47 protein-coding genes (1 of these 47 cut by a window edge) are annotated in these 57671 nt (G+C 53.1%); 19 read left to right on the forward strand and 28 right to left on the reverse strand.

Annotated features, from left to right (window positions below):
- The 6 genes from OSO_RS46755 to OSO_RS0138170 all read right to left on the reverse strand — a co-directional run.
- On the reverse strand, window positions 1–318 hold a 318-nt coding region (locus tag OSO_RS46755; RefSeq protein WP_010587989.1), incomplete at its 3' end, for a hypothetical protein.
- A 154-nt stretch (window positions 319–472) separates the two neighbouring features.
- Window positions 473–733, reverse strand: a complete 261-nt coding sequence (locus OSO_RS0138145; protein ID WP_010587990.1) for a hypothetical protein — start codon at window positions 731–733, stop codon at window positions 473–475.
- Window positions 734–1215: 482 nt separating this feature from the next.
- Window positions 1216–2208, reverse strand: a complete 993-nt coding sequence (locus OSO_RS0138155; RefSeq protein WP_157606128.1) for a hypothetical protein — start codon at window positions 2206–2208, stop codon at window positions 1216–1218.
- A gap of 317 nt (window positions 2209–2525) precedes the next feature.
- Entirely contained in the window at window positions 2526–3548 is a 1023-nt protein-coding gene (locus tag OSO_RS0138160; protein ID WP_010587993.1) for a hypothetical protein, read from the reverse strand.
- On the reverse strand, window positions 3545–3910 hold the full coding sequence (locus tag OSO_RS0138165; RefSeq protein ID WP_029247899.1) for a hypothetical protein: 366 nt from the start codon (window positions 3908–3910) through the stop codon (window positions 3545–3547). The genes OSO_RS0138160 and OSO_RS0138165 overlap by 4 nt, the downstream gene beginning before the upstream one ends.
- The gene (locus tag OSO_RS0138170) at window positions 3907–4380 is read right to left on the reverse strand and encodes a hypothetical protein (RefSeq protein ID WP_010587995.1); all 474 of its coding nucleotides are present in this window, start codon (window positions 4378–4380) and stop codon (window positions 3907–3909) included. The genes OSO_RS0138165 and OSO_RS0138170 overlap by 4 nt, the downstream gene beginning before the upstream one ends.
- A gap of 539 nt (window positions 4381–4919) precedes the next feature.
- Between OSO_RS0138170 and OSO_RS46760 the strand changes: the two genes are divergently transcribed.
- Window positions 4920–6161 carry an EAL and HDOD domain-containing protein gene (locus tag OSO_RS46760; RefSeq protein WP_010587996.1) on the forward strand — a complete coding sequence of 414 codons (1242 nt, stop codon included), beginning with the start codon at window positions 4920–4922 and terminating at the stop codon, window positions 6159–6161.
- 189 nt (window positions 6162–6350) lie between these two features.
- Here OSO_RS46760 and OSO_RS0138185 read toward each other — a convergent pair whose 3' ends face one another.
- Both OSO_RS0138185 and OSO_RS0138190 read right to left on the reverse strand, forming a co-directional pair.
- Complete coding sequence (locus OSO_RS0138185; RefSeq protein ID WP_010587997.1) at window positions 6351–6614, reverse strand: hypothetical protein; 264 nt, start codon at window positions 6612–6614, stop codon at window positions 6351–6353.
- 99 nt (window positions 6615–6713) lie between these two features.
- Window positions 6714–7061, reverse strand: coding sequence for a hypothetical protein (locus OSO_RS0138190; protein ID WP_029247900.1), 348 nt, complete (start codon window positions 7059–7061; stop codon window positions 6714–6716).
- 217 nt (window positions 7062–7278) lie between these two features.
- Between OSO_RS0138190 and OSO_RS0138195 the strand changes: the two genes are divergently transcribed.
- From OSO_RS0138195 to OSO_RS0138295, 17 genes are all read left to right on the forward strand, one after another.
- Window positions 7279–7641, forward strand: a complete 363-nt coding sequence (locus tag OSO_RS0138195) for a hypothetical protein (protein ID WP_010587998.1) — start codon at window positions 7279–7281, stop codon at window positions 7639–7641.
- Between the two features lie 473 nt (window positions 7642–8114).
- Window positions 8115–9236 carry a hypothetical protein gene (locus OSO_RS0138205; protein ID WP_157606130.1) on the forward strand — a complete coding sequence of 374 codons (1122 nt, stop codon included), beginning with the start codon at window positions 8115–8117 and terminating at the stop codon, window positions 9234–9236.
- A gap of 205 nt (window positions 9237–9441) precedes the next feature.
- Window positions 9442–10731: a phage major capsid protein gene (locus OSO_RS46765; protein WP_010588000.1), complete on the forward strand. Its 1290-nt coding sequence runs from the start codon at window positions 9442–9444 to the stop codon at window positions 10729–10731.
- 254 nt (window positions 10732–10985) lie between these two features.
- Window positions 10986–11489: a hypothetical protein gene (locus OSO_RS0138215; protein ID WP_010588001.1), complete on the forward strand. Its 504-nt coding sequence runs from the start codon at window positions 10986–10988 to the stop codon at window positions 11487–11489.
- Window positions 11490–11567: 78 nt separating this feature from the next.
- The gene (locus OSO_RS0138220; RefSeq protein WP_010588002.1) at window positions 11568–11996 is read left to right on the forward strand and encodes a hypothetical protein; all 429 of its coding nucleotides are present in this window, start codon (window positions 11568–11570) and stop codon (window positions 11994–11996) included.
- 58 nt (window positions 11997–12054) lie between these two features.
- Window positions 12055–12219 carry a hypothetical protein gene (locus tag OSO_RS0138225; protein WP_157606133.1) on the forward strand — a complete coding sequence of 55 codons (165 nt, stop codon included), beginning with the start codon at window positions 12055–12057 and terminating at the stop codon, window positions 12217–12219.
- 56 nt (window positions 12220–12275) lie between these two features.
- Window positions 12276–12935, forward strand: a complete 660-nt coding sequence (locus OSO_RS0138230; RefSeq protein ID WP_157606136.1) for a hypothetical protein — start codon at window positions 12276–12278, stop codon at window positions 12933–12935.
- Between the two features lie 141 nt (window positions 12936–13076).
- A complete protein-coding gene (locus OSO_RS51655) occupies window positions 13077–13295 on the forward strand; it encodes a hypothetical protein (RefSeq protein WP_157606139.1) in 219 nt (72 codons plus the stop codon).
- A gap of 1 nt (window position 13296) precedes the next feature.
- Complete coding sequence (locus OSO_RS0138240; protein ID WP_010588007.1) at window positions 13297–13740, forward strand: hypothetical protein; 444 nt, start codon at window positions 13297–13299, stop codon at window positions 13738–13740.
- The gene (locus OSO_RS0138245) at window positions 13737–14177 is read left to right on the forward strand and encodes a hypothetical protein (RefSeq protein ID WP_010588008.1); all 441 of its coding nucleotides are present in this window, start codon (window positions 13737–13739) and stop codon (window positions 14175–14177) included. Before OSO_RS0138240 ends, OSO_RS0138245 begins: the two co-directional genes overlap by 4 nt.
- A gap of 281 nt (window positions 14178–14458) precedes the next feature.
- The gene (locus OSO_RS0138255) at window positions 14459–15319 is read left to right on the forward strand and encodes a phage tail tube protein (RefSeq protein ID WP_010588010.1); all 861 of its coding nucleotides are present in this window, start codon (window positions 14459–14461) and stop codon (window positions 15317–15319) included.
- Window positions 15320–16242: 923 nt separating this feature from the next.
- On the forward strand, window positions 16243–18507 hold the full coding sequence (locus OSO_RS0138270; RefSeq protein WP_010588013.1) for a hypothetical protein: 2265 nt from the start codon (window positions 16243–16245) through the stop codon (window positions 18505–18507).
- A 172-nt stretch (window positions 18508–18679) separates the two neighbouring features.
- A complete protein-coding gene (locus tag OSO_RS0138275; RefSeq protein ID WP_010588014.1) occupies window positions 18680–19423 on the forward strand; it encodes a hypothetical protein in 744 nt (247 codons plus the stop codon).
- A gap of 3 nt (window positions 19424–19426) precedes the next feature.
- On the forward strand, window positions 19427–20680 hold the full coding sequence (locus OSO_RS0138280) for an autotransporter outer membrane beta-barrel domain-containing protein (RefSeq protein ID WP_010588015.1): 1254 nt from the start codon (window positions 19427–19429) through the stop codon (window positions 20678–20680).
- A gap of 15 nt (window positions 20681–20695) precedes the next feature.
- Window positions 20696–22603 (forward strand): hypothetical protein, encoded by a 1908-nt coding sequence (locus OSO_RS0138285; protein ID WP_010588016.1) that lies wholly within the window; start codon window positions 20696–20698, stop codon window positions 22601–22603.
- Complete coding sequence (locus OSO_RS0138290; protein ID WP_157606142.1) at window positions 22600–23466, forward strand: hypothetical protein; 867 nt, start codon at window positions 22600–22602, stop codon at window positions 23464–23466. The genes OSO_RS0138285 and OSO_RS0138290 overlap by 4 nt, the downstream gene beginning before the upstream one ends.
- Before the next feature lie 68 nt (window positions 23467–23534).
- Complete coding sequence (locus tag OSO_RS0138295) at window positions 23535–24029, forward strand: hypothetical protein (protein WP_157606146.1); 495 nt, start codon at window positions 23535–23537, stop codon at window positions 24027–24029.
- Between the two features lie 1198 nt (window positions 24030–25227).
- On the opposite strand, the gene OSO_RS51455 is transcribed toward OSO_RS0138295, so the two are convergent.
- A complete protein-coding gene (locus tag OSO_RS51455) occupies window positions 25228–25527 on the reverse strand; it encodes a hypothetical protein (protein ID WP_010588020.1) in 300 nt (99 codons plus the stop codon).
- 186 nt (window positions 25528–25713) lie between these two features.
- Here OSO_RS51455 and OSO_RS0138325 point away from each other — a divergent pair, with 186 nt between their 5' ends.
- Window positions 25714–27024 (forward strand): hypothetical protein, encoded by a 1311-nt coding sequence (locus tag OSO_RS0138325; protein WP_010588021.1) that lies wholly within the window; start codon window positions 25714–25716, stop codon window positions 27022–27024.
- A gap of 132 nt (window positions 27025–27156) precedes the next feature.
- Here OSO_RS0138325 and OSO_RS0138330 read toward each other — a convergent pair whose 3' ends face one another.
- The 19 genes from OSO_RS0138330 to OSO_RS0138435 all read right to left on the reverse strand — a co-directional run.
- Window positions 27157–28482: a DUF4339 domain-containing protein gene (locus tag OSO_RS0138330; protein ID WP_010588022.1), complete on the reverse strand. Its 1326-nt coding sequence runs from the start codon at window positions 28480–28482 to the stop codon at window positions 27157–27159.
- Window positions 28483–29146: 664 nt separating this feature from the next.
- On the reverse strand, window positions 29147–30037 hold the full coding sequence (locus OSO_RS49165; RefSeq protein WP_010588023.1) for a GGDEF domain-containing protein: 891 nt from the start codon (window positions 30035–30037) through the stop codon (window positions 29147–29149).
- Window positions 30038–30177: 140 nt separating this feature from the next.
- Window positions 30178–31311 (reverse strand): DUF1559 family PulG-like putative transporter, encoded by a 1134-nt coding sequence (locus OSO_RS0138340; protein ID WP_162130590.1) that lies wholly within the window; start codon window positions 31309–31311, stop codon window positions 30178–30180.
- 280 nt (window positions 31312–31591) lie between these two features.
- Window positions 31592–36457, reverse strand: coding sequence for a hypothetical protein (locus tag OSO_RS0138345; RefSeq protein WP_029247905.1), 4866 nt, complete (start codon window positions 36455–36457; stop codon window positions 31592–31594).
- Between the two features lie 142 nt (window positions 36458–36599).
- The gene (locus OSO_RS0138350; RefSeq protein WP_010588026.1) at window positions 36600–38339 is read right to left on the reverse strand and encodes a PulJ/GspJ family protein; all 1740 of its coding nucleotides are present in this window, start codon (window positions 38337–38339) and stop codon (window positions 36600–36602) included.
- 112 nt (window positions 38340–38451) lie between these two features.
- Window positions 38452–39639, reverse strand: coding sequence for a type IV pilus modification PilV family protein (locus OSO_RS51230; RefSeq protein WP_157606149.1), 1188 nt, complete (start codon window positions 39637–39639; stop codon window positions 38452–38454).
- The gene (locus OSO_RS52775; protein WP_083843083.1) at window positions 39639–40652 is read right to left on the reverse strand and encodes a prepilin-type N-terminal cleavage/methylation domain-containing protein; all 1014 of its coding nucleotides are present in this window, start codon (window positions 40650–40652) and stop codon (window positions 39639–39641) included. The genes OSO_RS51230 and OSO_RS52775 overlap by 1 nt, the downstream gene beginning before the upstream one ends.
- Before the next feature lie 3 nt (window positions 40653–40655).
- Complete coding sequence (locus tag OSO_RS0138365) at window positions 40656–41708, reverse strand: pilus assembly FimT family protein (protein WP_010588030.1); 1053 nt, start codon at window positions 41706–41708, stop codon at window positions 40656–40658.
- A gap of 54 nt (window positions 41709–41762) precedes the next feature.
- On the reverse strand, window positions 41763–42737 hold the full coding sequence (locus OSO_RS0138370) for a type II secretion system protein (protein ID WP_010588031.1): 975 nt from the start codon (window positions 42735–42737) through the stop codon (window positions 41763–41765).
- An 826-nt stretch (window positions 42738–43563) separates the two neighbouring features.
- On the reverse strand, window positions 43564–44853 hold the full coding sequence (locus OSO_RS0138380; protein ID WP_029247907.1) for a type II secretion system F family protein: 1290 nt from the start codon (window positions 44851–44853) through the stop codon (window positions 43564–43566).
- Between the two features lie 226 nt (window positions 44854–45079).
- Window positions 45080–46783 (reverse strand): GspE/PulE family protein, encoded by a 1704-nt coding sequence (locus OSO_RS0138390; protein WP_010588035.1) that lies wholly within the window; start codon window positions 46781–46783, stop codon window positions 45080–45082.
- Between the two features lie 120 nt (window positions 46784–46903).
- Window positions 46904–48025: a type IV pilus twitching motility protein PilT gene (locus OSO_RS0138395; protein WP_010588036.1), complete on the reverse strand. Its 1122-nt coding sequence runs from the start codon at window positions 48023–48025 to the stop codon at window positions 46904–46906.
- Window positions 48026–48455: 430 nt separating this feature from the next.
- Window positions 48456–50150, reverse strand: coding sequence for a GspE/PulE family protein (locus OSO_RS0138400; protein WP_010588037.1), 1695 nt, complete (start codon window positions 50148–50150; stop codon window positions 48456–48458).
- 519 nt (window positions 50151–50669) lie between these two features.
- Window positions 50670–52193 carry a SpoVR family protein gene (locus OSO_RS0138410; RefSeq protein WP_010588038.1) on the reverse strand — a complete coding sequence of 508 codons (1524 nt, stop codon included), beginning with the start codon at window positions 52191–52193 and terminating at the stop codon, window positions 50670–50672.
- A gap of 221 nt (window positions 52194–52414) precedes the next feature.
- Window positions 52415–54106 (reverse strand): serine/threonine-protein kinase, encoded by a 1692-nt coding sequence (locus OSO_RS0138415; protein WP_010588039.1) that lies wholly within the window; start codon window positions 54104–54106, stop codon window positions 52415–52417.
- A gap of 4 nt (window positions 54107–54110) precedes the next feature.
- Window positions 54111–54788, reverse strand: a complete 678-nt coding sequence (locus OSO_RS0138420) for a sigma-70 family RNA polymerase sigma factor (RefSeq protein ID WP_010588040.1) — start codon at window positions 54786–54788, stop codon at window positions 54111–54113.
- A gap of 55 nt (window positions 54789–54843) precedes the next feature.
- Window positions 54844–55209 (reverse strand): hypothetical protein, encoded by a 366-nt coding sequence (locus OSO_RS0138425; protein WP_010588041.1) that lies wholly within the window; start codon window positions 55207–55209, stop codon window positions 54844–54846.
- 153 nt (window positions 55210–55362) lie between these two features.
- Complete coding sequence (locus OSO_RS0138430; RefSeq protein ID WP_010588042.1) at window positions 55363–56838, reverse strand: DUF1501 domain-containing protein; 1476 nt, start codon at window positions 56836–56838, stop codon at window positions 55363–55365.
- Between the two features lie 97 nt (window positions 56839–56935).
- Window positions 56936–57671, reverse strand: the 3' portion of a protein-coding gene (locus OSO_RS0138435; RefSeq protein WP_157606152.1) for a heme oxygenase-like domain-containing protein. The gene runs 182 nt beyond the window's last position; 736 of the gene's 918 nt are visible here — the last part of the coding sequence; its start codon lies beyond the right edge, outside the window — the gene reads right to left on this strand; the stop codon is at window positions 56936–56938.

The following is a 57671-nucleotide window of genomic DNA, read 5'->3' on the forward strand; positions in this document are numbered from 1 at the left end:
CTCTTTGAGAGCGTCACAGACAGCCGTCAGTTCCGGATGTGCCAACCCGATCGCGGTGAGCTTATCCTGCACCTGAGGCAAACTCAGTTGCATGCCGCGTGTCAGATACACCTGCGCCGCACCTGCGAGCCCGGCCCCTTGAATTGCTTGAAGCAAGCCTTCGGCTGCAGCATCACCGAATTGGACGGCCACGCCACTGTATGACCACAACTCGTCCGTGCCGCCAATCACCGTGGTTTGATTGCCATAGTCCAGCACCTGCTGGTCCGTTAGCTCTTCAAACTCAAGCCGAGCAACAATTTCTTCGATCGTCAGCATTTTCAATCTCGTCTTATGTAAATTGAACGTTTGGTCCAACACAGCTCTCTGTTCGCAGCCTGTTGAAACTACGTGGACTGGCTCCGCACCGATTCAACAAGCCATGACATCGTTGACACCAAAGCGCCTTGAGCCGGGCACTTAGGCCGCATTATCAGTGCGTTCCCTGACGCCATCGGTCATACGCTTCACGGCCCAGGCGCAGCTCCGCCACCAATTCCTTGATCGTCTGAGCATGTGTTTCCGTGATCTTTTCAAGCTGCTCTTGATGTTGCTTCTGCTGTGTCGGCAGTGTCGTCGTCGTCGTGTAGTACGCGAACCAGATCGCGAACCCCAACGATCCCACAGACGAAATCGCGGGCATGACGTCTGCGACGCTCATCGTAGATACGGCGTCAGAGAGGAGAATCAGCACGCCGAGCCTCCTTACCTTGAACGTGGATCGAACGTGTAATGGCGGCGAAGGCCAGCTCGATCGCAACAACGATCGCAAGCATCGCCCAAAGACGACGGATCATTGGCCGCAGCTCATGTTTCGACTGTTGTTGTGGTGTCATTTTCATTCTCGTGAGATTTGAGATTGCGAACCAAATCGATTACGGCAGGCGCGATCCCCTTGGCAGCTTGTTCAAGCTGGAAACGAATCAAAGAGAGCTGCCTGACACAGGCACACGTCGTCCACGGTGTGCCATTTACGTGGCAATGCTTAGAGAGCAGCACAGCCATCCCGACCTGACAGCTTCGTGAACATCGTGCGGAAGCTCATTGTTCTGCACACGACGACTTCATCAACGTGTCAATTCAGGTTTGGCACTCCACTCGAATGCCGAACACAAACGTGTTTGGCAGCAATCAAACACATTGGAGGCAACGTCGACATCCGTTGACTGCGTTCCTTCACTGCACCTTGAAATCACGCGACTTCACGAGGCGGCTACCGCTGAACTCCACGTGAATGTTCGATTCTGTGATTTCGATCCGCTTGACACCGAGCTGAAACGTGAACAGTGCCACAAGCCGAATTGACGGCATCTGCTGAAAATCGATCGCCAACATGTCGTCCAAAAGCACGGCCGACGCGGAGACATTTCCCCCCAACTGCAAATCGCAACTGGGATGAAGTAGACGCCAGATGTCCCGTACCACCGAAAGCACCGTCCACACGCTGACGAGTCCAATCTGCGAGGGAGCTGGCGCTGTTTCGGCAGGCATCATGGACCTCGGATTCTGAGAATCCGGCCCGAGCCTCAGCGCCAGCCCCCGAATCGTGACCGCGTCGACATCAAACGTGATATCATCACCATCAACGACATACGTAAAGCCAATCGTCTCGAGTGGCAGGTTTGCAGCCCCAACGGCCGAGAGTTTGATATGGCCGAATTTTCCGAACAATGCGACAGCCGACCAATCACCCTTGGCAAGCAGTGGAAAAGACTGGGCACCAGAGCGGTCCCACCGAATTTCGGCTTTCACACCTTCACCGACATTGCATGCGAACCAATCGAGCAATGTCCTAATCTGCGATTTGCCTTGAATCGCACCGGCTGAGCCAACAGCACTGATCTGCTCGCTCGACGGCGGCGATTCATCCCAGGCCCGTCGCAATTCAACCGAAAGCGTTGCGGGATCTTGATAGCCCTCCCAACGCTTCACTTCGATTCCGTTCTGATACAACACAGACTGTGGTGCAGCCTTCGTCTGTGGAATGATCACAAACTGAATCTGATCCGCGTTCGAGTTGCCAATTGTCCAGCCGAGTTTGCCGAGAATTCGGACTATGTCTCGTTCTTGACGTACACAGTGCGGACACCCCGATTCCCATACTTCAATCACAAGTTGTGCGGGCTTGACCTCCGACACGGCAGCAACTTTAGGAAATACTATCGCCATAGGAACCACACGAGTGGCATCCGTGCCAAGGATCGCATCATGCGCCTCTCGTGGGTTGAATTTAGCGAATCTCTCCCGTGAATCGGGCAACTGAGGACGCGAATTCGCCACGTGAACCTGGGCGCGTGCCACAGCAACCGTTGCAATCGCTCTCTCGCGTATCGTACCTGCGTATACACAACACGATGCGCCGCCCGAAAATGCAATGAGACCCTGAAGAACAACCGCTTCCGCCAATAAAAGGAATGGCGAGCGACTCGCACGAGTCCATACACCTCCCGACGGATTGGACAAGTCGTATCGATTCTTAATTTCCATCAAATCACCTGGACCTTTCTCGTGAGATCAGCAATTCCGAGCGATTCGAATCTTGGCGGTCCAACCGCCCATGCTTCGCCCCCAGACTTGATCTGCGACCAAAATCGCTTGGCATTTACGCCAACATCGCCCGGCGCGAGTTTCTTGACGCCACCGGCATAGTGAAGATTGATGCAAGGGATTTGCTCAACCGGCATCGTCTGGTCAGCGTCTGTCGGCTGGCCAGCGGGGAATCGGCCCCAGCTCTCGGACGATTCCAGTTGTGTTTCACCATTCTCGTCGAGGAATACGCCGACGAAGCATCGACAATGCGGCCCGAACAACCCGAGATCTGAGACCCCTTTTGAATTCGGCGCCCCAGTAATATAGGAATGCGCATAGGGAACTGCGTATCCAGCCGCAAGACAGTCGCACAACAGATCCAACGTCTCGGGCCAGAAGGTTACGCATGTATGGAGATTGCATGCAGCCAGCCAATTGGCCGGTGTACCGACTCCAGGAGCAGCATACTGAACGGCCAATCGCTCAACTTGATCCTCGGTCAGGCCCGGGAACAGCTCTGTGGTTGCCACTCCAAAATCATGAACGGCCTTCATGGCATCCGCAAGAATCGCTCCGTCACCACGTCCACAGCGATCTTTCCCGACCTCATGGCGAGCGAGTGTGTAGATCGGCGCAAATGTCAATTCGACGCTTTTCAACAATGCCAAATTGTCTGCAATCGCGACATCAAGAGAAGTTTGAAGGCCTCTGCATGTTCCCCGACTGACGCAAGTCCCCGCCCTTTGGAGCATCGGTCGACGATGTTTGCCTCGTACAACAAACTCTCGATCTCGCAAGAACACTCCGGTACACCCTCGAGTTTTCATTCGCTCCCACGTGCCCGGAAGCTCTTGTGCATGTTGAAGACAGAATGTTGCCCCCATCACGGGCTCACCGCGTCCTGCTCGTTCCAAAATTGAATCTTGAACACGATGTGGATCACTGACCCAGCCACTGACGAAGTTTGAGGGTATATTCATTTCAAACTCCTCAGTAACCGGACGTCTGCATCCGTCAAATCTCTGCTCACGGTGGTCGCGTCCGGAAACGTTTTGTCGAACAGTTTCGCATCACGCTCTGACAGATCACCATTTTTGACGAGAACAAGAACAACCTGAGCGAGTTGGGTGGTCCGGTTGATCGTGCGCCGCTTTACGGCCGAGGCGACCTGTCCCCAAATCTCTTCAGCAGAAATGAGACTTTCGTCAACCGTCGATTGATTGTCTGTGGTATTTGGCGCCAAGGGCACAGTCAGTGCGCAACCGCAGATCACGGAAGAAATCGCACCGATTAGAAACGTCGAACGGACAAGAGAACGAAGAAACAACATCACATTCATCATGCTGCTCCCCCTTGTTGAAAGGGTGTGACAGGATCGGCATACCCTTGGTATCGAATCGTGACGACTCCGGCTTCGTGTGAAGTCTCACACCCCTGAATCAGATTCGCGGCATCAACGAGTGCGAAAAAGAATCGCCTTTGAACGGCGCGATTTGCTCGATCATTCATCAACGCAAGGAACGATGCAGTCAGCTCGACCACTTCGGCACTCAAGGATTTCGACGATGGCTGCCGAATCTGACCACCAAAACGCCCCGCAAGAAATGTGATCAGTCCAGCGGTCGTGAATCCGCTCGTGCTGAGAATCGACAAACCCCAGGCAACCCAGCCACCGATCGTGACTTGCACCCCATCCGCCCCGGTTCCTCGGGCGACCATTGGCACGACGGTCGCCTCGGTGACTGTGAGGAAGATCACGCCACTCACAACTGCAGCCCCAAACAGGCCTGCCACAACGACACTTCGAGTCATATCTCCCCCTCCCAAAAACAAAAGACCCGCAGAAGGCTGCTCACAATCCACGCAACAAGGCTAGGATTGTGAGCAGCCCTCCAGCGGGTCTTGCTATGACCTTTATGACCGGAGAGGCGACTTCATAAGTATGTCGCCAACGTACAGGACTGTCAATATTATTTCTAAATTATTTTTAAATACGACATCTATTTTTGTCGCAAAAGCGAAGAACTCAAGTTGAGAACCACGATACATTGAACGGTTCGAAGTGAAAAAAGCTGACAAATGCGTGTAGAGCGACGTGTCGATCCACACACATTGCGCGAATGTCGCGCTGTACCGTAAGAATTCTCGCCCTGAGCAAATTCTGCTGCAGTGTTACTGCTAGTCGCTTCCCAAGTGGCTCATGACAAGACCGGAGATCTGCCGACAAACAACATATGACATAGTCAATGCTCACATGAACACGTTCCTGTTGGGCGAGTGACACTCAGAAGCGCGAGTGTGTGTCGATTGAATTGAACGATTCGCAGCCAGATTGAAGCGAACCGAAAGCCATGACATCGCCGCCCCAATCAGACGTGTTTGTCGGTCGCCAACCGATTTACGATACAGAACTCAACATTGTCGCGTATGAACTACTCTTCCGATCGACGACAGAGAACCAGGCAGCCATTCAAGATGCGGATGTGGCAACTTCCCAACTCTTGATAAACTCTGTCATCGAGATTGGGCTTGAGAACTTAGTGTTCGGCCTTCCCGCGTTCGTCAATTTCACGCAGAATTTTCTCAATGGAAAGTGCGAGATCCCGTTCGATCCAGAGCTTCTGGTGATTGAAGTGCTCGAAACCGTTGAACCGGATGACGAGACCATCGCATCACTGGTTCGTTGGCGTAACTTGGGCTTCACAATCGCACTTGATGACTATATCGAATCCGACATCCGCGCGCGACTTCTTCAAGTCGCGGATATTGTAAAAATCGACCTTTTCGGATTTAAGCGTGAGAGGCTGAAGAGTGAAGTCACCCGCCTTAAAGAATTCCCGTTGAAGCTTTTGGCGGAGAAAGTGGAGACCGTCGAAGAATTCGAACTCTGCAAGTCGCTTGGTTTTGACTATTTCCAGGGATATTTTTTGTCACGACCGCAAGTTGTTGAAGGCAAGAGCCTGGCCAACAATCAACTTTCGATCCTCCAGTTGCTCGTCAAACTTCGAGAGCCTGCCGTTGCATTTGACGATGTCGTCGATCTATTAAAAAGAGACGTGTCGCTCAGCATTAAACTGTTGCGATACGTGAATTCGTTGGCACATGGAGTACGCCGCCAAATTGACTCGGTACGCCAGGCCGCAATCCGACTCGGACTACAGAAGATTTGCCAGATCGTCACGCTTCTGGCAATGAACGGCCTTTCTACCAAGCCGAGACCAATCCTCGAAACGGCTTTGATTCGAGCCAAAATGTGTGAAGTTTTGGGGAGTTCAATTCGCCCCGACGCGGCTGAAATCTGCTTCACCGTTGGCCTTTTCTCAACTCTCGATGCGTTTCTTGATCGACCATTGCCAGAGATTTTGACGCAACTTCCGATCACGCCAGAAATTCGCGATGCGTTGCTCGAACATTCGGGCCCAATGGGCCGGCTGCTGAGCTCAGTAATGGCGTTTGAACGCGGAGACTGGGATGCGACTCGCGAATTCGGCGCAACCGACTCCGCGATGCAGAGCGCCTATCTTAGTGCCGTCGCATGGGGACATGTCGAATCGATTGTTGCGCACTCAACAACGGAACAGGCCAACAATTGAACAAGGCACCCTGAACCTCAAGCAGACATCCGTTGCCAGAATTGGAGCGAGGATGTACGAAGATCAGCTCGTATGGCAGCCACAGAATTCTGATCTCGACCTCAGGGTGAATATTCCCCATTCAGGAAGATCAACTCGCCAAGTTCATGGCACTAGCACAACGCGACGACATGAATGGAGAAAGATTGTTCACTGAGATTTCTCACTGGACAATGGTCGCTGTTCATCAACATCGGAAACGCCGTCGATTCGCGGCACGCAAGCGTCAACACGCTCATTGACCGAAATACGCCGGCCATATTCTCCAAGGGTGACGAGACCAGGCTCGATCAACACACCCTCTGGAGCAAACACGCGACAGCGTTTTCCCTTCGCATTGACATGTTTCACCACGATCTGTTGACCACCAACAATCAAGGTGAAAACGGGGCCTTTGACGGTCCGAACAGGCATTGCGGCATCCTTAAAACGCGGTTCAATTCTTCGTAATGCGCCAGTTGATCCGTGAACAAAACTCAGTATCAACGATACATCGAAACACAGTAGATCGGCTTATCCATCGCCCCGAACCAACTTGATGTCATACTCGGTGGAGACCAGTTCCAGTAAATAGCGACGCCCGTTCAAAACTCGGTGAAATGAGCACGGTACGAACAATTCGCCGGCAAGCTCTGCATCAATTCGGGGCCTGATCACCATCCCGACTTCGTCAGTCCCAGACTCGATCAGCCAGTCTGCCAGTTCTTTCTGATAGCACACCAAACGGTTCCACTCGCGTGCTGCTGGAGTCACCCGTTGCTGTTGATCGACAATCGCTCGCTCGAGCTGTCGAATATGCTCGTCACGAGTTCCGACAATCCGATGCAATTGATCGCATTCTGCGCGAAGATTGATGCTCATGAGATGGAACCTGATAGGTGAAAAGAATTTCGCATTTACGACACGCCGCTTGAAATCGGCCTGAGCGACCACATCAGCCTACCACAAAAACACTTGTCGTCAACGACAAATAATTCTGTCGCAATGTTGTTTTTTGGCAGAAAGAACTGACGGAATGACAAAAAGCGTTGCTGCAGCTAGACTTGAGCGGCAACTTCTTATCGCTGGAGGCTGAAGAATGGGTGTGAAGTATGAGCGGAAGTCCGTGGATCTGATTCTTAGCACTGCGGAATCCCTGAAGAAAGCGACGGAGCAATTCGCGCAAGTTGCAGCGGAGATGCAGCACCATGGAATGACCGACGCTTTGTTTCCCTGGACACAGCGTCAGTGGGATTGTCTCGACGTTGTCATCACACTTGCGAGCACATGCGCCAATGTCTTGCCTGCGCAGATTCTTGCCAAAGCACAGAACCGCGAGTCGCAATTCGAAATCATGCAAAAAAAATCACGACGTGATGTAGCCTCACGGAAGGCGCGACTTGCCACCGAGACGCCAGCCGCAAAGAAGCCACGCGGCCGCCCCCGAAAAGACGCGAAATGATCGCCACCATATCACTATGTGATCACGTCATTCTGAAAGTTGCCCACCCCAGCGCGCCTTCCGGCGAATTCTTGTATCCGCCTCGCTCCAGCGAATTCGCATCGCCGCACCGCTCAGTCGGCTTTCTGCGAGTGATCTGAATGCGTTTCCCTGCGGACGCGCTCCATGCAAATGCGAGCCGAATCGGTATCGCCAGGAGTTCGCGCCGTGGATTCTTCCCTGCGGACGATGACCTCAAAGTACCTTCCAAACGTTTGGAAACAACACGCATTTTCATCTTTTCGAACGAGGGCCTCGTCGATTTAATAGGCCCCATGACAAACGCACCCACTCATCACCGCCGCGACCAAAACGTCCTCGACCGAATCGTGGGCCATCGACCACGCGCTCAGGGACGCCACTATCAGCTTTCGCCCGATAGCGGCTCCTTGGCATTCGAACGTTCAGGTCAACCTTACGTGGATCGCACCGCGATGTCCGCTCGAGCTGTCATTTCGACAAGTACGGTCGATCGAGTGGGCGACGTTTTGATTCCAACAGGATGTCGACTAGAGAATTTCGCCAAGAACCCCGTCGTGCTATGGGCACACGGTCTGGAGGGAATCGGCCACCCCATTGCAACCTCCTGCGATCCCGATGGAAATCTTTCAGTGACGATCTCACTGGACGACGTTCAGGCGACGGCCTGGTTCTCACAATCGTCGCTCGAAGCGGCACAGATTTTCGAACTCATCGACGAAGGAATTGTTCGTGCCACCTCCGTCCGCGAAACACCGATCAAAACACGGCATCACTTTGATTCAGACGCTGGCGACATCCTGATTGTCGACGAATGGGAGCTTGAGGAATGGTCGTGGTGCGCGGTGGGGGTCAATCCCGATGCGGTCGCCAAGGCTCTACATCGAAATCGGCTTGGCGGAAAACCAATCATCCCATCAATCGTGAAGTCGTTAATGGCTGTATCACCACCTACTCGACGCTTCGGCGTCGGACTATCGAGGGAGAACTCTGTGACTGAACACACCATTGTCGCCGACATTGGCGACGCCACAGCCCGACCGATCGCCACCGATGATTGGAGCGATCACGTCTGCGAGGAATCGTCGCAGCCCTATGGCTCCACCGTCGTTTCCGCCGTCCATACGTCGTTAACGACAGCATGCCACAATATCGAATCGGCAATGGCGACGTTAGAAAATCCCCCCGTTCGAGACGGGCTGGTCGCGATTCTGGAAGCGCTAAGAGACCAAATAACGGTGCTCGAAGGACTCCACGCGGCTAATTATCCTCATCAGCCAGACTTGAAAGGCGAGGAATCAACGGATGCCGCTGGGGAAGAGCTGAAGTCATTTCTCGCGTCGGGGCAACTCGCCCCCTTGCAAGTTCTGGGTCTGGGAGCACGACTCAAAGGCTTGATCAGTGCTCGGAATCTCACAGCATTCCAGCGTAAGACTCTTAGCAGTGTCTCACACCAATTTGCAAAGCTCGTGGATCAATCAAAATCCGAGGTGGTTGACCATGATGCAACCAAACTCTCGTTGCTGCACAAGTCAATCCTTGAATTGACAACCCTCGTCAGTCGAATCAAAGACTGATACCGCGCGTCTGGTGATTCCAACCGGCACTCTTCGTTCGGTTGCGACGGCTTTCTTAATGTCACTCACGAGGGTGCGACACAAGATCGTCACCAAGTGAGCACTTCGTTGCGATTCAGAGAGTTTCGCCAGACCACATTACTACATTTGTAATATTGTGGATCAGAGCTCACGTTCGATTTCATTTTCAAGAGAAGGTGCCTCGATGCCAACCATTGATGAACTGACAAAACAAGTTTCCGATCTGACGGGCGCAGTTAAAAGCTTGTCTGACAAACCCGATTACAGTGGGATTCACCATGATGGAGAAGGTCGCGTGATCGGCCAATGGTCCGACACAGACGAGTCGGTCACGATCGTATCTGGCCGCGATGATCTGGCGGGACCTCGAGCCGGACGGCGAATGAAATCTCAGGCCGCAATGAAATCACTGACTCGTCAGGGGTACCGTCCCTGGGGCGAATTCAAGTCACTAAGCGATTTCGTCCGAAGTGGCTTTGACGGCCACCAAAGTTCTTCTTTTCGCGACCGCTGCAAATCGCACTTCAAAGCGATCCAGGGAATGTCTGAAACAATTGGATCGGATGGCGGCTTCACCGTCATGCCTGAATTCAATCATCAGATTTTTGAACATATCTACTCGAATGACCTGGTCGCTTCCACCGACAACTACACCGTCGGTGGCAATAACATGACCTTTTTGGCAAATGCCGAAACGTCGCGAGCAGATGGAAGTCGCCATGGAGGACTACGAGGCTACTGGACAGGCGAAGGCCAGACGATCACGGCCAGCAAGCCGACAGTTCGTGAGATTCAATTGAAGCTGCAGAAACTCGCGGTTGTGGTCTACCTGACCGACGAATTGATCTCAGACAGCGCCCAAGCACTCGAGCAGTACATTACTCGAAAGGCGTCAGACGAATTCAATTTCATGATCGGCAACGCACTGTTCAACGGGGATGGAGTCGGCAAGCCCTTAGGAATCTTGAATGCCCCCAGCTTATTAGCGGTCGCGGCCGAGAGTGGTCAATCCGCATCAACAATCGTCGCGGCCAACATCATCAAAGCTCAGAATCGTTTTTTTGCCCCCTTCTACGGCAATGCTAGCTGGTACCTCAACCAAGATTGCATGCAGCAACTGATGCAATTGACACTTGCGACGGGTACCTATTCTGGGCAACTCGTTTACACCCCTCCAACGGGGTTGTCGGGGTCGCCTTACGGCGCACTGGGCGGTCGCCCGCTCAAACCAATTGAGTTTGCTGGAACGCTTGGGTCGCAAGGGGATATCACCTTGGCGGATATGAGCCAGGTCCTCTCGATCAGCAAGGGCGGAATCGCACAAGCGGTCTCAATGCACGTCGAATTTCTAACCGACCAATTGGCTTTGCGATTCACGATGCGAATGAACGCGACGCCATGGGAGAATAGCCCAATCACTCCTTTCCGTGGCACAAATACTCAGTCCAGCTTCGTCTGCCTTGCCCCACGCTAGTGGAGGTTCAAGCCTAAATCGACACTTCGATGGACGCGCTGCGACCAGGGCAAAGAGCCCAGGTGGGATGCTCTCAGAGATCTCAGAAGTGGACATACCACGAGATCGATCACGTTGTTGACTAAGCCCGATGCCGCAACCAGATGAGAGGCACAAACGGAGACGGCCGGCCCCCATCGGCAGCACGCCGGCCCCGAACACTCTCGATACGGCGAGCTTTCGTTCGTGTTGTCACTAAGCAAAAAGGATTTACCATGTCGGACTTCAATCACGAGTTTCTCGAAATTGCAGATATTGTACCTGCATTCGTACCAGTCGATATGCAGACAGGCACAAACAACGGCATTTGGATTGCCATGAAAAATGTGACTCGACTCGTCTGTGTCCTTTTCAAAGCGGCCGGTACCGTCGGCGACAATCCTGTGATCACACTGCAGCAGGCGACCGGTAACGCAGGCGCAGGCGCCAAAGCGCTACCCTTCACCCGTGCTCGCACGAAGATCGGCCCAATCGCATCGACACCTCAATGGTCGATTGCGACTCAGTCCGCCGCGAACACATACACGCCAACGAGCGCGGCCAGTCAAGCCATGATCGCCGTCGAAGTTCAGGCGACCGATTTGGACCTCACAAACGGGTATGCATTTGTGCAACTTTCGATCCCGGACACAGGCACGAATGCACAACTCGGTGCGGCCTTCTACATCGCGTATGGGCTTCGATACCCACAGAACATAACCCCGAGTTCCCTGACGTAACGCAACACGTCGATTCCACACTCCTTCGGTCTCAATTACCCAGACCAATCTCCTTCACCCAATGGCAAAGAGCTTCTCATGGCACCATCCGACAAAACTCGTGAATCATCACAACTCACCAGCATTGCGCTCGAACTTTTCAAAGAACGATCCTGGCAATCGGGAATCAGCCCTGAGCAGTTGGCGATCGATTGTTATCGCGACGCAACGGCATTCCTGGCAACAACAGCCGACGTCCTCGCCGGCAAGATCGAACTCTCCTCCGATGACACGAATCCCTTGGATATCGCGTTCGCACCGAATCTGAAGAAAACGCATCCCATCAATCTGATGTCACAATCCTGGGGCGACCTGGCAAAGGTCAAGGCGGTTCTCACCGAGCTCGATGCAAATCCGGCTGCAGACAGCTACGAGCAATATGGCTGGGGAAGATCTGAGGTGAATCAGGCACGCGCACTTTTTCCTGCGGTCGTGAATCGGGCTAAACAACTCGCAACAGTAAAGTGAGGCAACGATGAGTTTCGGTTCAACAGCTTATGCATCTTTCGCTCGAATCAACCTGGAAATGAACGGCCGGACTCTTCCGAGCTGGGACGCGTTAACGCATGTCAAACGCATCGGCTGGGAAGCGGCAGCGCAGGCCGTCGCCATGGCAGTCCTGCCCTCATCACTCGATCTCACAAGCCATGACGACGAGGAACTCGAGACCGATATTCTCTCGGAAAATTGATCATCTTTGACAAGACCGAGCGATTACAACTTCTTCAGAACGTTCGTGAGCACACCATGCCCCTCACCACACTCGCAGCGATCAAGGCACAAGCTGGCATCCCAGTCAGCGACAATAGCCGAGATTCTCAGCTTCGATTTTTGATTGAAGGCGTGTCATCGATCGTCCAACAGCAACTGCATCGTGACCTCGAGCTGAAAGAGTATGTCGAGTACTACTCAGGGAATGGCTCGCCATTCCTGATGCTTCACCAATATCCCGTTATGCAAGTCTCTTCAGTGAGGGTTGACGAAAGCAGTTACTTCGGTGAAGCAGCTCAAGGATTCGCGGGACCCCAGGCCCTTTCCCAAGGAATAGACTATCTACTGATGCCGGGATCCAAAGGCATTGGTTCCAGCGGAATTCTGCGACGACTTGGCTCGACTTGGCCGAATCGCCCCTCTCGCGCCTCTGGAGTTCTCGCGAACCTTCCCGGGGTTCCTCAAGGAAACGTCAAAGTTCAATACACGGCAGGTTTTGAGGTCATCCCCGCCGCAATCTCAATGGCCGTCAACTCCCTAATACTCCGCCTTGCGGCACAGGCGCAGGTGGGTGGCGGGGTTCAGTCGATGAGCTATGAAGATGCGGCGGTGTCCTTCGCGAGTTCCGCCGACATCGTCAATGTCGTGGGCTCGATCGAATCGACACTGGCCAGCTTCCGCTCAGTCTCCATCTGAAAAAGGACATCCATGCTGACCCGCGCAATCGCCCGATCACTGATGCGAATTATTCCAGAGAGGGTCAGCGCGACCATCACGTTGTCGCCCGACTCCGCTGAGCCCACTTCAGTCGCAATTCCGAGCAGTTGGATAAAACCGATGGATGTTCGGCTATCAACATACGGAGGATTCAACCTCCAAGGCAACGAAACCCGGATCAATATTCCAGACCACGAACTGAACCCAATGGAAAATGGTCGTGAAATCCGCCCGGGCGATCAGATCTGTGTTACGGGCGTCAACTACATCGTACTCAGCACACGCCTGGCGTCCGTAAGAACGGTCTGGGAATGCCTCTGCCGAAAGGAAATGTCCTGACATGTCCGGCCTATCCAATCACTACGACACCATCGTCGCCGTGAAGACCATCATCGACGCACTAAACCTCAGTGGGCTGAGCGGCGGAACCGTCGTTCAAGAGGTCGCAGAGTATCTCGATGGTTTAATCCCTCTTCCGTTTGTCTCAATTTCGCCCTACGGCCCCGAGAAACTGGGAGACGAATTCAACGATCGAGACGGTGTCTACTATGGAGTGCTTGTTGCCATCATCGGGAAGAAAGAAGTCACGTCGCTCGAGCAGCGATTGGCATGGCGACAATCGATGCGCCGGAAACTGAACAACGTTTCACTTTTCGGCCTCGGTCAGAACTACAACCTTGAGGTCGAGCCAGGGAATGTGATCGAGCCGCGGGCGTATTTCGACCGCAAAGCGTTCGTTAGCGGGTTCGTTGTACGTGCGTTTTTCCAGGAGCCGCGCACGTGAACGTCATTTTTTTTGATCTGACTCCGCTCACATCCACGCTCGAAGAATTGCAATGGCTTGCCAAGGACGCCAACTATCAGAGCGTTCTCGACGATCTACAAACATCTGCATCGGATGAACTCGCCGAGGCAACCTCAGCTCTTCTTGAAGCAATTTCTGGGCGAAGAACTCCGCCGACTCAACGCACGTCGTCGAATCGCCAACTATTTCGCAATTGCGAAACGTTGTTCGATGAAAATGAAGCGTCGAACCTAAATGGAGTATCACCCCACGGCCTAATGGTCATCGTCGATCCAAAAAAAGCACTGTTTCATCAGCACAATGGCTCTGATGACTCAAATCACGATTTTTACGGGCTGTCCGAAGTGGCAGTTCGAGAGTTTACAAATCGCATCGGAGACGTAGCAGTCGACGCACTCAAATTGAGTCAGGAGTAACGCAAATGGAAATCAATAATTGCCTGATTCGGAGCGTGCATTGCGTTGAGAACCCGGAGGGGTTTTCAACGACCGTGCAACGCCACGAGATCGTTAGGGGACCATTTGCCACGATTGAAGAGGCCATACGTTGTGCGCATACGTGGTCGGATTGTTCGCATGACTCAGACGTGACTATCAACATGAATGAGAATTCCATTCTCGCCATTGAGTCGTCACCTTGATCATCGGCCAGGCTGCAAACAATTGAAATATTTCCAGACAGATTAAGAGGTCACGAAATGTCAGAACAAATGGGTTATGGCGTCAGAATGACGATCGCCGGAACAGCCATTGAATTCGTCTCACACGACATCAAAGAATCGATTGAGATCGTCGAGGACGAAGGAATTCGCGGCAGTCGCACTCGATCCTTAGAAAGAGTTGCGCAGGGCAACAAGAAAATTGCTGGCTCAATTACAATGGAACCCACGCCAGCCGAAATGGAGCTCGTTCTTCCTTACGTTACCAACAGTGGAAATGATGTCACACTGACGGATGCGATGCGGGACGTCACGATCGTCATCGACAATGTCACGAAAAAATATACATATGTCGGCCGATTCACATCCATGCACATTACCGGCGAAACGGGTAAGAAGATTCAGCTCAAACTGCAATTTGTCGGCAAAACATTGACGGTCGCAGCCGGAGGAGGCCTGAGCAGCTCGCCGGATATCACAGTCCGCCCCTATATGTTCTATGATGCGGGAAGCGGCCTGACATTGGCAGCAACGACGTATCAGATCGATAAGTTCGATCTCGGCATCGACAACAAGATCGAGCCGACATTCATGCAAGGGCAGACCGCAACAGATCTTGAGCCCACTGACCGAGTGATCACATTGGCAGTGCAAATGAAGTACACGGCGGCCGAGTCTAGCCTGCTGGATCTCGCCCAGGCGGGCCCTGACATCGACATGCCGTTGACAGGTTCGATCGCATTCACGAATGGACTGAACTCGATGGCGTGGACCTTTGGCGCACTTGTCGCGGCGAGTGAAACAGTCGTCGTCCCCAACAAGAAGCCACTCCGGCTACCGCTCAATTATCACTGCTACGGCGTATCGACGACCAAAGAAGTCATACCAGTATTGGTGTGAGATCACGAGACGCCAAAAGCCTGACCGCAAATCGTTCTCGCTGCCTGTCCTTGCGACACTTCTCTGCATTTTCTCTTCTGAAAGCAACACCAATGGTCGGATTCATAGACGATGGATACACACGTGATGACGGTTATATTGCAGCGGCACCTGCATCCAAATCTGGAGAGCGACTCTGGGATCCGCTCGATTTTACGTACCGAGTTGCAACTCGGACCGAGATTATCCGTCACGATTCAGAGGTCCGAATAGCAATGCGGGATGAAGACAACGACCCCGAGTGCGCCGTGAAAGCGGAACTCCTCGCCTGTGAGTTTGTTGCGAAGCGCATTTCGGCGTGGAACGTCAAGAACTCAAAGGGATCAGCCATACCCATCACCGCTGACAACTGCGCGCGATTGCAATCACACCTCTTCTCCAAGCTTTATCGCATTGTTCGCGGATCGGATCTCAGTGATCCAAGACCGCCAGCGGTGGAATCTCCCATTTCAGACTCGGAAATGGTGGGAAACTCAGAGAGGGTGTCTGGCTGAAAGTCAGGCACCCAGAAGTGGCCGATCGAAGTTGCAGGCTTTGCCAGAAATATTTGTTCGATGAAGACACCGGAAAGCCATCCTTGGGACGCGACGGTAAACCAATTCTACGCTCGATCTATGATGTACGAGGCGTGCCAACCTGCCCACCGCTCTGCCGCACTCCCAAAGGATGTGCCAAAGGGACTCCGGAAACGTCGAAGTCACTCACCTCCCGGAACCGGCGATGCTACGAGCATTACTTGGAATGCCGTGCCGTTGGCCAGTTTCCCGATGACCCTCTCGTCAGGCGAAATGCGGCCGTAATCCGCGAAGTCCTCGATCTCGCCGACAGAGCCCGAGAGATCGAGCAACACAATCTTCTGATGCAACTGGCGTACAGGTAGTCACATGCCCACACAAACAATTCGAGACGTCCTGATCAAGGTCGCCCTCGAAAATGGCAACATGAAACTTGGCCCGGTCGACACTTCAGCGTTCGCGTCGGCTGTCGAGAAAGTGAGATCCGACTGGCAGAGTCTTGCTGCCGAAATGAAACGAAGCCCGCTGGAATCCACTTTCTCAGCAATTAACTTCGCTGCCTCCAACGCTGTAAGTCAAATCCAAAATGTCGAATCAGTACTCAATCGCACACGAGCAAAGAACTCCATTGGAGCAAGTGACACGTCAGCGACCCAAACCGCTGCGAGAAACAATCAAAATGCGATGCGGTTCGCGAACCAGAACATGCAAACGTCCGGGCAAAACAATGGGCAGGGCTCAATCAAGATCGGAATGCCTCGCTATGGACAGAGTGTTCGGGATCGAGCCTCTGAATCGGCACAGGCTTCCATCAAATCAACACAAGAATCAGGCTTACTGAGTGGAGCAGCAGACAAAGACCTTGAAAGACTTCAGGCACAACTTGAAAAGCGAGCCGCCATGCTGATTCGCGAACAAGATCGTGAATCAGCAAATGGAGAACGAGCGGCTGAACAGGAAAAAAAACGCCAGGATGCACTGGCCGACAGGGCTGAACAAGGCGCGATGCGCATCGCCAAAGGGATTGGATCGCTCATTGACGGAAGCAGCAAGGCATCTTCCGAATTCAGTCGCATGCTCGAATCAGTCCAAGCGGCATACAACATTGGCAAGGACATCTCCTCCGCAATTCATTCGGTAGCAGGATCGAGTGCAAAGCCAACGTCTTCGGTTGGCGCCCTTCCAACTGCTGCAGCGCCAAACACGCAGGCGTCGACGAGTGCCGTCAGTGACCTGGCCTCGGCAACGAAAGGAGCAGCGTCAGCGAATGGACTGCTTTCAGCATCAACTCTCGGACTTACCGCGGGACTTGCGGCTGTTGCACTTGCAATCAAAGGCACAATTACATTGCTCGAACAGGCACGTGACACAAATCAGGCCTACGCCCAGTCGGTTGCAGACGATGCGGTCCGATCAGTTGGATATCAATCCAGAAAAATGCTTCGAACAAATGAGGAACGACGCGCCATAGCTATGGAACGCCCTGACACTTCCGAGCAAGAACTCGCTGGCGTGCAGCTCCAGCAGAATGAGGAACGCGAAGCGAACATACGAAGAAAACAGGCTGAAGCGAGAAAATCCGGAATGAGTGAAGATAGAGTCGCGGAAATCCGCACTCGCGACGAGACAGAAGGTCGTCAACGACAGTCTTTGCAAATCATTAGTGGTAAGCGTGAATTCCTCGAGCAGCGTATGAAGGATGTTAAAGAGGCAAGAGCCGCACTTGATGATCCTGCTACAAAAGACGTCATGCAGAGCACCCGTGATTCCGCGAGCGGTGCCATTAAATCTGCTAAACAAACTCAATCAACGACAATTCTTGGCACGCTCGGAAAGGGTTTAGCAGCACCGCTCGGAGGATTAGTCAGTGAAAACTGGATCGATAACTCCACTGGAGGTGTCTCATCGCACAAAGCAGAGAAGTCCAAAGAGGACACGCAAGTCGCTTTGATGAATCTCGAAATAGGCAAACGAGACGAAACGTCACAAGTTGCTGTACAAAAGAAACAACTTGCAGAAGACGAGCTCAAGACAAAAAAGGAATATCTATCCGCACTCGTACAAGAACATGACACGACTAAAAATATTGTACAAGAAGCGAGAAAGAAAGCAGAAGTTGAAGAGAGTCGAACACGCAATGCGATGTTGTCATTTGGCTCACTCGATCCAGGATCGCAAGCACAACTCAGAATCATTAATGAGAAGAGCAAGCGAATCGACGAACAGCAGCGACGTAAAGACGCTGGCGAAGACGTCAACGTGGAGCAGTGGACACACTTCGAGTTGCAAACAGGATTTGGAAAAGGCAACAAGAGAATTGATGCCTCAATGAACCGCCAGAAACAAGAAGATGCGAAAAAATCAGGAATTTTCGACGACGACATTGCAGAAGTTCAGCAACTCCACAACGACGCCGAAACATTGGCGACAGAAGCAAAGCCTCAGCAAGACGCAATTCGCGACGAGATTGACAAACTTTCGGGTGAGATGAAGCAGTCTGCTGGTGACGTTGTCGAAGCGATGAAGAATGTATTTGGTACTAAGCAGGCTCTTGACGAGATTCGCAATCGACTTGACGGACTTGAGTCACAAAACAGGCTAAATGAGAAGGTAAGAGGCAACTACTTCTCTTGACACGATCTAATGCCAATCTGACATCACGTCTATTTCCGTGAAGGAGGCCGCAAGGCAACATTTGACGGCATCTATTCGCGGTAGTTTACAGGCTATTGACTTTTTCTCTGAATCATTTCTGACGTGCTGGCCAACAACTCGAGAAACGCCATATTGATGGACCGGATCGAACATGACTCAATTCATTTTTGGAAACTATGCACACGCACCAGATAGCGTTGCATTTACAGGTTTGACTCGGACATATATCGACGCGCCCAACGGTAAGCACAAGCTTTTACGATTGCAGATGAACTGCAAAGGAAAGTTAATTGGTAGAGGCCCAAATCCACGTGCGGATCTTTTTGGTCAGCTGAACTTTCTGCAGGCCGCCTACTCCGGCGGTGGCGGACAAAACGCGCGGATGATCGACGATAATGGCGGCACGATGTTCTTCCTGGACAATGGTTTGGCAATCGGGGGTGTTGTCGTCACAAATCCTGTCAGCCACGAAGAAATTACGGGTGCGGAGAGTGTGACGTACCTGCGTTACACATTTGGCTTGCAGGCAGATTTTTTCTTCGCAACCGGTGCTGAAGTACTCAATTTTCAGGAAACGGTTAGCTTTTCAGATAACTGGGGCCGGCCACTATGCGTCGAACGAGTCCCTGCGGTTGGTCAACCGATTATTCAGCAAGTGACTGAAGCATCGTTTTATCACGCAACTCAGTCGGGCTCGATGACGACGGTTGGCCCCAATCCGGCTCCGATGGATCCGCTTTGGCCAAATAACCTGCGCGGGCAAGACGGCTCAGTCAGTGTGAGCTACGACTCGCCACTTATGATTCGCGGAGTTCCTGTCGAGTACTCCGTCAAATGGGCATATCAATTTGTTTCAACAACGCCGCTTGTTGGGCTACCAAATATAATGGGGTAACTGATGACAACAAAACGATGGCTAGGAACGGCCGTGGCAATCTCGGACGTCTGGGCGGTTTCTCTTTCCGGAACCGTCACGAGCCAAACATACTCGATCACGATCAACGGCAAGTCAATCACTTATACGGCGAGCGGAACCGATACCGTCGGGTCGGTGCTGGGTGCTCTCATTTCGGCGTGGAACGCCAGCTCGATAGCGGAATTCATGGAGTTGACTGCGACCGGCCTTCCGTCTGCCGGACCATACACATCCTTGCGGCTGACGGGTGTAACGGCAGGCCTGCCGTCAACGATCTCCGCCTCGACGACTGGTGGTGCAACATTTTCGATTGCGAACACCGTTCCCGCGACTGGGCCTAATGACTTCAAAAACGTTCGGAACTGGTCAGGCGGAGTCGCCCCCGGCAGCTCTGACCATCTTGTTTTTGATTCTGGATCCGTCGCGTGCCTCTACGGGCTCAACACGACTTTGACGGGCGTTTCCCTGACGATTCAGTCAGGCTATTCCGGAACGATTGGTCTCCCCGCCATTCATGGTAATTCGACTTCTTCCTCGACATATTCAGAGTATCGGCCACTAGCACTCACATTGGCTGGCGGGACGGTGGTGATCAATAGCCCCGCCATCAATCGTTGCAATTTGGCATTTGGGGCCAATCTGACCGATCTCCGCATTCTCGCGACTGGTCGGCGAATCGACAGCAGTGTCCCCGCAGTTCTAATCGTTGGTGGTGACAGTTCGAGCGTTCTCAATCTCGTATCAGGCGATGTTGGGCTCGCTTTCTACGACGGAGATACCGCGACCTTTGGAACCGTCAATCAGACGTATTCATCAAATCAGAGCTCCGACACCAGGCTCACCTGCGGAAGCGGCGTCGCCCTCACGACGATCAATAAGTCGGGTGGAACGCTCAGTATCAGCAGCAACCTAACGACCCTCATCCAGGGTCAACGGGGTGGAGTGACAACGATTCATGATGGTGCAATTGGGCTATTAGACGTGCAGGGCGGCACGATCATCGTCAATACCACTGGCACGATCGACACGATTGATGTCGCGAACGATGGCGTGGTGAACTTTGATGGTGATCCTCGCCCAAAAACCGTGACGAATCCAATTCAATGCTTCGGCGAAAAATGGTCCATTCTCGACAATCAGAAGGTTGTCAATTCTGGCACCCTGACCGTACAGCTCAATCGAGGCGTGGCGATGAACGCTCAGCACGGTGCGGGAAGTCTGGTCGCTTTGACATGAGGTCATCAAACAATCATGCCGCTTCAAGGAATCGTCAGCTATCCCGGGATTCATCAATGGGAAAGCTTCTCATTGACGGATATCAGCGGAATCAGCCCATCGACGGCAATCATGGATGTCTATCCGCAGGACGAAATTCCTGCCGCCGAAGGTGATCTCGTCATCACCTATGGTGATGTCACGTTGACATTCAAAGACTGCAAAATTGATTCGGCGAACTACGTTCGTGGATCGGGCGGAAAAATCATTCAGGTTGCCTTCTTCGACGAACGCTGGAGATGGCAGTTTTACGACATCTCGGGAAGGTACAATTTCAAGTTCGTCAAAGCCTTCTATCCACAGACTGACGCCCAGTTCTTTGGACAAGCGGCCATCGGCTTGGTCGACACAGACCACGAAAAAACACCACAAGAACTCGCCATTCTTTGCATCAAAGCAATGGGCTATTCCGCCAGCGCGTGGGACGTTTCCGCACTGCCCAACGATGCCCGCCCAGAAGTGAACTGGGTCGCCGCAAATCCCGCTCAGGAGCTAACTCGCCTATGCGACAGCCTCGGATGCCGAATTGTGCCAGTCAGATCAAAAGGCCGTTGGAAGATCGTTTCGGCAGGGGAAGGGCGTGAACTTCCGGAGAACTACCCTTACGAAGATCCCTCGAACGGAATCGACCCTGCTGAGATTCCAAATTGGATCAAGATTGTCACCGGCCCGATCCTCTATGAATCGCGGATCGAGTTGTCTGCTGTGGGAAAAGATGTCGACGGACGTTGGAAAGCGCTTAAAGATCTATCGTACTCAGTTGTTCCTGCAAGAAATCCGTCCGATCTGACGAAGCTCACTGGAACCGACAAGAACCCATTTCTTTATTGCGACCCACAATTCTCAAACATCTCGAGAAAACGCGTCCGCCAGACGGACAACTCGTTGATTGCACCGATCGAACTCGCGACGCAAACAGTCTTTCGCGCATTTGCCATGACCGAGAAGCCAGCAAACCATGACACCAATGACCGCGGTGAACCAACGATTCGAATCCCGGGGCTCGAAGGGGGAGCCGACGTTCGGCAGATCGTGCTTACGGACAAGCTTGTTCGTCCTTATATCGATCCTGATGACAATACAGTCCATTATTTGCCCGCCTTCGTCGAAGGCACATTCTGGAATAACTTTCGTAACGCTCTCGACAACTATCCGTTGGGTACACGCATCGATCGTCCCTCTGCCAACTACGGCGACGGACTCGATGACGTCGTCACCTTTTCACTATCCCTGGATGAAGATTCTCGGTACTCGATGATCACTTTTTCTCAGCAAATGCTGTACAGCATCGAGGCTCCGCCGCCGCCGGGTACCAGTGGTTCAAATATCGCCTATGTCACGGCGCTTCCACGGCTATTTTATCACGCGGCCGTACACATTCGTGAGCCGAAAACCTGGGCAGTGAAACGTTACACCATCGCGCGATGGGTCGGAAATGGGCCGAAGCCTAAGGGTGCCTCTCCCGACGATATCGGAGCCGTGAGCAAGACGGTCATCAAAGAGGATATTCAGCCCTTTTATCGCGGTGTCTATTCCTTGAGTGGCGAGCTGGTGGACACCATCAACAACATCGACACAGTTCGTCGACAAGCCGAATACTACATCAACTCGTTAATCCCCACGTTCGAGACCAAAGCCAACTCCACGCGGACTTACGTCGGAATCTTTGGCATCGATCTCGACGGCCAGATCCAACAGGTCACCTACAAGATCGACAAGGGCGGTGCGAGTACGATCGCCAGCGCCAATACTGAGCACAACTGGCAGATTCCTACCTACGATCAGCGAAGGCAGCGGGATGCGCGCAAGAATCCCGAGAACCGCGCATCGGTCGCGAAAGAGCTGGAAATCACGCTGCGTCAAGGAGGGTATCTTCCGCAATGAACTTTGTACCACTCAACCCCAAAGTCGGCATGACGATCCAGAACGATTCCGGTGAAGCCATCCCACCCCGTTCGGTCGTTCAGGTCACATCGGTCACAACAGAGCCAGCGACGGCAACGCAAGAGTCGATGATCGTCGCACATGTCAAGAAGTACGCGGGCTCCGCTTCGGCAGGGCCGATCATGGTCACGGGCGGCTTCCTCATTCGTGATAGACAGCAGGGGAAGGGCTATTTCGATCAATTTATTTACGCCTCTGTTGACGACTCGCTCACACCCGCCGCGGGAACGGAGTACGGCCCGACGCCCGGTTCATGGACCGTTGGAAGTGGCGGAACGGGATTTATCGCTTGTGGCGATGACGGCAACTCGGCTGTACCGGCGATGTCCCTGTTCTACCGTGCCCCCGCATCGACCCCCTCATCTGAAGGTGGCACGACCACTGGTTGCGGGTGTTGCGAATGCTTTGATTGCGTGACGTCCGCGGAAGCCATCGTTGGCGGATGCCTCGCCGCTCCGAATGGTGCGGCGTTCTCCTACAACGTGAGCGGGCTTGCTTATCCAAGCTATCCTGAGGCGGCCGGAGCGTTCGTTGTGAAGTACGGCCTCCAGACCACGGCGTGCGGCTCAAGCAGTAGTTCGTCAAGTTCGTCGTCGTCAAGCAACAGCAGTAGCTGCATCTGGACATCTTGCATCATCTCGATTACGCGAACGGACCCGAGTTCATCGAGCAGTTCATCATCTTCGTCGAGCACTGGCCCCCAAACGGGTCAATATCGGTACAGACTCGACATGAGTGTGAGCACGCCAACATTGAAGCTGGAATTCGTTTCCGGAACCGACGTCGTGGGGTTGGGCTGGTGATCTACCGAACGGACGACACATTCGATGCCAGATGCGCCTCACGGTTTCAGATCGTGGATGCGCACGACGTGAAGAATTCGAACGGGGTGAGCTGCGTGGTGTGCGCGACGCCCGTTCAACCCGCGGCAGGCAATCCGTGTGAATGCAACACCTGCTGGTTTCGCGTCGAATGGCCTGGAGCGGTCAACAATTTCGGAAATCCGCTCTGCGACAATCGATACCACCCCGGTACGTACGATCTGGCGTATCACTACGATCATGGACTCTGTCACTACTACTGTTACGCCGTGCCTACAATTGGTCGTTCAATCTACATCGAATTCAACCCAATTCTCGATATCGACAATTATTATGAATTCCCTACGGTGCGATTCTGCTTCGACTTATGCCTGTCTTGGGTCTACTACAAGATCAGAGGCACGTTTAACTGTGAATACAATTCATTTGAATTGATGCAAGGCGGAATTTACGACTGTAATTCGGTTCGCGCTGTCTGGCCGGAACAGATCGTGCTACGTGGCATCCCGTGCCCTTCAAGTTCCTCTTCAAGCAGCATGGGATGATTCATGGCGTATCAGATCTCATTCAAAGCTACACCACAATTCAACGCTCTCTGCTCATCCAAGCTCACAGCAACCAGTCGAGCGGACTGGCCGAAACCCGAGGCGGCGGCGTGTACGATCTGTGTGACGCCGGTGAAGCCGTTGAGTCTTTGTTCATGCACGACGCAACAGAAAAGCTTTGGTTTTTGCCTATTGATTAAGGGGGCTGCAGCCAATCCTTTCCCATCCCCGATGGAGTGCTCCCCTGGCGTATTTGACGCTCCACCACTGAAGTACGCGCCGACATACATTCACATGGAACGTGGAACGATGGTTGGGTCGCCATATCCAACTTACTGCCCATACCAGCCCGTGACAACGTGCTCTTACGTAGGCGGACCAAACGGTGGCTTCGAGTATATATCTGGAATGTGGGAATCATTTTCATGTACTCCATCGGGTGGGCGATATTCGGGGCGCGAATTCCCGAACGGAATTCTGACGGTGACATGGAGCGCGAGCACGTCCTGCAGAAACGCTGGGTATTTCGCGCTCAACTACGAAGCGTCAACTACCTGCGATTCTCCATTCATCAAATTTACGTTTCTTGACGGTACGTACACCTCAATCGAAGGTTCGTATCCTTACCTCGGCGGACAAACGACAACAGCGTTTCCATGTGATGGATCGGGAGCCTTAGACGACGAGCCGCTATACACAACGAAGATCTATTTCCCTATTGGCGACCCGATGATTTTCGATTGCTGAGAAGATTCTACATGCCCATAACCTACGGAGCCGACTCCTACTTCAATGCTCGATGCGCAAGCAAATTCATCGTCAAGGCTGCCGACAAGGTCCAGAAGGCGACCGGGGTTTCGTGTGTCGTGTGCGTCACTCCTGTCGGAAAGGCGAAGTGCTGCTGCAACTGCTTTAAAATCGTGGATTGGACGGGAGTGAGCGGTGTCACGGCACCGTGCGGTCCGATTCAACCCCTCGCACATGCTGATGTTCTTCTTGCGTCTTCAGATACGCAATGTGAACCACTGCCGCTTGTCGGGCAGTGCAATGGCTTTTTGAATTCTGTCGGTGTTGGCAGCGGATTGCTATTCAATGCGGTTCTCGTCTATTCGCCAACTCCGTCCCCGGGTTCCGCAACACTGACAATGACAGTCACGATTGCTGCTCCAGAGACGTCTGGATTCACGTCGACAATAGATTACGCTTCCCAGTCTTTCTCCTGTGCAAATGGCGGTGCATTCACTGTCGAGGGGTCGCCAAATGTCACGATCCCGGATGGATTTGGTGCGCCTTGCCCCGGAACGACATTCACATTTCCTTCAACCCTGACGGTTGAACCGTATGACTGCATTCCACCGTCAAGCAGTTCCAGCTCGTCAAGTAGTTCGAGTAGCAGTTCGTCGAGTTCGTCATCGAGTTCAAGTTCCTCCAGTAGTTCGAGCAGCTCTTCAAGTTCCTCATCGTCGTCGAGCAGTGAAGAGTGCGCAGGAACATGCATCTATTCCGCGGTCCCGGGGGTTGGCCCGGGCGGAAGCAACTTGGTATGGCGGGCCATATCGAGCACATGTCTTGAGTCTTGCGCGGGATGCTTTCCTGTGGACGCCGACTTTTACGCTCATTATGGCACTCCAGGGGAGCAAGGGGACACAATCGAAGTTGCATGTGATCCAGGAGCAGGGCCAGCATGAGTTGCAGTCACGTCAGTTTTATCCACCGCCGACAGGGGCTTCCGGATCTGCCCATCTTCCACTGCGAGAACGGTGGCCGGTGCATTCGCAATGCATCCGACTTGACGCGGATCAAGAATTTACCAGACGTCAAAGTGTGCTCGGGAGAGATTTCGCGCGAAATCATCGTCGCGTCCTCGAAGCGGCCGAAAGCAAACTTCGCCTACTTCACGGGCACAAATCGCGGAGGGCAGGACAATGCCATCATCGCCACGATGCTCCGGTCGATGCGGGAAGCGGGGGTAAAGGAAGATCTGCATGTGTTCAGCCCCGAGCCCGTCGCCGGTGCGATCCACCACAAGATCAAACAGGGTTATCCGTGGAAGCATCACATGGCGAAGTTGGAGTTTCTCGCGGAACTCACGGGTTCGTCGTATGACTACTGCGTCTGGCTGGACTCCGACAACTACTTCACTCGAGACCCGGGTGATCTGAAGCCTCTGATTCGCGAAAATCCGCTTTGGGTTCAAATGGAGTCCGACGCGACGTCGCCCAAGGTCCGACAAAAGGACTGGTATTCACTGAGCTATCCGCAGTTGGTGGCGCTCTTCCGCGAAGAGGGTGTGAAGTCGCCCGCCGTGTGGAACTCGAACGGCGGATTCTGGATCGTGCGAACATCTGAAATCGTGCGTGTCGTGAGCAAGGCCTTCGAGCTTTACGAACGTTTTCACGCGAAAGGCTGGAAGAACGCTCCGGACGAAATGGTTCTTGCCTGCATCGGAGCCATGTGGGTGGATGACCCATACTTGAACACGAACGAACGCACGTGCGACATCTGGGCCTGTGACTGGATCGGTCGCTATCGCGATCGCATCCCCGACGGTCGCCCCTGGTTGTACGAGGATTGGCTCAACGGATCGACTCGTACCATCAACCCCGCGATCGTCCACGCCATGCGGTCAAAGACCGCGATGGCGATCGGCAGAGACGTGTCACGACCACAGCCAATCATTGTTCCACCGAGAGAACCCGTCGGAACGAAGCTGAAAGACGTCATCGAAGAATGCGGCCTGAAACAACCCGCCGGATGCTCGTGCAACACATGGGTCATTCGGATGGATCAATGGGGCATCGACGGTTGCGAGGCAAACCGACCCGCGATTCTTGAACATCTTGCGGACGCATCCAAGAAATCAGGCTGGATGGATATGCTCAAAGTGGTTGCCCATGGATACCTGACGACCAACAGTTTGCTGGATGAGGCGATCAAACGGGCCAACCAGACCCAATCCGTTTCTCGAACCCAACTCGAGCCTGTTTCTTCGTAACCGTTCACAGGCCGGGGAATGGCTCACCTTCCCGCGGCAAAAAATGGATTGCTCTGGTCGATGCACGGTGAATTTCAATGAACCGGAAAAAGTGCCTGTCGCCCTCTCTTCGGACTGTGAACAGTTAACCCATTACCAACCAGCAACCCATACGACGAGGACGAGTGCAATCCCGAAAACAATCCGCAGGCCGATCGAACTCACATTGTTTTTTCGACAGAGGAATCGGGCAGGCGAGGGGCGCTGTTGAGCAATCACGGCAGAATTGGCGGCGGCTAGGATGACCGTCTTCTCAATGGCAACCAAGGTGTCGGAGAAATTCGCAGCATCGTCCGGCGACCACTTGGAGCCACTACTCAACGCCCCGTCAATGTTTGATCGAGCAGTTTGATGAGACAATGAATTGGCAGCCGCACGGACAGTGAAAAGTGTGGGAATATTCACTGCGGGAACGTACTGCCCATCGTCACCACGTCGGACAAAGTCGGTGGGTAAGAGCCGGCCTGTCACCGCCCATGACAGCAATTCCGAAAAGCCGATCGATGTGAATTCTTTGCCCGATGCCCAACCGGACCAGAAAGACTCAGAAACATCCTGATCGATGTTCGAATGGTCCGGAAAAGGAATCGAATCGAAGCCATTGAACGATGAAGGTAATCCAAATCCCCCCAATGCATTAATGATGAAATCGATCGATGAGGCGTTCGTGATTCGTGACGTCGAATGTGAGTTCCCCTGCTCAAGAGATCGGATTCCAGGAAAACAAATGACGTCAGGCTGTTCTCGAACTTCCCCGTCCGAAGAAATTGACGACAAGTTCCCATCAGGTTTTGGGACGGCATCAAACGCCTCGCCTTGATGAGCGGGATAGAATGCGGCCTCAGGACCATGAGCCTCGAAAAGCACTCTCTTTCCATCACGCGAAAAGCGCAGTATTGATTCGACGGAATCCAGCTCTCTTTCTCGGGACGACTCCAGCAATGGCTTTAATCTGCCTGACACATCAAACAGATCCCCCACAAGATTTGCACGCATGGTCTGTGTGACGGCGGCTTGCCTTTGTTCCGAGAATGGCAAAAGTTCGACGAGTCGACGGATCGAACCGACTTGTTTCCAGTGGTCATCTGCGTGCGACTTGATTTCTTCATCGGGCCCGAGTTCGCCCTCAACCGCAAGTTGAATCAGATCGACCATTTTTAGCGGTCCATAGTCGCCCGCAGCGCCGCGACAAAACCATTCATCGCGGTCACATCGCCTTTCGACGGATCTGTCGGAGCCAACCTTGATCGAATCTCGCAGTTCGGTCGCTGCGCAGGCCAGGATCCAGTTGGATCGATCCGCATTCCGAACGTCATCGTCGGGTGCAATGGCGCCAGACTCGACGAGCGACCGTACGAGCTCCAACGAAACAGGCCCAAACTCCTGTCCACGAATTCGATAGAGCCATTGATCTGACATGTTATCGCCTGGGAATCTCGTCTGACCGACCGTTAATCATTCACGGGCTGGGGACTGACGCATTTTCATCGCAGAAGACCTGTGACACCGCGTGGTGCGTTTGCAATCAAGTCACACTGTGCCAATGAAAATAGACCTGGCCCATCCACCCTGGCTCATGACTCGCTTCAACTGTCAGGCTTTCGAAACGGACCAAGCACTGTTCAATCCAGTTCACACGCCCAAACAACTTGCACCTACGGTAAACTTAGCTCAAAAACCAGCCGGCGGTCTCGCTATTCCTGACACGGCCTGTTGAAACAAGTGCAACGGGCTCCGCGTCCAGGCTCCAAACACCATGACGGCGTGAACGTCAGTGTGCCTGCTCTGGTGCGTTCAACAGGTGGTGAGTGCCCACACCCAAGCCGGATAAACCGGTTGTAATGAAAGCACTGCCACCAAGGCAGCCACTGAACGGCGATTTCGGCATAGGGATCCAACAACAGGCTCGCCCGTAACAACATCTTTCAGAACACTGAGAAACCGGAAGGACTTTTTGAAACCAAGTTGCCTAACCGCCTGTTGAAGTAACGGGGACTGTCTCCGCCCAGATTAGAAAACGCCATGACATCGTGAACGCCAAGTTGCCCGTCCCCCTTACTTCACGACACATCCTTGCAGATCGCTACGTCATGCCATTCAATACCCGAAAGCACGACTGATCTTGGCCGGCTCGCTTCGCGGCATACATCGCTTCGTCGGCTTGTCGTAAGCATTCGGTTGGATCGAGCGTTGGGCACTCAAGAAGATCCGTCGCACGGATCGTCACAACGCCCAGGCTGAACGTCAGTGTTGGATAGGTTTGCGCGAGTTCGATTCGGAGTGAACTTCGCAATCTCTCAAAGATTAGCGGGATTTCGTCGAATTCCGTGCCGGACAGGACAAGCACAAACTCGTCACCACCGAGACGCCCGACGGCATCGTAGGTGCGAGTCTGTGCTCGGAGAGCGGCCGCGATCCGCTGCAACGCCATATCGCCGGCGAGATGCCCCTGCTGATCGTTGATTGCTTTGAACCCGTCACAATCAAGTAGCGCAAGGGCAAACGAACGACTCGACCGACGCGTTCGTTCCAGTTCGGCTTCAAGGATTTCGAGGATTGCTCGCCGATTGGAGAGTGAGGTCAGCACGTCAACGCGAGCACTCGCGCGGGCCGCATCGAGTTCACGACGCGCTCGAGCGCTTAAAAGCATCAAGGCGGTGCTGACGCTCAGCCACCAAATGTGCGTGGCGACAATGAGCCAACAATTCTCGCTGCTTGAACTATCCAATCCACAACAGACGACGGCTCCGATGAAACTGATGGCGAGCAGTTCCCGCAAAGATCCCCACCAGGCGGCAACGACAGTTGCCACGAGAATGAGTCCCCAGAATTCCCTCATCAGGCCATCAGAGGCATACCGCGTCTCCCAGAGCAGTGCGAAGACACCCCAAAGTGCGCCATAACCGACGGACACGCAGGGCCATTGCACACACTTGCTGCGCATCACTTGATTTGGAACAAGCGGATCGGTCACGCAGGCTCCTTCGACGCACAAGGATAAAGCGTCCATCCGGTGAAAACGAAAAGCGGCAGCTTCGAAACATCGAAGCCGCCGCCAATCTACGTCGCTAAATCAAGAACCAATTGGATTTCAAACCGAACCAAACAGGAAGACTAGAACGCCGCACTGTCCAATCTGGTTTCACCATAATTGACGCCATTCGACGTAATGAGCTTAGCCCATGTCAATTTATCAATCGCTTCGTTGATGAATTTACCGCTTCCATCACCCATGATGACATTAACCCCACCCAAATGATTCGATGATGGACGCGGTGCAGTTCCTGGAGCCGCTGTCAACGTACGATTGATAACCCAGGCGTCTGCCATTACTGTCGTATCCAGCCATTTCGCCGAAACCTGATTCAATGCGTTCGCGCGATCAAACGTCGCCGTAGACCCCACGAACAGCGAGCCCGTAGGAGCTCCCGTTGCAACTGGAATGTCGATTCCGAAACCTAAATGATTCACACCATATCCAGCGGTTACTGCAAGGCTGGAATTCCAGGTGCCGGCATTGATATTTTCAGCGAGTAGTACAGTCGTTCCGGTACCGTCTCCCGCTGCGAGATTTTCTAATGACGACTGGAAACTACTTGCTCGATCAAAAATGATACCAGTCGCAGCTCCGATATCCAGATCGGCACTGTCAACGCCGGTGAACCCATCGGCAGAATAACTCCCATTGCGATTCCAATCAATCAAGTATGGAGTTTGCGCGGCAGATGTGGCGCTAGGCTGGCCCCACAAAGTCGAGGGGATGTATCCAGAATTCACGACATAAGAGAGACCTCCTGGACGGCGGAATGAGTCCTGGTCATCCGGACATGTGAAGACGGGCAACCATGTCAAATCAGCAGCCAAAAATTCCAGCTTGGTCGTATCTGCGGGATCAATCGGAACGGCATCACGTCGCAAGTTCTTGAGCAATGCAGCTTGATCTAAAACCGGCAACAGCGCGAGCGGCCAACCGACACCATAAATCGTCCCCGTCTGAGCTTCGTTTTTCACATCAGATGTCAACGTGGGGAGAACCCCATTGAACTGCGATGCGAAATTCTGCATCGACATGCCAACTTGCCGTATGTTGTTCAAGCATTCGAGTTTTCGGGCGGATCGGCGGGCCGACTGAACAGCCGGAGCGATGAGCGAGGCGAGCACGGCAATGATCGAGATCACCACCAGCAGTTCGATCAGGGTAAAGCCGCGGCGCGGCTGGCGTTTCACCGACATGCGAAGACGTGTCATGACATTCTCCAGAGGAACAAGGCGACGGGTTTCTCGAGCAGGTGAGTAGAATTCGCTTCTGATCGAAGCCGCCATTCGACTGCGCCACGCAACCGAATGAAAAGTCTAGCAAATCGGAAGCCAGGTTTCCAATATTTTTTAAACGTTTATTCCACAATCACTTACAGAATTTTAACGGAGCGACGAGAATCACAAAAACGTCGTTTTTACACACAAACAACCAACCCATGCATCATTTTGCATCACATCACACTCGTTCGGATAGGGCCCAACGTATGCTTTAGTTCAGAATTTGCCGGTAGAGAACTAAATCCTGCCATCTTATTCCATTTTGATTTGTCGCAACGCCCGTTGTATCAGTGTTTGGCCTAAAACTGAAAGTATTGACACTGACCGGGAACGTTGAAGTCGGATAAACGGCTTGATCGGCTGTCGGAACTAGATTGGAATTACTGTTAACGTTGGCGACAAGCTGCTTAATTTGTTCTACCGCCCCCGATCGATCGAGTACGAAGAACGCTCGCTTCGTAGGTGTATCAGTGAGCCGCCCACCAATCCTAATCGCAGAGGCTGGACTTGAAATTTCAGCCGCTTCGAAATATTGAACTGCGATAAAAACCCCAAAACTGTTCGAGCGAGTCGTGACGTTGTTCGAAATTTTTGAGAGCAAACGATTCTTCGCCAGTGAGTCTAGCGTTCCTATCGAATGCTCGCCCTGCTGGCCTATCTCGAACAGATGGCGTTGATCTTGGACGTTACTCGCTCCGCTTGGAGCTACGTTTATATCAGCAGGCAGAATACGCAATATAGAATCTTCCTTCTGACTCATCGGGCCACGGGAAGTAAAACTATAACTTCTGAATGGGCGAGAATTCGCGACGCCCGGCGTATACATAAGCGTTATAGGGTCAAACCCATCACGCGATCGAAGATATTCAATCCACCAATCACGCGGCCCAGCATACGCTCGCGGCCCTGTAGAGGACGTATCAACTGTATCCATCGAAGGCAACGAATTTGGCTGTATGTTCAAGACAAAACTATCGTCTATTAGCCCCGCAAGTACACTCGGATTCCGGATTGTATTGAGATTGAGCTGCCCCTGCGTGGTTGGCCATCCAAAATTTGTAGGCAAGCCGAATTGACTTGTTGAATAGAGCCGTAGGTCGGTATGTCGATTCATAGGTGACGAGATTTCCAGAAACTCCAACAATCGATACCATCGATTGTCAAAATTCGGTGTCGCATCGATTGTTGCCGGAAAATCGGCAAGAAGAAACTTCGCCGCAGCAAACAACGCCCGCTTGTCGGGAACCGCGGATGTGTTAGGAGTACCCAATTGAACCTGATTCGCGGGGCTTTGTTTCGCGTGCGCCTGAGCGCGAGTAAAATACCAGAACTCATTCGCGTCATACCACGACTCACCTGGCATGGACAGACCTGGGCCCACTAGCGGGATCTCAAACAGCTCACCGATTGCAGCGAATGGTCGATCAAAGTGAAACTGCGAGTATAATGGCACTGGCGGCGAAGCCAACGTCGGATCGTATTTTCCTTGTCCGAGATAATTCGATAAATACTTTAGCGCCGGTTTCGGTGCCCACGAGGCTGGTGCGGGAATATTGCCCCAATATTGCGTACTTGGAAAGTCTTGCTCGAAGTCTGCCGCAAAGGGTTCAGACCTCACGCGACTCTGAAGCCTCGTCAACAAATCCGTTAGACTTCCTGGCGATGCTGTGTTGGCATCAGTAGTGCCCGTCAGCGAAAACAAAGTTAACCCACTCTTAGTTGCATCTTCGCCAAGTTGAATTCGATCAACCTCAATCCAAGGATTGTCCGCTTCATCTACTATTTCACTTGGTGAGCCCGTCACCGGGGGAGTTCTATGCGGATCAGCGCGACGCATGAGCCGAAAAATTACCGCAAGTGTAGTAGAAGCAGGATCTGGCGCGTTGACGCTATTCAACAACTCCCCGATCGCCACCCTTGGCGCTGGCGGCGTTGCACCATCAGTCAATCGATAGTTGGCAGCAGGATCGACGACCAGATCAAGCCGCGCCCCCAACGCTGGAATAGCCGCGGGAGCAATTATCGTCGGATTTGGGGTCCCCGGGTCAATATAATACGGATCAACCCTTAAATAACTGGTCGGATTATTCATTTGATCATACGTTGTTGCATCACCGGCACTCAGAATAGTGAACGTCCCACCTGCCGCAACTTGCCCGAGCAAAGGCGTCAACCGTCGCTCGTCAGTTGCAGGTGTTGCCAAGCCCTTTGGTAACACGCGAATTTGCCACGCGTTCTGCGTCGCAAAATTCACGGAATATGGTGACGCATTCTGCAAATCAATATACGTAAAAAATCGATCATTTTTATCATCATACTCGGTGGCAGGATGATTAAACGGCACACCCCCTTTGATTACCGTGGGCGCTTTGATGGCCAGAGCCTCACTCAATGTCAGCTGCTGTGCTTCGACGCCCCATACTTCACCACGCTGTGCCTCCGTTGTAGTATAGGCGTTGTCATCAAGACCCCAACCATCTCTCAAATCAGTGTCGTATTCGAATCTCGTAGCAACATCATCCCTATCAATACTATCAACGTAATTGACGGCAAACTGCGCCATCTCCTTAATCTGCTTTGCAGTGTAATATGGCGCGGGTAGCGCAGGATTTGGATCTAAGGGATTCTGATCGAGTCCACCACAATACATATAGAGAAGTGTGTAAAGATCTCGCGCCATTGCTTGGCGATCCCTCCGAGCAAAATACTCCTGCTGTGCGGGCGAGGCGAAACCTGACACCGGATATGGAATATTTCCCGTAGGAATTGCAGCCGCCGGAAGAACCGCTGTGGTGCTTGGGTGCGCAGTCAAATCGCGAAACTGCAACGCGGCCGGAGGAATCGCAGAAAACACCTCAGGAAATGCTTCACCGCTTGAATCAACTAGTAACTGATTCGCACTCAAGCGAAATTGCTGTGACTGCAGCGTGGAATACCCGCTCATTAAATACCAAGCAACGCTACGCATCGGAGTATTGCCAACCGCGGTTAAGTAACTATTCTCCCAATTCCGTAACTGCTGCGTCGCAACCGGACTCGACGCAGCAGTCAGGCCGGTCGAAACTTTACTGAATTCACGACGCCCAGAACTTATGGTTGTGTACTGTCGACGTGTTGCTGCAGACGCGGGATTAACGACGGTGTTCACTGGTGCTAAATCAGCAAGCCGCGATGAACCCTGAACCAAAGCACCATCGACATTGTTCAGCTGGAGAAAGGCGGTTTCGCTCAGATTGAAAACGGCGTCATAATCAACTGCATCACGCGTCGACGTCCCCGAAACCGAAAGTTTCGCCTGCCTAATGGCAACTGGATCTATAATCAACTCACTTGCGTCATCAGTAAGTTGATTCGTCGTTGATGGCATCAGCAATGTGCCGTACGTGGACGCCGGCGATGTATATAGCAGCACATCCGCGTTCGAATGATACCCCTGAAACATAAGCCAACGACTCGAACCAACAAGTGGCTGCGTGGAACGATCAAAACACCGCAAATTTTTTGCAAATGGATTCAACCCCGAGGCATTGGTAGCAAGGATGGAACCGCCACCTATCAAATCGAGCGGCGAGCCGAGCGCCGCGGCCTCCGGGGTGGTGTTTGTCCAGAAATACTTAACTGGATTTGCAGGATCGGCATTATCGTTTATCCCCACCCTTCCTGGCTGCGGTAGTGAGCCAGTACCAGTTGCCAATGCACTTAACAGATACTCAGAATCACCAAGAATCCCAGGTGTGACGGAATCAATCGCAGCTACCATCGCTGCCGTACGTGCGGAGGGCGACGCCAATGAAGCTGCGGCAAGTGCAGCGGCCACATTAAACCGCGGGCGACCGTTATTGATAAAAAACCATTCTAGATTCGCCACCTCACGCGGACTTAGAGGGTCGCGATCCGCCCCCAACGCCGTCAAGAAGAAACGATACTGCTGTAAATCAGAACTGGAAGTAGTTGAAGGGAGATTCGCCAAACCATAGACTGAATTAATCTCAGATGCCAGGGCACCCTGATTCGAACTCGACAAGTAACGCGGCGCCCCTAATGAATCTGCACCGAATTCTTGCGTAGATATATTTGGAGGCACAATAGCTTTCGTCAACGTGGAAGTTGCCGAGTTTAGATTGATTAGTCCATTTAGATCGCGAATTTGAATGGCAAAAAGCGGCACTACAAGCTTTCCATCGCCGCGTCTGAAAGGAGGATAGCCCAAGTCGACAAGAATTGACTCCTGTACTCCGTCCCCATCCGTGTCCACATCAAGATTGATGGCATCAGCATTTGACGCCGTCCATACGCCAAGCTCGCCGCCCGTTACGCTTCCGTTTGCATCGAGTGGCGCGAATGAAAATGGTCGCCCCAACCCAAGTGTTGTCGCCTCCGCTTGCGACGCCACATACCGCCTCACGCCGGTCGAATTTCCGGTGCTCGTATCAATATAGTAATGATCCCGATGTGGCCGAAAGCTTTGAGACGCAGGCAATAATGCACTGTTATCATACCAATTGCTGACGGTCGAACCACCACTCCGAAGATACTGTGGCCGTAGTAGAGTTGGGATAACAACCCGCGACGACGCCACCGATGCATCAAATGCGGCGCCATCATAAGCGAGAAGCATGTTATTTATATCGGGGTAAGTGTAATCAACATCTGGCGCAGGCAGAGTGTTCAGAGACTTCCCAGCACCCCAAAGAACTCCTGCATTGGCAGCAGGTGAGTCTACCGGGTCCAGTAGACTTGAGCTGTCGGACGCACCGTTGAAATCCATATCGACGAAAGGGTCGCCAGTACCTGCCGTCGATGAAAGATTCACCCCTTCTCCATTAAATGGAACCAGATCTCTACCAACCATTCCAGGCACTAAGGCGAATCTTCCGCCCCACAGCACGCTGTTCAAATTTGTATCGTCTGGACCAATGAGAATCTGCCGAAGGGGCCAATCGAAAATTCCGTCAGTCAGACCAGGCTCAAGCGAACGCGACTCACTGGCGAAATACTCTGCAGATGCACGTTCCTGAGATGAAAACGTAAAAAACGTGAAGCCCAAAACTGCAAGCAATGCCAGCAGCGCAAGCACGACAATTAACGTCGAACCGCGACGGCCCTTCGTCCGTGAAACCAAACACGCACAACTTACTCGCAATTGTCTCATAATAACCTCAATGCTTCACTCTGCCCCTACCGCGCCACACGTGCCTTAACGCCGAATAACGCGTGGGCTACTGATCTATTAGCGAATGAACAATAGTAAGCTGCCGCACTAGATCACTCGATCGATCACGATAGGTAATAGTGACCTGTATAGCACCAAGAGGCAGTTGCGCTGTGCCGCTACTATCAAGTCTATTGATGAATGGCGGACTACTTCGGCGGGTGCCAGGATTTCCAGGCTGAATTACCTCGGCCGCGGGATGCCAGGTATCGTATCGAAATCTTTTGTCGGACGACGCAGGGACTGCACCGGAAATAGGACAATAGAGAGTGTTCAACAAGCTATTGTAGCCATACGTACCTGACGCGTTAGCACCTAGGTCAACGAAACTGCCGCTACTCCATGTTGGATCCCATAGCTTGACGTCAAACCCTATTACATTGCTCAACAATAAGTCTTCTCCCCGCCTTAGATTGTTCACAGAGAATGCATCTACACTTTGATCTGTCAAAGTATAGGCCTGATTCATGGAGATCGGGCTTAGGTCCTGTGTTGGATCCCCAGCATTGACCGTCATTGAACCTGGGTATCGAAAAGCCGGATCCGCACACTCCGTCAGCGTATAACGCCCAATAAATAGGGTGTCATCGCTCGTCCAATATTGACCGTCTGCGCCCGGATTTACAAACTCCTTGGGCAGCCCAGTCCAAGGATCGTGTCCAAATCGAACCTGAGGACAGCCTAGGCTTAAAATTTTGAATTGATCGCGCGCCAATAGCGGGGAAGAAGGCGGTGAACTAAAAGCAAGCTCTTTCGGTGGATTGCTATCGTTACTCAACGAGTAACCAGCACTATGAAATCGCGGACCATACCCAACAAGCCCCGCTCCTGTATTGCAACCACGAAAGCAAAATGCGGAGTAGTCAAAATCGTTCCAGAACGACGATGAGTACCCACCACTGATGACCGGACTCCCGTCCGCGAATCGGGGCTGAACGCCTTCAACATCGGCACCACGAATCAGTAAAACGCGACGGTAGAGATTGTTGCCACGTAGAAAGTAAGAGACTTCCGCCGCAGACCCCTGCCCAATCGAATTTCCGAAAATGCCATCATCAAGCTCAGGCTGAGTCTCGGTAATACTAACTTTTCCATGGGTAGCTGCGTCCATCACGTAGATAGGCTGCGTCGAATCAACATTTAATGTGATCGTGCCTGGCCCCGAATTGTAAACGGGCGGAGAGACGAGCAAATATCGTCCGTCATTCGAGAAACCCGTTGTAGTGTTCACACTCCCGGAAATCCAGATATGACTTGAGTTTGCCATAAGCGAACTAAAGTCGTAACTCGCCGAAACGGTTACTTGATGAGCTACAGCATCCTCACTGATTACTGCCGCACTAGTTCCATTGAGCAAAGTTGCCTTTCCAGTGTATGGACTGGCGTCGATACCCCTAGCATGCCTAACAGATTGCGATGTGAACTGAAGAACGTCATCTGTATCATCGGCGGGATTATTCTCCGCGTAATAAAAGTAACCTGACCTACGGGTTAAATCCAACAGTGTCGTGTCTTGACCATTGACGAACGGTATAACATCCTGGAACGTTCTCTTCGCAAGATCATTACGTACAATTGTCGCGAGCATCCTGGCTCTTTGATCATTTTCTGCTAAGCCTCGCTGCTTTGAGAGCGACTCCGTTGCAATCTGAAAGATTTGCGTAAACAGAAGCATTACCACCAAGACTAATGCGACCGATATTAACATCTCAATCAAGGTGAAGCCGCGGATGGCGGGGAGCCGCATTCGAACTGCACCAGGTGCCCGCTTTCGACACAGTATCAAAGACATAATCGCATCCCGGCAGATGAACAACATCTCATGCTACAAACATGTAATTAAGAACAGATCGAGACTGTCACTGAATGCCAGCGAAGTTGCCGAGCTCAAACACCTGCACAACCCCCTTCATGGGCACAATAGTTAAATTCGATCCAACGATATCGCGATCGACCAGCACCAAGCTGTTCTTCGTATCAATATTGACGACTCGATACCAAATGGCCGCACCGGTCTCGAGTAAGAAACCACCTTTCTTTAGATTCGGTGGGAGAGTGGCAAACTGCATTGTCCGCGAATCGTCCGACCCCGGCCACCCTGCTTCCTTTAAATCGTCGACAGCGAGCGGAGATGCGAGATCATCATCAAGCCCCGCGACACCGTACTGCCCATCAAATCCTGGCGCAGGATAAACCCCGGCGGGATAGCTGACTTCATCCGCAGACTTATAAGATCGATTGAAAAAGACAGCCAGATCTGCCTCCGCGGTCCATGCTGCTAATGATGAGTCAAGTGCGCGCTTGCGAACAGTAAGCATCCATGTATATCGATTTTCACGAACTTCAATCCTTGCACGCACGGGAACAAAAGGTATATCTGGCTCAACGAGTGCCGTCGGATCTGTATCCTTCCAAGATACAGTCGAACCCGAGATACTGCGAATTGTCCTCCGCGTTGCAATTCTGCCTGTTGAATCAATAAGGACGACTCGATACGACGGATTCGATACACCTCCGCCCGAGTAGGTACGTGGATTTATATTTACAAGCTCTGCCGGAGGCGCTGCTACTGTTACTTGATATGAACCGATCACGTAAGCGCCGACAAGCCGATCTTCGCGCACCAATGACCAACTGTCCGGTAGCGCTGCGAGACTTTCGACATTCTGCTTCGTTACCGCGGCCAACCCCGACCTCCTAGGCAATGAACCAATTGACGTGGACATCCCGAGGAAGACGCCAAATGGGTCGATAATTGCCTTGACTGGCGGGTCTGTCGCATTCAGTCCGGAGTTTCCGGACACTAATTGTACGGCCCAGGTGCTGTTTCCAATAATTGATGAATCAAACTCGATTCGCGCCTTCGCATTTCCAGAAAGAATCGCGGAATTAGTTAGCTGCGATGCTTGCAATGAGCGAAGAACAGACGCCGGAAAGATAGCGGCGAGCGACACAACGCCGATCCCCATAATCATCATGGAGATAAGTACTTCGCTCATAGTTACGCCACTACGGCAGCGATTCATATTGGAAATATCGTTATTCATTATTTGGCAACCTGTCCCGTCTCAGCAAATTGATATGGATGAAGCGCCACATTAGTGCCACTTGCACTTGGCGTAACATCTACGGCGTAGACGCCGACAGTGCCAGTTCGTCCGTTGATTGAGACAATCATCTGATCTCGCTTTACAATCATTGGGCCACTGCTCGGGTTAACTGGGACCGCGGGCGGGCTCCATTGTGCCGAACTCGGATTAACTGCCTGAACTCGGCCCGTTATGTTGCGCCACTGTGCAATGTCCCCGATATCCGCCAGCAAAAGGTGATTTAGCCCAAATCCCGCGGCATCGCCAATGAGATTCCCGCGAGGATTAAACATTACATCCATTCTATGGGAATAGTCGTTAGTGCTATTTGTCGACGCAGGTCGCCACGATTGTGGAATTCGTGAACCATCGAGATCAATCGCAACACCGGGAGGCAACTCCACGGGCTCGGCACCTGGGATCGGTGAGGAGGGAAGAATCAGTGAGCATGTGACGTTTGTTGGTGCGCCGCTGTATGCGGCACTCGAACTACTGAGAGTCACCGTCTGCGAATCTGTGTGAGACCTGCTCGCAATCGTCAAAAACGTCCCGCTACCCGATGGAATCTCAATTTGAGACCCAACCGCCAATAAACTGACGGACTCGAGCGACGCTGCAGTTGAACTTGAGGGAAATTTTAAATTTGACGGACTCGTTAATTGACATTGAAGCAGCCATCGTTCAGGTGCTCCCACATACTGCATTGCAGTAACGACGTGACGGTCATTCGGGCTAAGTAGGAATCGCACCCCTCGCGGCTCTTTGGAATGAATTGCGCGATCTCGTGCTCCTGCTACGAATGACTGCACCTGCCGCGCGGCGGCACGCACACGATCTCGGCTAAAACTAAAATTAATCGATACAACAGTTATTGTTGTCAAAAGAACGATAATACTGACTACAACAAGAAGCTCAACAAGGGTAAACCCACGGAACCGCGTGTACTGCGCACTCATTTTCTTGCGAAACATTGTTCAATTCCCCTTGCTTCGCAGGTTCAAGTTCGTAATGTTGTCCAGCAGGTCTGCTGTCCCGCCTCCACTTCCACCGCTCGGAAATGCGAGTGAATTTACTCCGATCAAATCATTCGGCTCTAACAAACCTAGAGCACGGTCTGGCCCTGCCGAGACGACAAGTGGCGTGGAAAAAGTCGATTCCATAAAATACAAGTTGAACATTGATCGGAACGCGAGCTTTTGTGCATTATTCAGGCCGAGAAAATACACCGCGAGCCGTTGACCAGAGTCATCAAAGTCTAACGCGAGCGGGTCAGTACCTGCGTTATACGGGTCTTGAGATGGCGCAGATGGCATAAGCAGCTTGGTGAATGTTCTACTTACCCCTGGCAACGACGGAGGAATCGGAGGATCAGTGGCTGCAGATGGCGAAGTACCTGGACGTACAAGGCTCGCTGGCCATCGATAGAAGCGCAGAGGCTCGCCCCAAGAATCTACAAAGTACTTAATATCAACGGGAGTCCCATTAATGGTGGCCGAAATTGACTTAACCTCGGTAGACAAAAACGCGTCGTCATCTACTTGAGGAGCACCAAATGTCTCGCCCTCAGTAATCGCCAAATAAAGTAGTGCTGAACTCTCAATCTTCAAACGTGGACTTTGTAAATTAAAGTAGACGTCGTACGCTATCCCATTAAACGAACCACGCTCTTCCGAACGTTGCGGAAAAGCAGACTGGTATCGTTGCTTCCTGACGACGACTTCAGCGGTCTTGACGTCAAGATTTGGAATACTGAAGTCACCCCAGAGATCGATAGTCGCGAGCCGCGCCGCAGTGCTTTTGAGATTCAATCGATCGAGCGCTTCCTTTCGCTGTTGTAGAATCCTCCCAATCTTGCTGATTGTATTCGCGGTCGCCTTTTCGCGGGATGTAACAACGAAGTTTGCGAATGCCGCAAATGAGATCGTCGCAAGCAATGTTATTATCGAGATTACAATTAGTAACTCTACTAAGGTGAAGCCGCGATGAAGAAAACAATCACGACTTCGCTTTTCAAAACGTATCCACATAATCGAGACCACCTCAATAGCTTGAAGGGTATTTACCAGCCAAGGTACGTTCTTTTATGGAGCCAGCACACCGTTTGAGAAATTGGTGATATTGTCACGTTCCGATACTCGATCAGCTGAGCTGAAACTCAGGGTTGGACCTACCCAACCAGCTGGAGCAGTAGATGACGTAGCCCAACCCGGAAGGGGGTCTTGCGCCCCCGCGACGTAAGGCCCACCCGGGCCATAGGTGAAGTCCTGCCCAGGTGAAATAATCTGGAATGACTTTGACTTAAAAGTCGCCGAGATGAGCAGCGCGCCTTGACGATACGCGATTGAAGGTCCAGTTGAGCCATATTCGGGATACGTCACCCCCGAAAGCTGTTCTCGGTACCCCGCCCCATCATAAGAGCTAAAATAGAGGTACGGATTTCTTTGCCCAGGAAAGGTGTCCTTGTACTCTGGGAAGCCAACTTGTCCGCCTACGTCAACGAGACGCTGAACGTCAAACTCAAAAAATGGGCCCTCTCGCGATCCCCCTAAAGCTGCTGGATTTGCTGGATCTTTTGAAAATCCCCTTGGTGAAAATCCAACACCTCCCGAACCATTGTTAGGTATGCCCCCCAGAAAGAACACAAGACATTCACCTTGCGTTAATTCAGCCCTCGAATCGGTCATGTCGCCGTCACCATTCCAGTCTCGAGGCAGAGCTTTGTTAAACTCAGGCCATATTTGAGTCAGCGTGGCGAGCGAATCCAGCGCCTCGGCGTTCGGAGAATTGTTCCATGCCCCGGCGACCGAGGGATCCTCGTACAGAACGATCCGACTCGGAGGTTCAACGCCATATCGCGCCTTAAATGCGTTGATTGCCCCTTCGAGCTTCGTGATTTCCGCTCTTACAGCTGCTTGCCGAACACTACCTCGCGCCCTCCCTAGGGCCGGCAATAATAAAGCGGCCAATACCGCAAGAATCACGATCACAATCATTAGCTCGATCAGCGTGAAGCCTTTGCGGGTTTTGGTGGGGGTGGATGGTTTTACTCGCACCATGGTTCTTTCCTTGAGGGTCGCTGGGCTTGGCCGCTTTGAACTCTGGACTTACGTGATATCGAAACTTGCGTTCGTGAATTGTTTTCTAACAACATTCACTGATGCGTCGCGTGAAGACAATTTCTTCGGGGCGATACATCTTCTATTTTGAATCGCGGGGCATCGGACCTGGGTCTGATGGTTGGCTTGGAGACGATCGATCGAATGACGATTTGATCTTTGATGGCGGACAAGCTGCCGAGCGGACTCGAAACAGGCTCCTCAGTTCCATGAAACGCGAGGCTTCACAGCGCTGCGGAAACAGTCTTTGTCGTTTCAAACAGTTGCTCAGGGTTGATCCTGAATCCATGATTCAACAAGGCGACGACGAGTTCTCGAACGATCTCGGCGGCGCTTTGACGGCCCGGGTGATCCGGACATCAGATTCAGAATCGCGAATAAAACCTCACTCTATCAGTCTGCTGAAGCCATCGAAGGCCAGACTCTGCGTTCGGACCATTGGGCACGATGCCTTCGAATCCTGCGGAAGCCTGTCCGTGTGATCTCAACAGGTTGTTATGTCATTCGTCCTTGAGGTGGAGCAGGGGGGCTCAGCCATCCCTGATTCATTCCGACTTCTACGACAGCCCCGCTCGGGCCATCCACAGAAGTCGTTCTTCATTTCACGTTGTTACTCAATCGTCGTAATTCTGTACTCGTGGCCTCGACTGTCGTCGCCTCGATCGTGGTGTTCAATGCAGTGATCTTTTCGCGATGGTCATCTTGCGGAGCCCTCTCGACCCGTGCGGGACTCGTCGTTCGAGTCCCGCTTGCAAGCGGCCCGGCACTACGCCAAATCGTTGAGCAATTTGATCAGCGGCATGAACAAGGCGATGACGATGAAACCGACGATCAAACCGAGGATGACCACCATCAGCGGTTCGAGCAGGTTCACCAGGCCTTCCACAAGCACACCGACCTCTTCGTCGAACACGTCCGCCACCTTGTAGAGCATCGTGTCGAGCGCACCCGTCTCTTCACCGACGTCCACCATGTTCACCACGATCTCGTCCACCGTGCGTGTTTCACGAAGCGGGATCGCCATCGATTCCCCTTCGCGAATGGCAGCGATGATGTGTTCATACGCTTTGAAAAAGACTGCGTTCCCCGCCGTATCACGCGTAATCGATAACGCCTCGAGGATCGGGACACCAGATGCAACCAGCGTGCCCAATGTTCGACACGTTCTCGCGATGATCGATTTCCGGATGATCAATCCGAGCAGCGGTATTTTCAGTGAGAGCCAGTCGACCACGAACGCACCCATCTTGTTCTTTTTGATGATTTTGATCATCAACCAGAGCGCGAGCGGGATCACGGGGCCGAGGTACCAGTAATTCACCACCGCATCGCTACAGCCAATGAGCACCTTGGTGATTTCGGGCAGTTCCGTATTAAAGTCGTCGAAGATCTTCTTAAACTTCGGAATGATGTAATACATGATGAAGCCGACGATCAACGTCGCGACCGTGATCACAGCGCCAGGATAAATCATGGCGCCTTTCACTTTTCGCTTCAGGCTTTCCGACCGTTCTTTGAACTCGGCCAAACGCTGCAAGATGACTTCCAGCGCACCACCGGCCTCACCGGCTTTCACCATGTTGACGTACAGGTTGTCGAACGCCTTGGGCTGTTTGGCCATCGCTTCCGACAGAGTGCTGCCGGACTCGATATCATCGATCACACCGAGCAGCGAGCTTTTCAGCGGCCCGGGTTTGGATTGCGCTTCGAGGATTCGCAAGCTTCTCAGAATCGGCAGACCGGCATCCTGCAGCGTGGACAACTGGCGAGTGAAGGTACAAAGCTTCTTGCCACTAACGCCGCCGATCGAGAAACCGCCGCCCTTCTTACGTTTGGCAGCGGGCTTCTTCTTGGCTTCTGCTTGAGTCTTGCCATCCCCTTTGGTCTTGGCGTTGTCAGTCTTGGTCTTCTTGCCACGCCCCTTTTCGGTGATCTTCGTGACGAAGAATCCCTTTTCACGAATCCTCGACTGCGCCTCTTGTTCCGAGGCGGCATCGATCGTGTCTTTGACTTCAAGACCCGTGTTATCCATCGCTTCGTACTGGAATGTCGGCATCGCCCGTCTCCGATCAAATTCGCTTGCGCCCGTTCGCTGGATCACTCAACAAATCAACTGGGTCTTGTCTGCCAGGCTGACTTGAAACGTTTCCATTTTTATTTTGTTAGTGACTTCGCTCGCGCCGAACTCTGATTTGTTTCGGCAATGCAGCAGTGCAGAGCACCAACATTGATCAACTGTTGAATCCCGCGTCGCTTCACAGACGCATTGCACCTTGACCTGATTAACCTGCATCTTCCATGACGGTTTCGCGCACAACTTCATCAATTGTGGTGACACCATCAAAAATCAGCTTGAGTCCGGCCTCACGCAGAGTCGTCATCCCCTGTCCGCGGGCAAAGTCACGAATGTCGTCCACGCTCGCGTTTGACGAGACCAAGTCACGAATATCGTCGGTCACGTCGAGCAGTTCATAGATTCCACCACGGCCCTTGTAGCCTGCGTTGTTGCAACGCTGACAACCACGTCCGTAGTAGAACTTGTATTGTCGGGCCTGAGCGATGGGCAGTTGCAATTCCATCAACAGCTCGTCGCTCGGTTCAAATTGCGTACGACATTCCGAGCAAATCCGCCGGATTAATCGCTGAGCCAGCACCGCTTCGACTGTCGCCGTGATCAAGAACGGTTCGATACCCATATCGCGCAATCGTGTGATGGCACTGGGAGCGTCGTTCGTGTGCAGCGTGCTGAACACCAGGTGCCCCGTGAGCGCACTTTGAATGGCGACTTCCGCCGTTTCGAAGTCGCGAATCTCACCGACCAGAATCGTATCGGGATCGTGACGCAGGATCGCGCGCAGCACAGTCGCGAAGGTCACCTGAATATCGGGATTCACCGGAACCTGCAGCAGACCATCGATGTCATACTCGATGGGGTCTTCGGTCGTGATGATTTTCGTTTCGATGTCGTTGAGCTCATTGAGCGCCGAATACAGCGTCGTGGTCTTGCCGCTTCCCGTGGGGCCGGTCACAAGCACGATGCCGTTGGGACGCGTGATGACCGAACGGAACCGCGTGAGCGTCGTCGCGTCCATACCGATCTTGTTCAAATCCAACTGCACAACCGTTCGGTCGAGCACTCGCATAACCACGGACTCACCGAACAGCGTGGGCAGCACGCTCACGCGCAAGTCGACAGAGTGACCACCGACATTCAATTCGATACGACCGTCCTGGGGGAGACGACGTTCGGCGATATCCAGTTCCGACATGATCTTAATTCGAGACACGATCGAGTTCGCCAGATGCCGGGGTGGCGGTACGAGCTCGTAGAGCATGCCGTCGGCCTTGATCCGCACCCGGAACTCATCTTCAAACGGCTCAAAGTGGATATCGCTGGCCTGATCCTTGATCGCCAGCAGCAGGATCATATTCAGCAGCTTGCGGATGGGCGCTTCGTCGCCGTCAGGAGACAAGTCGTGGACGCGATCACTGCGACCGCCACCCGATGGAGCATCTTCCTCGAGCTTGCTGATGATGTCTTCGATGCTCTCTTCGCGGCCAGCGTACTGACGTGCGATCGCGGCATCCACATCGCGCGCATTCGAAACCGCTCCACGAACCTCAACGCCGAGCATGCTTCGCAGGTCGTCGAGCGCCCCGAGGTTCTGCGGGTCGGCCATCGCAACGGTCAGAACGCCATCTTTGAGCGAGATCGGGACGATCTTGTAGACATCCGCCATCGTCTGCGGGACGAGTTCCAACGCCTTCGCAGGAATCGTGGTCTCGTTTAAATTGACGACCGGCATTCCCCACTGCTCGGCGAGTGCTTCGGTGACCTGTGCGTCGTTGACGAATCCCATTCGGATCGCCACCTGGCCAAGGATCTCACCTTCGCTCTGCTTCTGCGCCTCGAGAATATCCCACAGCTGATCTTCTGTCAGATATCCCAAGTCAACGAGAATTTGACCGAGCCGTCGCTGAGCCATTTCAGATCACGTTCTTGCTAAAGCCTCGATAGAACCATGATGAATGAACCACAGTTCGCCCCGTCCGCTCACTGATCACTGCCGAAGACATTGAGCGAAATACCGCTCAGCAGCGACTCATCAGCTCTCTTCGCCTTCACCGTCTTCTTCTTCGTCCTCTTCGTCGAGCAACCCTTTTTTGGCCCTGGCAATTCGGGCCTTCAATTCACCAGGCTGGTTCGAACGAATCACAACCGTGTCTTCTTCGCAAATGTTGTTCTTCCACAAGCTGAACAACGCATCGTCGAGCAACTGCATCCCGAACTTTCGTCCGGTTTGAATCGACGAATTAATACGATAAGTCTTCGCTTCACGAATCAAGTTCGCGATCGCGGGGGTGACCACGAGCAGTTCATAAGCAGCGACCACTCCCTTGGGCTTGCGCGAAAGCAACGCCTGGGAGAGAATACCGATGATCGCCACCGACAACTGCGTACGGATTTGTTCTTGCTGACTAGTGGGAAAGACGTCGATGATTCGGTCGACGGTTCCCTGAGCACCGGTGGTATGCAGCGTTCCGAACACCACGTGGCCCGTTTCAGCGGCGGTGATGGCGGACGAGATCGTCGCCAAGTCTCGCATTTCACCGACGAGGATCACGTCGGGGTCCATTCGCAGAGCACGACGCAGCGCTTCGGGGAAGTCCGGCACGTCGACACCAATCTCGCGCTGATTGATGGTCGATTTCTTATGCTGATGGTAATACTCGATGGGGTCTTCGAGCGTAATAATGTGGTGGTCGGTCGTATCATTCAGGTAGTTGATCATACTGGCCAGACTGGTCGTCTTGCCGCTACCCGTTGGCCCCGTCACCAGAAACAATCCACGAGGCCGCATAATCAGATCGCGAATGACGAGTGGAAGCCCGAGCTGTTCAAACGAGAGAAACTCGTTCGGAATTCGTCGCAACACCATCCCGATATGGCCACGCTGTTTGAACACCGCGACACGAAATCGAGCTTTGTCGCCGAACGCAAATCCGAAGTCGGTTCCTCCGACCTCTTGCAGCTCCTGTTGATTACGTTCCGGCGTAATACTCTTCATCAGACCGACGGTGTCTTCGGCGGTCAGGGTTTTCGTTTCGAGGCGAACCATGTGGCCGCCCATTCGCAACACGGGCGGCTGCCCCGTGGTGATATGCAAATCGCTGGCTCGCTCCCGGACGACCGTTTCGAGCATCTTGTCGATCTGAAGCGTAGCCATTCAACTTCTTTCACCCGAAGGCGTTCACTCCTGGCAGGCCACCAAATACAGAGGGCGAACTGCTCATGACGATCCGTCAAAACCGCAACACTCTCAGTCAATATCCACCAACGGGGAAGAAGTCCGCGATATCAATTCGACGACGCGCGGTCGAAGAATGAGTTGCGACATCCATCACCGAAAACAAAACGACCGGGAACTCAGGAAAATCATTCCTGTATTCAGAAGCCACTTCACAACAAACTATGGATCGCCTTAGAGCGTTTGAAGCCGCTCCAATGGATTTGAAATCAGGTGACAGACGCGGATGTCGACTCACTTGGAAATGGTCGGCCGTTTTCTGAGAGGCGCAAACGGAAACTCAACAGAAAATCCTGCCTGTCGCGGACATTGTTACGACTTTGCATATGAATCTCAAATCAACGACGGTTCAGTGGCCTCCCTTGTCCAATTTGTAGACCTCAACCAAAGTCGTTTTGCCAATCAGACATCGTGCGAGTGCATCCTCGACGAGGGTCTTCATTCCGAATAGCCGGGCCTGTCGGCGAATATTCTGGGCGGGCTCACTGCGGAAGGTCATTTCGCGCAGCGTTGTATTCATGCTCATCAATTCGAAAACCGCATTGCGGCCACGATAACCCGTATGCTGGCAGTGATTACAGCCTTTTCCTCGCATGAACGTCGCTTCCGCAACCTGTTCCGGAGTGATTTCAAAGTGCTGAATTTCGCCAGCATCCGGCATGTAAGGCTCCTTACATTTCGGGCAAACGACGCGGATCAAACGCTGTGCCATAATCGCCATCACGCTGGATGCGACCAGAAATGGCTCAACGCCCATGTCGATCAGACGTGTAATAGAACTGGGCGCATCGTTCGTGTGTAGCGTACTGAAAACCAAGTGTCCAGTCAGTGAAGCCTGGATTGCCATCTCGGCAGTTTCCGTATCTCGGATTTCACCGACCAGGATCACATTCGGGGCTTGTCGCAACATGGCACGAATAATTCGCGAGAAATCTAATCCGATATCGTGCTTCACCTCCACCTGATTGATTCCGGGCAGGTAGTATTCGACCGGATCTTCGGCCGTAATGATTTTTCGGTCCGGCCGATTGAGCTCACCGAGGGCACTATAGAGGGTGGTCGTCTTGCCGCTTCCCGTGGGGCCGGTGACCAGAAAGATTCCGTTCGGCCGGCGAATGATGTTCTGAAACCGGCGGTAGTTGTCTTCACCGAATCCCAGGTTCCGAATCCCGACCTTGATGTTTTCGCGATCGAGAATTCGCATGACGATTGCCTGACCATGATTCGTAGGCAGAATGCTGACGCGCAGGTCGAAATCTTTTCCATTTGCACGCGTCTTAATACGGCCGTCCTGAGGACGTCGCTTTTCAGCGATGTCCATGCGTGCCATGATCTTAAAACGCGACGTCAACGCAGCCAGCAGTCGCCGAGGAGGATTATCTCGCTCAACCAGCACACCGTCGATTCGATAGCGGACGCGGATTCGGTCTTCGAACGGCTCGATATGAATATCGCTCGCTCGCATGTTGACCGCTTCTGAGATGATCAGGTTACACAGCCGAACGACAGGCGAGGCCTCTTCGTCTTTCTCAGCTTTGGACTGACTCGTTTCGGTTTCCGTAAAGTCAATCGCAGTTTCGGTAAACTCCATCAACATCGAATCGACTGATTCGGTTTCTGAACCTCCATAGTAGCGGTTGATCGCGTTCTGAATCGATTCTCTCGGAGCGCCGACAGGCTCAATATCGCGATTGACCATGAAGCGCAGCTTATCGATGACATCCAAGTCATTGACGTTAGTCAAAGCGACTCGGAGCCGATCATCGCTCAGCCCAAGCGGGATGACGATATTTTCTCGCGCCACCGATTCTGGAATCAGAGCGATAACACTCGCGGGAATATCGGTTGTGTCGAGATTAACGAATTCGTGACCGTATTCCTCGGCCTGAAGCTGGCCCATCTCGCCGCTGCTGATGTATCCGAGTCGGACCAAAGCGTCGGAAGCAGAGATACCAAGGCTGGACGCCATACTTTCAGCTTCGCTGAGCTGATCCTGGCTGATCGTTCCGTTGTCGACCAGTCTTCTCAAGTAATCTTCAGACACAGAAACACTCTCCTGTCAGGCGAGCCATTGGTGTGTTGCAAGCGGTCGGTCATTTCATCGGTGAATTCGAATCTGCGGAATCGCACAGCGAACGGCCCATCTCGCAACCAACTGGAATCTGCGGGCAGCGACGTAAAAGCTCGCCGGCGTGTGGCCATTGAGATTTCGGGTCTGCCCCCGATTTCAACATGCTGCAGCCCCCATGCCCAGTGAGACCGTCTATCTGCCCCGACAGGCTCATGAGCTTCGCCCGCAGGCTTGCGAGCCCGCTCACCGCGAGTTCATGAACGCGTCAACTCAGGTTTGAAGCCCCACTTGATTCCGAAGATCTGCGCCCAACAGACCGTTGGCATGTCCGGCGATGAGACGATGACCCGTCATTCTTACCGAGCCACCCGCGCTTCGTCAACAATCATTCTCTGCAAGTTCGCGAGCCTTTAGACTTTGCGTGAAACAATGGGCTTCAAAAAGCGAAGCCCTGCCACCACAGTTGTCGGAAGATTCGCGACTCGACCTCGACTATTTGTTCTTCACGAGGTGATTTGTGCCATCAAAAGAAATGATGGCAGGCTTGTCGTCGATCACGGTTTCCAAATGGACAGGTCGCGCCCACAATTTGTGGAGATTCCGGAGCGTATCTTGCGCGTAATCCTGCTTGAGTTCGATCCCTTGGAAACTGTGCTGCAGGTACAGCTCGCCGCGGTTGCGATGGTTTGCGTCCACAACATAGATAAACGGACGACTATGGTTTGTCAGGCTATTGAGAAGCTGCTGTTTCACTTCCTGGAACTGGCGTGAGGCGATTTCATAGTTTTCGCTGCTGTCATTGAAGGCGAACGAAAACATCTTGTGTTTCTTGCAAAACTCGGGCGTCAAGAAGGTGTCGATGAACGTAATGTCATTATGGATCCGCCGCACTTCGAAGATCTTCTTACGGCCGAGCCCAAGCTGCTTGTCCCAGGCCTGTTTGACCTGCCAGTTGTCGCATTCGTCGTACTCGGCACCGAACTGCCCCCGATTCCAGCGTTCTTCGATATCACGGTAGAGTTCGATTCCAATCTTGTAAGGATTGATCCGCTGGGGACTCATCGCGACCGTTCCGCTGTGATGATCGGCATAGTCGATGACTTCGGCATCGGTGAGACCGTGCTTGGTCATTAGGGTTGTGTGCCAGTAGCTAGCCCAGCCTTCGTTCATGATTTTCGTCTGGCCTTGAGGCGCAAAGTAGTACGCCTCGTCCCGGACAATCGCCAGGATGTCATGCTGCCAATCTCGCAGAGGAGCATGTTCGAGCAGAAACAGCAGGACATCACGTTGTGGCTCATCAGGAAACGACCGCTTCTTTTCGCGGTCTTCTTCCTGTTGATGCTTTTCTCGCGCAGCTTTTTCCAGGACTTCGGGCGGATTGATGAACGAGTCCATATACCCTTTGGAGGGCAATCGACCGGTCTGCATGTATTCAAAATCATCTTCACGCAAGAGTGCGGCATGTGGCAGCGGATTGACGTCGGGCGCACGCTTGATGTGCATCGAATGCATGTCGATCAAGTCTTCAAGCGACAGGCAGGCATCAATGAACTCTTCGACTTTTTCGTAGCCATAGCGATCGACATACTGGCTGACACGGGTCGCGTGGTTCGCCATTTGATCAAGCATCTTGCGATTCGTTTGTCCGAACCAGGCATTGTTTTTGAAGAAGTCGCAGTGCCCGTAGACGTGTGCGATCACCAGCTTCTGGTCGACCATCTCATTTGTGTTCAGCAGATAGGCGTAGCACGGATCATTGTTGATAACCATTTCGTAGATTCGCTGCAGACCGTACATGTGGGTCTTTAGCAACTGATCGTACTCAGCTCCAAATCTCCAATGCGGATATCGGACGGGAAATCCCCCGTACGCCGCGAACATGCAGAGCTCTTCAAGATCAAGCACTTCGAAAATGGTCTCAAAAAAATCAAGACCATAACTCTTTGCGAGCGCCTCCATCTGAAGTTGGATGTCGCGGAGCTGTGGCGGCAGTGTGCGAGCCGTGGAAATAGTCATGAGTATCCCAACGATGATAGTCGTGGACAAAACCCGTGCGATCGCGGCGGCAGGGGAACTTTAGCAGCCCTATTCAATTCTGCCGAGTCGAATCCTGATGGCAGACGCGGTTCACACGAATTCGACGGGTGAATGAACAGGGTCGCTGATCCATTCTACGACGCACGACAACCCGGTGGAGTGACCAAATACCAGACCGGCCGACAGCGATAGTGAACAGCTCAGTGTCGATCGATGGCCTGAATTCTCTGTCGGTGATATTTCAACCCGGGGAAAAAGAAGCAGCCTCCGAGAACCACTCCGAGAAGCGACAGACCATAGTCGGTCGCGCGATGGATCTGCATGACCGCCATGAGGACCGAAGTCAGATAGAGGATCACTCCCTGCACGTAGAACTTTCCGGAAAGCAGCCCCGCCTTCGCGAAGAAGACATTCCCTGCTATGAGCGCCAACACGGAAGAAAGCTTCAGTACGGGCAGATCCATGATCCATTCCAGTCCATACAGAAAAATGCTGGACCCCACGCTGCCGGCCCAGATATGGGCAATTTGCCGTTCGACAAAGGTGATGGGGCCCGAACGGCGGCGCAGCTCCCAGAAAATCGCCGCCCAACCAAGTGACCCGGCGGTCCACATCGTCGCGTAAGGCCACCGCGACTGAACGCCGTTCAAGTACATCCAGTTCGTGATAAAACAGAGGGCCATGACGACCAGGCTGTGCCACATCCACAGCAACCCCCAGTTCTCAAGGATGGCTGCGTGGTGCGTCTCGCGAAAAGCGAGCGAAATAATCTGTGAAAGCTGTGTCGAGCGTGCCGAGATCGGTTCGCTCTTCAGGTACGCTTCAAGATCATCCGCAAGAGCATCGGCCGAAACATATCTCAGATCGGCCGGTTTCTGGAGACACTTCAGGCAGATCATTTCCAGGTCGGCATCGGCTTTCGGGTTGAGCATCCGCGGGGGCAAGGGATCTTGCTCGCGCACCATCAACACCGTGTCGACAACGGATGCCGCTTGAAAGGGGGGCCGCCCGGTCAGCATGGCATAGAGAATCGCCCCCAAAGCGTAGATATCCGTGGCGGCACTGACTTGGCCGCGATCTCCGGCGGCTTGCTCTGGCGCCATATATCCGGGTGTGCCCAAGATCGCGCCGGTCAATGTTAAGCTGGCACGGACGGCGGCATCACGATCACTGGAGGTCAAATCGCTACCGACTCGCTTCGCCAGACCAAAATCCGTCACATACGTACGGCCATCGTTATCAATCAGAATGTTCGACGGTTTCAGATCGCGATGGAGCACACCATGGCGATGGGCATCGGCAATCGCGCGACAGATGGGTGCCAGCATCTCGGCAGCGTTACGCGACGCCAAAGGGCCCACCGCCAGCCGCTTCGCCAGGGTTGTGCCTTCGACAAACTTCATACTGAAAAACGGCCGACCGTCGAACTCACCGACTTCGTAGACATTGACGAGATTCGGATGATGCAATTGAGCCGCCGATTCCGCCTCGGCTCGAAATCTCGCGAGATCTTCGGGTGACGCATCAGTGCCGCGCAGAATCATCTTCAACGCGACGATTCGATCCAAACTTTTCTGGCGTGCGCGGTAGACAACTCCCATGCCGCCGCGACCGATTTCTTCAAGCAGTTCATAGCCACCAAAGTCTTCACTCGGAAACATCTGCGGTCGCCGACCCGAAGTCACGGTGATTGGTTCTTCGTTGTCGAACAGTTCGGATGCGCTGGCGAAGTCCTCGGTGATCTGCATCGTTGCCCACAGTTCACGCAGTTCGTTAGCGAGTTCCGGATATTCACGAACCAGCGTTTCGATGCCATCCGTCGATCCATCACGCGACGATTGCAGCAACCGATCGAGCAATGAGACCAGCAGTTCATCGTGGTTCAGTGTCATCGACTCACTCATTTCTGCTTGGCTTGAACGGACTCGGATGAGGAACACCAGTGCTTGAGGGCCGATCACCGAGTACCGCTCTCAGCCGACGGAGTGCACGCAGGTGGCGCATTCCCGCAGCCGCAGCGGAAAGTCCCAGCGCGGTGGCAACTTCGTTGTTGCCTAGCTGTTCGAAGTGCCGCATCAGCAGGATGTCTCGATCTTCTTCTTCAAGCTGTTCCATGGCGAGCAGAAATCGAGTCTCCAACTCTTTGCGAATGCTGGCCGCGGCCGGAGTGAGCTCGTGATCAGCAAGCTGCCCCATCAGATCGAATCCGGATTGATCGGCGAATTGTGGTGCAGCGAGCGAACGCTCGCGATCGAGACTGCGCCGCTGCGCACCCCGGTGCCGACGATGCATATCAATCATGCGGTCTTGGGCGAGTTGCCTGAGCCACAAATGGAATGGCATGCGCGAATCATTCAAGTAATCTTCCAGGCGCGTGTTCGCTTCGAGCAGGACATCCTGAACGATATCACTGGCATCAACACGACGGGCAATCTGCCGATCGAGCCGCAACTGAATCAGTTTGCGAAGTGACGCACGATGCCGCTCGAGCAGGCGATTGACGGCCGCGCGGTCTCCGACTCTCGCCTGCGCTAGCAGATTTTGCGTGACGCTATGTTCGGGCCAGAGCGGCATAAGTGCATCGCAAAGGACGACGGGAACCTCGAGACACCTTCCAAGATGATCACGATCATTCAGTGACCGTATCGCTCTTATCCATTCGATCCAAGGGATAGTCACTGATGGCTAGCCCTAACCCACGGACTTCCTGCAAACGCTGCCAGGCTCGTGTCGTGCGCGCGTCTCGCTGCGCCACTTCGCCCGGGTCGAGATTTCGCTTATCAAAAGGACCTTCAACGACGACGGGGTCGAAACCAGGATCAACGATGAACTGAGCGGCAACTGGGTTACAGCGAAGATGACGCTCGGGCGCGGTCATCAGATATCGGGCTTCGACTTCGCCCAGGATAAAACGAAGGTAGAGATCGCTATTGGTAATATCCTCGACCTCGGAGCCACAGACTTCACAGAGGTAGCCGAGTTCACATTTGGCCATAAGAATCCGCACGACTTTCTGGAATGGCGGTTTGCCGCCTGCTGAAATTAAGGTAGCAGTCGGTGGAAACCACGGGGACAGGCACCTTGGTCTTCACGATGTCATGACGTTTTTGCATCGGCGGGGAGCCAGTCCCGTTGTTTCCACCGACTGCTAGGAAAGCACATCTTCAATGAGATGCCCATGAACGTTCGTCAGTCGACGTTCGATCCCATTATGGTAGTACGTCAGGCGTTCGTGATCGATCCCCAGCAGATGCAGAATTGTGGCATGAAAATCGGGCCAACTGACCGGATTCTCGATCGACTTCCAACCGATGTCGTCTGTGGCCCCATATTCCAGGCCTTTTTTCAAACCGCCACCCGCCATCCAGACACTGAATCCGTACATATTGTGATCACGACCGCCCCCCAGTACGTTGGCTTCCGACTGCGTAAATGGAGTGCGTCCGAACTCGGTGGTAAAGAGTACCAGGGTGTCGTCGAGCATCCCGCGCTGCCGTAGGTCTCGCAATAAAGCCGCGATCGGTTGATCGACACGCAGGGCTTCTTGCGAGTGATTTTCCTTCATATTTTCATGACCGTCCCAATTGATTCGGGGAGAACCGAATGAACCACCCGAGAACAACTGGACGAATCGCACTCCTTGTTCCAGCAAGCGACGGGCCAGCAGACAACTGCGTCCGAAGTCGGCGGTTTCGGGCTGATCGAGCCCATACTGAGATTGTGTTTCGGCGGTTTCAATGGCGAGATCGGTGACGCGTGGAACCGACATCTGCATTTTTGCAGCCAGTTCGTAGCTCTTCATCCGCGCTGCCAGATCGCTTTCCGGACGCGACGCCTGATGCCGGCGATTCATCGCGGCAATGAATTCGCGAGTTTCTCGTTCTGAATCCGCATCAAAGGAAATCGAAGACTCGTTTGGCACGCTCAATCCGGCGGGAAACAGGTCATCGATCGCCGAGCCTTTCGTCCGAAAGGCGACACCTTGATAGCGGGCTGGCAAGAAACCATTGGACCAGTTGATCGTTCCCCCGGCAGGCATCCCGCGGGGATCAGGCAGGACGACGTACGCGGGCAGTTCGTCCGTTTCGCAGCCCAACCCATAGGACGCCCATGACCCCAGAACAGGAAAGCCATTCAAACGAAAACCGGTGTTAGCCTGAAATGTCGCGGGCGTGTGATTGGCGGAATCGGCAACCATCGACCGAATCACTGTGAGCTCGTCGGCCACCGTCGCCAATTGCGGAAACAAGTCGGAGACCCACAAACCGCTTTGGCCGCGCCGCTGAAAATTCCAGTCGTTCTTACGGAGCAGGCCGACCTTGCCAAAAAAGGTCTCGGGCTTTTCTGACCCCGGCAGTGATTGCCCGTGATATTTTTCCAAGACAGGCTTGTAGTCGAATGAATCGAGATGACTGAGGCCACCACACATATAAAGGTGAATCACGCGCCGGCATTTCGGGCGAAGATGCGGAGGCGGATCAGCCGCTTCTGAGGGCACGGCGTCCGCTCGAACGGATCGCGTGCCTGACAACAGGTGCATCACAGCGGTGGCCGTTAGTCCGTGTGACGACCAGGAAAGGAACTCGCGTCGTGGTATCAGCGATGATAAGGAATCCAATGTCATCGTCCCATCGTTCCGAATACAGACCTCTATGCAGTGGAAACGAAGTCAGCAACTCGATCAAGCCGATTCTGAGATTGACGAAGCCTGAGTCTGGAAATCAGGGTTCCTGAGAAACGGACGGCTTTCGTCGATCCAAGACGAATGGATTGCGAGGATCTTCCGTGAACGACACCGTCAGCGGCGGCGCAATTCCACCTTGATCAACCTGAACTCTTACGATGTTTTTGGCTTGATACGGATTGTCGTGAATCCATTTGTGGCCATCGCCATGAATGAACAGGATTGGTTTTTCGAATGCCGTGGCCACATCGAAAAAGGGATCCATGAAATCCTGGTGATGTGCGGTCGGATGAGCGTGGGCAAAAATCACGGCCGAGGTCACGCTGTTGCGTTCGCGTTCGAGGTAGCGGCGTATCCAATCAAGATTTTCAGCATGGCGCCGCTTCCATTCGTTCGGATCGTGCACTCGTCCACCGACGAGGTTAATACCGACAAACAGAACGTTCGAATGGACGAAAGCAAAGTTCTCGTCCCGCTCGGCTTGCCGCTCTACCTTCAGGTTCGATTTCCACTTCTGATCGAACCGCCGGAAGTATTTCTGCCACAGCGTCCAGGCCTCGTTGGGATTGGCACAATCATTCCATTCGTTGTCACCGGGGATGATGAATAACTGTTGCGCCGATTTAGACAGGATGCCGGACACCAACTCGTAGACGGGCTCGACGCACTCTGAACGTCCGGTCTTGATGTCTCCTAAATGGACGACAAAGACCGATTGCTTCGGAACGTCAATCAGTTGTTGAGGCAACGAGACGACTTCTGCCGGAGCATAG

The sequence above is a fragment of the Schlesneria paludicola DSM 18645 genome, assembly GCF_000255655.1.
GTDB lineage: Bacteria > Planctomycetota > Planctomycetia > Planctomycetales > Planctomycetaceae > Schlesneria > Schlesneria paludicola.

Coding starts and splice junctions, on each gene's coding strand:
- OSO_RS46765 (WP_010588000.1), top strand. CDS start 9,442: ATGCCAACCATTGATGAACTGACAAAACAAGTTTCCGATCTGACGGGC.
- OSO_RS0138330 (WP_010588022.1), bottom strand. CDS start 28,482: ATGTCAGATCAATGGCTCTATCGAATTCGTGGACAGGAGTTTGGGCCT.
- OSO_RS46760 (WP_010587996.1), top strand. CDS start 4,920: ATGACATCGCCGCCCCAATCAGACGTGTTTGTCGGTCGCCAACCGATT.
- OSO_RS51655 (WP_157606139.1), top strand. CDS start 13,077: ATGGATGTTCGGCTATCAACATACGGAGGATTCAACCTCCAAGGCAAC.
- OSO_RS0138205 (WP_157606130.1), top strand. CDS start 8,115: ATGTCCGCTCGAGCTGTCATTTCGACAAGTACGGTCGATCGAGTGGGC.
- OSO_RS0138275 (WP_010588014.1), top strand. CDS start 18,680: ATGACTCAATTCATTTTTGGAAACTATGCACACGCACCAGATAGCGTT.
- OSO_RS0138225 (WP_157606133.1), top strand. CDS start 12,055: ATGAACGGCCGGACTCTTCCGAGCTGGGACGCGTTAACGCATGTCAAA.
- OSO_RS0138195 (WP_010587998.1), top strand. CDS start 7,279: ATGGGTGTGAAGTATGAGCGGAAGTCCGTGGATCTGATTCTTAGCACT.
- OSO_RS0138350 (WP_010588026.1), bottom strand. CDS start 38,339: ATGCGGCTCCCCGCCATCCGCGGCTTCACCTTGATTGAGATGTTAATA.
- OSO_RS0138165 (WP_029247899.1), bottom strand. CDS start 3,910: ATGATGAATGTGATGTTGTTTCTTCGTTCTCTTGTCCGTTCGACGTTT.
- OSO_RS0138390 (WP_010588035.1), bottom strand. CDS start 46,783: ATGGCTCAGCGACGGCTCGGTCAAATTCTCGTTGACTTGGGATATCTG.
- OSO_RS0138185 (WP_010587997.1), bottom strand. CDS start 6,614: ATGCCTGTTCGGACCGTCAAAGGCCCCGTTTTCACCTTGATTGTTGGT.
- OSO_RS0138280 (WP_010588015.1), top strand. CDS start 19,427: ATGACAACAAAACGATGGCTAGGAACGGCCGTGGCAATCTCGGACGTC.
- OSO_RS0138365 (WP_010588030.1), bottom strand. CDS start 41,708: ATGTGGATACGTTTTGAAAAGCGAAGTCGTGATTGTTTTCTTCATCGC.
- OSO_RS51230 (WP_157606149.1), bottom strand. CDS start 39,639: ATGAATAACGATATTTCCAATATGAATCGCTGCCGTAGTGGCGTAACT.
- OSO_RS0138395 (WP_010588036.1), bottom strand. CDS start 48,025: ATGGCTACGCTTCAGATCGACAAGATGCTCGAAACGGTCGTCCGGGAG.
- OSO_RS0138155 (WP_157606128.1), bottom strand. CDS start 2,208: ATGGCGATAGTATTTCCTAAAGTTGCTGCCGTGTCGGAGGTCAAGCCC.
- OSO_RS0138410 (WP_010588038.1), bottom strand. CDS start 52,193: ATGACTATTTCCACGGCTCGCACACTGCCGCCACAGCTCCGCGACATC.
- OSO_RS0138240 (WP_010588007.1), top strand. CDS start 13,297: ATGTCCGGCCTATCCAATCACTACGACACCATCGTCGCCGTGAAGACC.
- OSO_RS0138420 (WP_010588040.1), bottom strand. CDS start 54,788: ATGCCGCTCTGGCCCGAACATAGCGTCACGCAAAATCTGCTAGCGCAG.
- OSO_RS51455 (WP_010588020.1), bottom strand. CDS start 25,527: ATGCATGTTCCTGCGCACTCTTCACTGCTCGACGACGATGAGGAACTT.
- OSO_RS0138340 (WP_162130590.1), bottom strand. CDS start 31,311: ATGACACGTCTTCGCATGTCGGTGAAACGCCAGCCGCGCCGCGGCTTT.
- OSO_RS0138220 (WP_010588002.1), top strand. CDS start 11,568: ATGGCACCATCCGACAAAACTCGTGAATCATCACAACTCACCAGCATT.
- OSO_RS0138255 (WP_010588010.1), top strand. CDS start 14,459: ATGTCAGAACAAATGGGTTATGGCGTCAGAATGACGATCGCCGGAACA.
- OSO_RS0138190 (WP_029247900.1), bottom strand. CDS start 7,061: ATGAGCATCAATCTTCGCGCAGAATGCGATCAATTGCATCGGATTGTC.
- OSO_RS0138170 (WP_010587995.1), bottom strand. CDS start 4,380: ATGACTCGAAGTGTCGTTGTGGCAGGCCTGTTTGGGGCTGCAGTTGTG.
- OSO_RS52775 (WP_083843083.1), bottom strand. CDS start 40,652: ATGTTTCGCAAGAAAATGAGTGCGCAGTACACGCGGTTCCGTGGGTTT.
- OSO_RS0138230 (WP_157606136.1), top strand. CDS start 12,276: ATGCCCCTCACCACACTCGCAGCGATCAAGGCACAAGCTGGCATCCCA.
- OSO_RS0138425 (WP_010588041.1), bottom strand. CDS start 55,209: ATGGCCAAATGTGAACTCGGCTACCTCTGTGAAGTCTGTGGCTCCGAG.
- OSO_RS0138285 (WP_010588016.1), top strand. CDS start 20,696: ATGCCGCTTCAAGGAATCGTCAGCTATCCCGGGATTCATCAATGGGAA.
- OSO_RS0138370 (WP_010588031.1), bottom strand. CDS start 42,737: ATGGTGCGAGTAAAACCATCCACCCCCACCAAAACCCGCAAAGGCTTC.
- OSO_RS0138325 (WP_010588021.1), top strand. CDS start 25,714: ATGAGTTGCAGTCACGTCAGTTTTATCCACCGCCGACAGGGGCTTCCG.
- OSO_RS0138430 (WP_010588042.1), bottom strand. CDS start 56,838: ATGACATTGGATTCCTTATCATCGCTGATACCACGACGCGAGTTCCTT.
- OSO_RS0138270 (WP_010588013.1), top strand. CDS start 16,243: ATGCCCACACAAACAATTCGAGACGTCCTGATCAAGGTCGCCCTCGAA.
- OSO_RS0138160 (WP_010587993.1), bottom strand. CDS start 3,548: ATGAATATACCCTCAAACTTCGTCAGTGGCTGGGTCAGTGATCCACAT.
- OSO_RS0138415 (WP_010588039.1), bottom strand. CDS start 54,106: ATGACACTGAACCACGATGAACTGCTGGTCTCATTGCTCGATCGGTTG.
- OSO_RS0138215 (WP_010588001.1), top strand. CDS start 10,986: ATGTCGGACTTCAATCACGAGTTTCTCGAAATTGCAGATATTGTACCT.
- OSO_RS0138290 (WP_157606142.1), top strand. CDS start 22,600: ATGAACTTTGTACCACTCAACCCCAAAGTCGGCATGACGATCCAGAAC.
- OSO_RS0138380 (WP_029247907.1), bottom strand. CDS start 44,853: ATGCCGACATTCCAGTACGAAGCGATGGATAACACGGGTCTTGAAGTC.